The following is a 57,671-nucleotide window of genomic DNA, read 5'->3' on the forward strand; positions in this document are numbered from 1 at the left end:
CGCCATGCCGAGCCCGACGCCGCTGGTTTCCGGCTGGCCGGCGGTGCGGAAGCGCCGGTAGCGCTCGAACAGCCGCGTCTGGTCCGCGCTGCTGATCCCGCACCCGCTGTCGCGGATCGTGCAGCGCACGGTCTTGCCGTCGGCGCCCGGCTCGATCTTGCATTCCACGCTCGTCAGCGGCGCGCTGTACTTGATGGCGTTGTCCAGCAGGTTGATCAGCGCGCGCGACAGCAGCGCCGGGTCGCCCAGCACGATCGTGTCGTCGCGCCGCGGCACGTCGTCGATCGACATCGATTTCCGGTGCGCGAGCGGCCACACAGCGTCGCGTGCCTCGTTCATCAGGTCGCCGAGGTTGACCGGCACGCGTTCGTATTCGCTGGCCTCCGCACGCGAGAGCTGCGCGAAACCGTCGGCCATCGCCAGCGTGTGCCGCGCAAGCTTGCCGATTCTCGCGAACTGCTGCTTCATCTGCGCATCGCTCGCCCGCCGCGCCTGCGTGTCGATCAGGATGATCAGCGATGTCAGCGGGGCGCGCATGTCGTGCGAGAACAGCGTCAGCATGTCGTTGCGCTGGCGCTCGAGCATGTCGCGGCGGACGGTCGCGTTGCGCAACGTTTCCAGCGCATCATGAATCCGCCCGATCTCGGGCCCGATGCCGCGCGGCATCGCGACGTGCGACGTATCGCCGTCGCTGAGCGCGACGATCCGGCGGCCGAGCGCATCGAGCGGCTTCGACAGCAGCCGCTGCGTGCCGCGTGCGAGCGAGACCAGGATCGCGATGCACAGTGTCGTGGCGAACGCCGACACCCCGACCTTGATCCGGGCAGCGTTCCGGCCGCCGATCGCGCGGCGCCGGGCAAGGTCGATCACGCGGTCGCGCAGCCGTTCGCTCGACCGGAAATGCGGCACGATCGCGCGGGAAAAGTCGGCCGCGCTCATCGCATAGACGCCGTTCTTGCCGCTGGCGACGGTTGCGTCGACGAGCGGCAGGATGTGCGCGTCGAAGGCCGCGTTGAGCTGCGCATATTCGCGTGCCACGTCGGGATCGTCGAGCTGCGCGCCGATCGTGCCGTCGATCAGCGCGCGCAACTGCTCGATGCGGCCGCGCATCCGCATGATGTCCTCGAGCTGCGTGCGGTCGAGCACCTGCCGCGCGAACATCGGCGCGATGAGCAGCGAGCCCGTGCGGCCCGCGTATTCGCGGAGATCGCCGAGGAGTCGCGCGAGCAGGATCGCACCCGACGTGCGCGGGTCGCGCATCGCGGTGTCGGTCATCGCACCGTCGATCAGTCGCGACAGCGTGTCGACGATCCGGAACAGGCGCGCCTGCGCGTGCTGGATATCGTGAACGGTGCGTGACGTGAGCGGCTGCGCGTCGAGCGCATCCACTTCCGCACGCGCATCGGCGAGCGTGATCCGGACCGAGTCGAGTGCGTGCAGCAGGGTGCTGCGTTCGCGATCGTCGAGCACGGTCGCCTGCGCAATGCCGGCGCGAAAGCGTTCGAGCGCGTGGTCGGAACGCGCACGCGCGGCGAGCAGGTTGCGGGCCTCGGCGGCGCCGTCGTCCTGCAGGCGGGCCAGCAGGTCGTTCGTCGGGCCGCGTTCGGCCGAGATCACGTTGGCGGCGCTCATTGCGCCGCGGACGAATTCGAAGCTCTGCAGGTCGGCGTTCTCCTGCCGGTATTGCCGGAAACTCCCCCAGATGATCGTGCCGCACAGCAAGGCCAGCAGCGTCGCGACGAGTGCAAAGCCGATATGCGTCTTCTGCTGGATCGTCAGCGATCGAATGCTGTATGCGTGTTCCCGGCTAAACGAGAATGAACGATTCATGACACACCATGTTTGCAAGCTATCCCGGGTGGGCCCGTATTCTCGGCCTGTTGGCGCCGCGACGCCGTAAGGTTTTGTGGGGGCGGGGGCTGCCTTCAAGGGGGCGGCAACGATCCCGTCACGGCGGCCGGATCGTGCCTGGCACAGGATCACCTTGCGTCAGTGTCCTGTCGGCACCGGACGAATCGCGCTTGATCCGGAGAAACCCTGATCGCGTATCGAGCCCGTGGCGCGTTACGGCAGATGGTTTGGATTGCGAAGGTTTTTTGATCGTCGTGATTGCCGTGGTACGCGGCATCCAGTCCGCATTGGACGACGAGCAGCAACGAGGAGAGCGTTGGAGGGGAACGGCAGGCAGGCGCGCCGCCCATGCGTGGGCGACGCTTCAGGGCGACACGGCAGCAGGCGTGCCGCGGCGAGAATCGGTGCCGCGGCCGCGAGAGCGGTCAGGCGACGGCGGGCTGAACGATGATCTTCACGTTCCGGTCCTTGTGGTTGACCAGTTCCTCGAAGCCGTGCGAGACGATGTCGCCGAGCGCGATACGCCCGGTGATGAGCGGCTGCACGTCGATGCGGCCGTCGGCGATAAAGCGGATCACGTCCGCGAATTCGCCGTTGTACGCGAGCGAGCCGATCACTTCCTTCTCGGTCGACACGATGTCGAAGAAGTTGAACGGCGCCGGTTCCTCGAAGATGCCGACCATTACCGACTTGCCGGCCTTGCGGATCACGTCGATCGCGAGTTTCGCGGTGGCCGTGTGCCCGATGCACTCGAACGACACGTCGGCACCGTAGCCGCCGGTCAGCGCCTTGACTTCCGCGATCGCGTCGGACGTCTTCGGATCGATGACGACGCTCGCACCGACTTCGAGCGCCTTCTGCTTGCGCGCGGCCGACATTTCCAGCGCGATCACGCGCCCGGCGCCCGCGGCCTTCGCGCACATGATCGTGCACAGGCCGATCGTGCCGGCACCGACCACGACGACGGTCTGCCCGACGATGTTGCCGGCCTTCTTTACCGCATGCAGGCCGACCGCGAGCGGCTCGATCAGCGCGCCGGCCTCGGTCGGGAAGCCGTCGGGCAGCTTGTACAGCAACTCGGCCGGCACGTTCACGTACTCGGCGAACGCGCCGTTGTTCATCAGCCCGGTGAACGCCAGGTTTTCGCAGATGTTGTACAGCCCGTGCCTGCAATACCAGCAGGTGCCGCAATGCTGGCATGCGTCGGCCGTCACGCGGTCGCCGACCGCGAAGCCCGTCACGCCCGCGCCGAGTTCGGCGATTTCGCCGCTGAACTCGTGGCCGAGGATGCACTGGCCCTTCAGGCCCGTCAGCGGATGCGGCGCGTCGACCGGGATGAAGACGGGGCCCGCGACGTATTCGTGCAGGTCGGAGCCGCAGATCCCGCACCAGTGCACGCGGATCGTGACCCAGCCTGCCGGCGGGCGCTCCGGAACGGGAACCTGCTCGACGCGGATGTCGTGGCGGCCGTGCCAGACGGCAGCTTTCATGCTGGGGGTGGGGGGCGATGCCGGTGTAATCACGTTGCTGTCTCCATCGGGTTGTCGTCGGGCGCGAGGCGTGGCTGCCGGTGCGCCCGTCGCGCGATTGCGCGATCGACCGATATGCAGGAACGGGGCCAGCTCGAATGGCGCGAAGGACGATGATTCGACTCGGTGGAAATGACGCATCGCACAATCGTCATAGGCATTGACAGGGGGCGATGTTGCGGCGGCGCGGTGTGAAGTTTGCTGCGATAGCGGAGCCGCACGCCGGATGAGACGCTGGGACGTTCGTCTCAGCGCAATGAGACGAATCGCGAGACGCACGCTGCCACGCGGGCTCATTGCCGCGATCGATGGAACGGATCGTTGCGCACATTACCCCTTTACTTGAAGTGAACTTCAATTTGTATCATGTGCGCCAGTCCGATCGCGGACGCGTGACGCATCCCGTTGCACGCGGCCGCTTCAACGGAGGTGGAGATGACCGAATCGCCTGTCGCGGCCGACGCCGCCACGCTGCCGTCGCGCAGCTACCGGGCCGCCGTCGCGAACGTCGTGCTGGCGAGCATCGTGTCGGCGTTGCACGTCGGCAAGGCGACGATCGCGTTGCCGTCGCTCCAGCACGAGTTCGGCGGCTCGCTCGCTTCGCTGAGCGGGATCATGTCGGTGTTTCCGTTCGTCGGCGTGGTCGGCGGCATCGCGGCCGGCCTGCTGGTGCGGCGCTGGGGCGACCGGCTGCTGCTGATCGCGGGCCTCGTCATCCTCGGCCTGTCGAGTGTCGCCGGCGCATGGGCCGGCAGCTTCGCGCTGCTGCTGGCCACGCGCTTCGCCGAGGGGCTCGGCTTCGTGATCGTCGTGGTCGCCGCGCCGGCCGTACTGAATCGCGTGACGCCGCCCGAGCGGCGCAATGTCGCGTTCGGGCTGTGGAGCACGTTCATGCCGGCCGGCATGGCACTGTCGATGCTGGTCGGGCCGCTGCTCGGCGGCTGGCGCAACGGCTGGCTAGCGGCCGCGGCGCTGACGCTCGTCGCGGCGGCTGCGGTGCCTGTCACGACGTCCGCCGCTGCGCCATCGCGACAGGCCGTCGCGACGCGCATCGGGCCCGCGCTGCGCGACGTGTTCGCGTCACGGTCGACCACGCTGCTCGCGCTGGGTTTCGCGACCTACAACGTGCAGTTCTTCGCGGCGATGACGTTCCTGCCGGTGTTCCTGATGCAGCGCCTCGGCGTCGCGGTCGGTGCAGCGGGGGTGATCAGCGCGGCGATCGTCGCCGCGTGCGTGATCGGCAACCTGACGGCTGGCTGGCTGCTGTCGCGCGGCGCGCGGCCGGGGATCGTGATGGCTGCGACGTCGGTCGCGATCGGCGTGGCCGGCGCGGGGCTCTTCAGCGCAGCCACGCCTGCGCCGCTCGCGGTTGCGCTGGGTTTTGCGTTCTCGGCGATCGCGGGGATGCTGCCGGCGACGATCCTCGCATGCGCGCCGGGCTCCGCGCCGACGCCGTCGCTGGCGCCGCTCAGCATCGGCTGGGTCGTGCAGGGCAACTATCTCGGACAGGTGATCGGACCGCTGGCGATCGGCGCGATCGTCGGTGCATTCGGCTGGTCGGGCGGCATCGGGCTGATGCTCGCGACTGCCGTCACCGGCGCGGCGATCGGCCTGTCGCTGCTGCGCGAACCGATGGGCCGGCGCTGAGCGCGGCGCCGTTCAACCTGCACGGAAATCCGTCAAGCATGCTCGACACCATGGAAAGCCTGATTTGCGAAGAAGACGTGCCGTGCGATACGCCGGCATGGGTCGAACACGATGCGATGCCGCCACGTGGCGGCGTCGCGCATCCGCTCGTGACGCTCGGCCGAGCGGCGGTTCCCGGGCACGCCGCAGCGTCCGTCTCGCCGTTGCGTTCGCAACTGTTCGTCACGGTGCTGGAGGCCGACGACAATGCGTTGCTGATTCGCTGGGTCGAGAGCGGCCGTTGCCATTACGGCGAACAGCGCTGGCGCTTGCGGGTCGCGTTGCAGCCGGGCCGTTGTGCGATCTCGGGGCAGCCGATCGAACCGGGCGAGCCGGTGTTCCGGCCGGTGCGGCGGCCCGTGCCGGCCAATGGCGACGAGATGATCCGCCCGGCGTCGGTGCCGGGTGCAACCGGCGTGGCGTGTGGCGTCACGCCGGGGGATGACGACGCACGCGCGCCGGCTGCCGTGCCCGGGTGAACGCCGGCCGGCCGCGGCACCGCGTTACTTCTTCACGTCGTGCCGGTACTGGATGAACCCGGCATTGTTCGCGAGCTTGTCGTACAGCGCGCGCGCGGTCGTGTTGGTTTCGTGCGTGAGCCAGTACACGCGGCTCGCGCCCGCTTCGCGGGCATGTTCGTACACGGCCTCGATGAGCGCACCGCCTGCGCCTTGCCCGCGGGCGTCGGGCGCGGTGTACAGGTCCTGCAGGTAGCAGTACGGCCCTTCGGTCCAGCACGAGCGGTGGTAGATCGAATGCACGATCCCGACCAGCGTGCCCGATGCGTCGAATGCGCCGAGCACGAACATCGGCTCGGCGGGATCCATCAGGCGCGCCCACGTCGTCGCGAACACCGCGTCGCTCAGCGCGGTGTCGTAGAACCTCTGATAACCCTGCCACAGTGGGCGCCACGCGGCTTCGTCGGCGGCGACGAGCGGGCGCACCGTCACGCGCGTCGTGTCGTGCGCGCGGCTGGCCGCATCGCGCTCGCGCGCCTGCGCGTGGCGGATCGCGGTGAGCGACTGGCGCTGCTCGCCCTGCGCGTCGAAGTTCTCCGGGGCGAGCCACGCGTCGAACGCGGCGCGGACATCCGGCCATTCGCCGTCGATGATCGAGAACCACGCGGTGTCGCGATTGCGGCCACGGTAGATGATCGCCTGCCGGAACGTGCCTTCGTAGCGGAAGCCGAGCCGTGCGGCGGCCTTGCGCGACGGCATGTTCAGGTCGTCGCACTTCCATTCGTAGCGCCGGTAGCCGAGCGTGTCGAACGCGTACTTCATCAGCAGGAACTGCGCTTCGGTCGAGACGGGCGTGCGCTTGAGCAGCGGCGAGAACGTGACGGAGCCGACCTCGATCACGCCGTTGGCCGGATCGATGCGCATCAGCGCGAGCGTGCCGACCGCACGGCCCGTGGCGCGGTCGATCACCGTGTAGTGCAGCGGATCCGGGCTCGCCTGCGCGGTACGCGCGTAGTCGCGGTAGCTCGCTTCGTCGGCGTACGGGCCGTGCGCGAGATAGGTCCAGTCGCTGCCGTCCGGTGCCTGGGCGTAGGCGGCGTACAGGTCGGCCGCGTGGCGCTCTGCGTCGAGCGGTTCGAGCCGGCAGTAGCGGCCTTCTAGCACGATACGCGCCGGGCGCGGGCGCGCGGACCAGTCGGGAACGGGGTGGCCGATGGGTTGCTGGAAAGCGTTGGTGAGCGTGGACAAGGTCGATCTCGCTTCGGTTGGCGGCCGGCGACATGCCGGCATGCAGACGATCGTAGTCTTGGCGAGGTACCATGAGAAGCGCCAGAGATCGGCAAATTTGTGGTGCCACGGGTTACGGGGCGCGAACCACGAACCGCGAACCAGTGGCCGTCCACCCCGTTCCGACACTTTCACGTTGCGATGTTCCGATGACGACTGTCCTTCCTTCCGGCGACGCGCCGTTGCTGCCGCTCGACGCGCCGCTGGCGCGCACGCCGGGCGCGCCTTCGCTGCAGCGCCAGTTGCTGCGCCGCGTGCGCGATGCGATTCTCGGCGGCGCGATGCCGGCCGGCACGCGGCTGCCCGGCACGCGCGCGCTGGCCGAGATGCTCGGCGTGTCGCGCAACACGACGGCCGCCGTCTACGAGCAGCTCGTCGCTGAAGGCTTCCTGCTGTCCGACCGCCGCGGCACGCGGGTCGTCGGGTTGTCGCGGCCGGCGCCGCCGCACCGGCGTGCTGCGCCGCCGGCCGTCGCGCAGCGGCTCGGCCGGATTCGCCCGAGCCGTATCGGCAGCGGTGAATCGGAGGGCTTCCGGCCGGGCGTGCCCGCGCTGACGCATTTTCCGGTGGACGCGTGGCGCCACGCGATCGACCGCGCGCTGCGCCGCGCCGGCCGCGACCTGCTCGGCTATGGCGATCCGCTCGGCGAGCCCGCGCTGCGCGAATCGATTGCACGCCATCTGGCCGTGACGCGCGGCGTGCGCTGCGACCCCGAGCAGATCGTGATCACGGAAGGCGCACAGGGTGCGATCGCGCTGTGCGCGCAGTTGCTGACGAACCCGGGCGATACGGTGTGGGTCGAGGAGCCCGGCTATCGCGGCGCGCGCACCGCGATGCAGGCGGCCGACCTCGACGTCGTGCCGATGCCGGTCGACGCGGAAGGGCTGCGCGCGGAAGAAGACGACTGGCGCGAGCGGACGCCGCGCCTCGTCTATACGACGCCGTCGAACCAGTTCCCGACCGGGGCCGTGCTGTCGATCTCGCGCCGGCTCGCGCTGATCGATGCCGCGCGCCGGCATCGTGCGTGGATCATCGAGGACGACTACGACAGCGAATTCCGTCACACCGGCGAGCCGATCGGCGCGATGCACGGGCTCGCGCCCGATTCGCCCGTCGTCTATCTCGGTTCGTTCAGCAAGACGATGTTTCCGGCGCTGCGGATCGGTTTTCTCGTGCTGCCCGACGCGCTGCTGGCCGCGGTGCGGCCGGTGCTGCCGGAAATGCTGCGCGGCGGGGCACGCCACGTGCAGCTCGCACTGGCGGATTTCATCGAGACGGGCGAGTACGGCCGCCATCTCGGCCGCATGCGCCGGCTGTACCGCGACCGGCGGCGATTGCTGCTCGCCGCGCTCGACGGCAGCCTGAGCGTGCCGCATCAGATCGAGGGCGGGCCGTGCGGGCTGCATCTCGCACTGCGGCTGCCTGCGCGCTACCGCGATCGCGAAATCGTCGACGCGGCGCGTGCGCACGGCATCGGGCCGTTCCCGCTGTCGGGTTTTTCGATCGATGCGGCATCAGGCGGCAACGGGCTCGTGCTCGGTTTCGGCAATACGCCGGCCGACGCATTCGAGCCAATGTTGCGGATGCTGTCTGCAATCGCGGAGCGGGTGGGCGGGGATTGAGGTGAGACGCGCCATTCAATCGCGACAATATATTGCGTTAACCTTTTAAATATTAAATTTTTAAAAACAAGGTTGATATTCGCCGATTTTTGGTCTCGCTCCCCCGAGCTGAACGTGCTGCGGTCTTGATCGTCAAAAATGGTCAACGGTGCTTGCAAGTACTAATGGGATGAGCGACGATGAATTCATCGTAACAAACGGTTACTTCGCGCAGAATAATGATCGGCCGTTCGCGCCGCCCCGGTTTTGTATTCCGTGATCGATGGTTTCCATAATGGATCGACTCCAGAAGGCGATGGTCTGGAGAGCCTTGGCGAGCCGCGTTGGCAGTGTGCCCGGGGAAATAATAATACTGATCGCCGTGAGATCCGCGGCAGACAACCGAGACTGTGGTCATCACGGATGCCGTTCGAAAAACTATATCAATCTCGATGAGATCCGATTCGCACCGCTATTGCTTCCCGAATTTGCTGGAGGCGTTTTTTATCGTCGTCGTGCTGATCATGATCGAGTACCTGATGAATTCGATCATCTGGTCGATCAGCCGAAGCGCCGGGCTTCAACCGATGGCGATTGCCAGTATCGGCCGGGTGCTCGCGAACGGGCTCGTATTTACGGTGCTGCTTCACCACGGCAAATTGACCTACCGAAGCCTGCTGCATGACAGCGTCGATTCCTGGCGATCGACGCTCGGACGATTTTTCGTCCCCATCTTGCTGATGACGCCGGGATTGATCGTGGCGGTCAGCGTGATCGAAGTCGGCGTCGGGCAGTTTTTCCCTTGGGGCGGAAGCGGATATGACGCCCGCGAGGTTTACACGAACGGCGGGCTTGGCCTGATCGTGTTGACCTGCCTGATTGCGCCGCTACTTGAAGAAATGCTGTTTCGCGGCGTGATGCTGCGCAGCTTTTTGCAACAGTATCCGACGGGAACGGCCATCGCGCATTCGGCTGCCGTGTTCGGTCTTGCACATCTGAACGTGTATCAGTTCGTCCTGGCATTCGGACTCGGATTGTTGATCGGGAAACTATACGCGGCCACCCGGTCGCTGCTGCCGGGCATCCTGATCCACGCCTGCTACAACACCGCCGTGGTGATCGTCGCACTGAAAACGCCATTCGAATTTTCCAGGGAGAGCCTTTTGGCCATCTGGCCCGCATCGTGGTGGTTTGGCGCGCTCGCGGCAGGCGTGATTGGCGCGTGTCTTCTGGCCAAGTCGCTCGATGCGCTGAGATTGGCTCAAGCAAGCGCGCCAGGCAGCAGCGGCTTGCGTTGAGAATGTTGTGTCGGCAAGCGTTCCGGTGAATTCACTGGATGCTGGTGTTGCACGGTAGTTATCCAAAACGAGAAATCGAGGTAAGTCATGTGGGGAAAGCAGGTCTGGTTGGCAGGTGTGACAAGTACCGCGTTGCTGCTGACGGCATGCGGCGGTGGCGATGACGGCGCCGTCGATACGGGAAGCAACGCATCGAACAACAATACGGGAGGGACGCCGACTGCCACGTCGCCTGCGGTTCCGCCGGCGAATTCTTCCCCGCCACCGTCAGCCCAGGCGGCATGCCGGCCGAACGGCAACTTCAGCTATTCGGGTGCTGCGTCTCCGGTCACGGCGAATAACGGCCAGTTGGCGGTGCTCGTGGTGCCGAATCTGCCGGGCGAATACGCGAAAAACCGCAACATGACGGCGGCCAGTGTGCCTGCCGCGAGCCTGGTGCAACAGGGAAGCGGCGCGTTCACGACGCTGGCATCGTCGTCTGCGGCGACCGATTGCCTTGGGCTCGACCATGGCGCCGTCACCGATATCCAGGGCGTCGGCACCGATGTTGCGATCGGCCGCTGGAATCGAGCGATGGATACCGACGGCAATACCTATACCGATACGCAAGGCGTTCACTATGCGGTCGGTACGCCGCTGTCGTTGCCTGCCACGGGTGGCCCGCTTGCATGTACCCAGGTGATTGCCGACACGGTGGCGAGCAACGACGGCAGCACGGCCGGTACCCTTGTTGCGAGTTCGGCCACGCTGGATCCGGGCACGCGCCTGCTCACCACGCTGAACCTGACGATCAAGCTGGCGGCTGATCAATACGGGCTGACGTACACGCAGGTGCCATTGAACGGTGTACTGAAGACCACCGGGCCCGCGTCGATTCAGTCGATCGTCGTCGGACACGACGCAACGCAGCCGCTGGTGGCTGTGGGTTACTCGGCTGCGTTGCCGAGCACGCAAGGAGTTGGTGGGGTGGTGATCCTCTCGTGCCACTGAGCCGGGCCGGCGCAGGCGTGCGTGCCGCCTGTCAGTGATGCGTGACAGGCGGACGGTCCGTAGCAGGCCGCAACGATGACGCTCGCGACTGCCGGCAATGATCCGGCGCTTGCGCTCGTGTCGATGTGTGGTGGATGTGCGGATTGACGAACCGCGCACTTTGTTCGAAACGAATGCCGTCGCGGCTCCGCGCTTGCCGCGCCGTCCGGCATTCGGGTTTCGATTCGTAGGTTCGAACAGGCCGAGTGGACTATAAATGGATGCGTGTACCGGTGCTTGTCGGGTGCCTGCGCGTCTCGCGCATGTCGGCGCCGCGACTCCCGGGGGAGGTGCACCGTGGTTCGCCAGACGCTTGCTCGCGCCGTGCTTCGCACCGCGTTGATCGGGGGCGTGTTTGCCGGCTGTTTGTTGCCCCGGCCGGCCGTCCTTGCCGGAACCTTCTCGCCGCCCGTCACGCCACACACCTTGAAGCAACGGCCGGCTGCTGCGCCTTACGCGATGCCGGTCGATTTTCCGGCGATCGTCGACCGCTACGGCCCGGCGGTCGTGACCGTCATGACCGTCGCACCCGACCAGCAGGCCGGAGGCCCTTCCTTCACGATCCTCGATCCCGACGATCCGCTCGCCGCGTTCTTCCGGCGCGACGCACCGCCGCCCGCGCAGGGCCCGCAGGCGCAAGCTCAGGCACCGGCACCGGCACCGGCACCGGCACCCGACACGGCGCCGCGTGCGGTATCGGGCAGCGGCTCGGGTTTCATCGTCAGCGCCGACGGCCTGATTCTGACCTCGGCGCACGTGGTCGACGATGCGACCGACGTGACGGTGCGGCTCACCGATCGCCGCGAATTCAAGGCGACCGTGCTGGCCGTCGATCCGCAAAGCGACGTTGCCGTGCTGCGCGTCAACGCGACGAAACTGCCGTTCGTGCGCGTCGGCGATTCGTCGAAGGTACGCGCGGGCGAGCCGGTGATGACGATCGGCGCGCCGGACGGATCGGGCAACACGGTCACGGCCGGCATCGTCAGCGCGACGTCGCATCGGCTGCCGGACGGCAGCGCGTTCCCGTTCTTCGAAACCGACATCGCGCCGAACCCCGACAACTCGGGCGGCCCCGTATTCAATCGCGCGGGCGACGTGATCGGCATCGCGGTGCAGGTCTATACGGGCGCCGATCGCTACGCAAGCATGACGTTCGCAATCCCGATCGCGTTTGCCGCAAAGGTGCGTGCGCAACTGCAGAAGCAGATGCAGGCGCAGGCGCAGCAGTCCCAGGCGCCGGGCGAGTCGTCGTCCGGCAATGCGATCGGCGTCGACGTGCAGGATGTCGGGATCGGGCTGGCCGCGGCGTTCGGGCTGCCGCGTCCGGCGGGTGCGCTCGTCAACGGCGTCGCGCCCGGCTCGCCGGCCGCTGCAGCCGGCGTGAAGCCCGGCGACGTGATCGTGAAGCTGGGCGACAAGACGATCGGCCGCTCGGCCGAGCTGAACGACCTCGCCGCCGCATTGGCGCCCGGCCAGAAGGCGCCGCTGCGGCTGATCCGCAACCGCGCGCCGGTGATGCTGACGATCATGGGCGCCGACGAGGCCGCCGGCAACGCGGGCCCGGCCGTCGGCGTGGCCGCACCGAAGGCGGCTGCGCGAGCGGGGCCGGGGCCGGGGCCGGGGGCCGGCGCGGCCGACGGCGGCGACCGTCTCGGGCTGACGATGCATGCGCTGAGCGACGACGAGCGCCGTTCGACGGGGCTCGCCGTCGGGATGATGGTGGACGCGGTGCACGGCCCGGCAGCCAAGGCGGGCATCCAGCCGGGCGATGTCGTGCTGGAGCTCAACGACACGCTGCTCGAGACGCCCGACGACGTCCAGTCGCTCGAAGCGAACGGCGGCAGCGTGATCGCGGTGCTGATCCAGCGCAACAACGCGCGCAAGTTCGTGTCGGTGCGTGCGCGTTAGGACGTTGACGCGGCCGGTATCGTCCGCCTACCATCGTGCGGTATCGGGCGCAGTAGCCAGCCAGGCATTCAGGAGCCATCCGGCATGAAAGCAGCCATCTTCATCGTAGTCGTCCACAGGCGCAGGGTCCGGTAGCGGCACCGCGCCGGCACCCATGCGCCCCCGACTCGTTCGGGGGCTTTTTTTTGCATTGCGCACGGCCGCGCGGCACGTGTGCGGAGGGCATCCGCTTGCAATCGAACCCGCCGATCGCTTCCGAACGGGCGTCGCCGAGATACGCGACGCTGATCCTGCTGTGCGCGTGCTCGGTGCTGCCGCTGAGCCTGTTCCTGCCGTCGCTGCCGGCCATCGCGCGCGACCTGCGCGCCGACTATGCGCTCGTCGCGCTGTCGCTCGGCGGTTACGCGGCGGTGGCCGCGTCGCTCGAATTCGTGATGGGGCCGCTGTCGGACCGGTTCGGGCGGCGCCCGGTGGTGCTGGCGAGCGTCGGCGTGTTCGCGCTCGGCTCGCTCGGCTGCGCGATGGCGACCGACATTCGGGCGTTTCTGGCATGCAGGCTGATGCAGGCGGCGATCACGTCGGTCTATCCCGTGTCGATGGCGACGATCCGGGACACCGGCGGCGGTGCGCGCGCGGCGAGCCGGATCGGCTATGCGGCGATGGCGGCCGCGTTCGCGCCGATGCTCGGCCCGACGCTCGGCGGTGTGCTCGACCAGACGGCGGGCTGGCGCGCGAGCTTCTGGCTGCTCGGCGCGGCCGGCGTCGCGCTGTTCGTCTGGTGTGCGTTCGATCTCGTCGAAACCCATGTGAACCGGTCGTCGAGCCTCGGGCAGCAGCTTCGCGCTTATCCGGCGCTGCTCCGTGCGCGCCGTTTCTGGGCCTATGCGCTCTGCATGGCGTTTTCGACCGGCTCGTTCTACGCGTTCCTGGCCGGCGCGCCGCTCGCCGCGCAAACGGTGTTCGGCATCGCGCCCGCGGAGATCGGCTTCTACATGGGCACCATCACGGCCGGTTTCGTGTGCGGCAGCTTCCTGGCCGCGCGTTACGCGCGCCGCTACGCGCTGGCCACGACGATCCTGTGCGGGCGCGTCGTCGCGTGCGCGGGGCCGTTGACCGGCCTCGCGCTGATGGTTGGTGGCGCGACGCACGCGATCGCGTGGTTCGGGCCGTGCGTGCTGGTCGGCATCGGCAACGGGCTGACCAATCCCGGTGCGCATGCCGGCGCGGTGTCGGTACGCCCGGAACTGGCGGGCAGCGCGTCGGGGCTGGCCGGCGCGATGACGATCGCCGGCGGCGCGGCGCTTTCGTCGCTGACGGGCGCGGTGCTGACACCCGGTAACGCGGGCTATGCGCCGCTTGCGATGATGCTGCTGTCGGCCGCGATCGCGCTGGCGGCGGCTGTCGGCGTGCGGGTGTTCGATGCGCGGGACGTCGGGCGGTGAACGCAGGCGCACGGCGTCGCCGTGCGGAGCCGGGGGCGGGTACAGGCACGCTACCGTGCTGCGGGCGATTGGCGGACAATCGGTCGAATACCGGGGGGACGACGAACGCTCCGCGCGCCGCGTACTTTCCGACGCGCGCCGGGCGACTGGACGAGGATGGGATGAGCGACTTTTCTGATTTCCAGCGGGACATTGCCGACGCCGCGCGAGCGACATTCAGGGCACTGCGGGCGCTGCACCCGGACGAGCATTTCTACGCGTTTGCGCTGTATACCGACAGCGGCGCGATGACGGTGGTGCCGGCGGCCAATTCGGTCGAGGGGCTGCGCCGGATCCGCGAGCAACAGGCCGTCCCGGACGACGACCCGTGGTATGTGTGGGGCTTTTCCGAATGGGCATACGCGGCGGCCGAAGCGTCGCCGTTCAATGCGATCTGCGGCAAGCTCGCCGATGACTTGCTGAGCCCGCAGTTTGTCCGGTCGAGATTCTCGGAATTTTCGCGGCAACTGCACACCGAGATGATCGGGGCGTTGCGCCTGCTCGACCGTGAAGGCCTGTTCGGCACGGGCGACGAAAGGGCGGCGATCACGCTGTTCGTGTCGATCAGCGACGACGACGCTGCCGAGGCGCTGGAAAACGAATCGGCGAAAGTGCTGAATCCGCCGGCCGTCGCCGACGCGTTCCTGCGCCGCTACGACTGACCGGCATCGGGATATCGCACGGCGGCCCCGGGCGGGCGGCCGCCATGCGCGCTGCGTGCTTCGTGATGGCTTACGGCTTCGCGCCCACGACGAACTCGAACGTCGCGACGCCGTCGACGCCACCGGTGACGCGGTCGCCAGGCTGCAGCGCGCCGACACCGGCCGGCGTGCCGGTGAAGATCAGGTCGCCGGCCTTCAGTTCGACCGAGCGCGATACATATGCGATGACATCGGGCACGGCCCAGATCATGTCGGCCAGGTCGCCTTGCTGGCGCGTTTCGCCGTTGACCGCGAGCCAGATGCGGCCCGTTGCCGGGTGGCCGGTGGCCGACGCCGCGCGCAGTGCGGTCACGGGGCCCGATGCGTCGAAGCCCTTCGCCCAGTCCCACGGACGGCTCAGCTTCTTCGCTTCGGCCTGCAGGTCGCGGCGCGTCAGGTCGACGCCGACGCCGTAGCCCCACACGTGCGACAGCGCGTCGGCCGGGTCGATCGACCGGCCGTCCTTGCCGATCGCGACGACCAGTTCGATTTCGTGATGGAGGTCGTTCGTCAGCGGCGGATAGGGGACGGTACCGCTGGCCGGGACGATCGCGTCGGCCGGCTTCGTGAAGAAGAACGGCGGTTCGCGGTCGGGATCGGCGCCCATTTCGCGCGCGTGGTCGGCATAGTTGCGGCCGACGCAGAAGACGCGGCGCACCGGAAAGCGCGCGGACGACTGTTCGACTTCGACGGAAGGACGCTCGGCAGCGTCGATGACATAAGCAGACATCGGATGGCCTCGTTCGGTGGGAAGACGGATGCCGCGCCCATGCGGTGCATGGGCCGGCATGCGTGCAACGATACCCGACGCCCGCGCGGCCGGATGCGACGCAACTGCGTTTTACCGGGACAAAACTACGCGTCGGCCGCCGCCGGTGCGTCGTCGCCGTCCGGCAGCGCGGCATTCGCGTCGCGGTACGCCTTCGGCGACACGCCGACCCGCGCGCGGAAGCGCCGCGCGAAATACCCTTCGTCGCGGAAGCCGACCGAGCGCGCGATGTCCGCGATGCGCCGGCTCGTGTGGGCCAGCAGCGACTGCGCGAGCGCGATCCGGCGCTCGGTCACGAGATCGGTGAAGGTGCTGCCGGTTTCCTTTCGGATCAGGTGCGCGAGATAGTTCGGCGACAGGAACGCGGCCTCGGCGGTTGCGGCGAGCGTCAGGTCCTCGCGGGTCAGGTTGGCGCGCACATGCCGCATCACGCGCGCGAGTGCGTCGCGCCGGCCCGCGCGCTGGGCGCCGCGCTGCGCGAGCTTGTCGAGCGCACCGGCGTACTGCGTGCAGACGAGCCCGATCAGTTGCAGCAGGTAGCCGCGCAGCAGCGTGGTCGAGCCGAACGTGCGCACGCGATCGGTGTCGAGCATGCACAGCGCGAGGCGGCGCGCTTCGTCGTAGGTGTCGCCGGTCAGGATGAAGTCGAGGTGTTCCTGGAAGCGGAACGGCGTCAGCTCGGGAAAGCGGTGCGCGGGCACGTCCTCGAGATCGAGCGGGTCGACGTCGAGATCGGCGCGCAGGAACGCCTGGCTGAAGTTGATCACGATGAAGTGCGCGCCTTCCGGATGCGGGATCAGGTGCTCGCGGTGCGGCAGCACGAACGCGAGCGCGCCGCGCGGAAACGGCCGCGTGACGCCGCCGATCCGCTGCTCGGTGTCGCCGCCGAGATTGAACTGGATCTGGAAATACGCGTGCCGGTGCGGCTCGGTGATCGCCTGGCGCGACGCCTGGTCGCGGATGTAGAAGTCGAGCCGGTCGCTGCGTTCGGGCATCCCGTACAGGCGCGGCGGGGCGGTGGAGGGCATGAAGGATTCTGCTGTTCGTGACGCGGTTGAGCCGCGATGGTACAGCGAACCGGGCGCGACCGCGATCGATGCGGCCGTGCTGCTTTGCCCGGTGTCGCTCGCGGCGTGCCGCGCGGCGATCATTCGTCCGGGTGGAAGCCGAGATAACGGGCGTGCGAGCTGCCGCCGCCTGCGCGCTGGCTTGCCGCGCCGACCGAAGCGAGTGTCTCCACCGTCGACGTGCGGTTCGACACCAGCGTCCAGGCGGTGGCGTCGTCGGCGCCGGCCGGCGCCGACGCGCGCAGCTCCGTCAGCGCGGCGAGCAGCGCAGCGGCCGGCGGCGCATGGATCGCGAACCCCTCGTTGGCCACGGCCGCCGTATCGATCCCCAGCACCGTGCACAGCCGCGCCCGCAGCGGCGTCTCGGCTTCGCTCGCCGCACGCGAGCGCGCGATGTTCTCGCGGGTAGCCGCATCGACGATCGTGCCGCCGCGGACGAACGGTGCCTGCTGCCACGCATCGGGCGTGCATTGCTTGCCGCCCGGCACCAGCGGCACGAACGGATTCACTTCGGCCGGATAGATCCGGCACACGAGCGGGCGCTCGTCGTAGATCGCGCACCGCAGGTCGTCGCGCAGGTTCGGGCACGGCCCGGCATGGGTTGCGGTGAGCATGACCGTGATGCGGACGGGTAGCGTGCCGCTGAGCGCGGCGGTCGAGCGCGCGCGCTTGTACGCGGCGAACGCGTTGTCGGGCTCGGGCTCGACGAGCCACGGCATCGCGTCGCACAGCAGCTCCACATGGCCGCCGCGCTGCAGCCACGCCGTGGCCTCGTCGATCGTCAGCGGAATGCGCAGGTCGCGGCAGCATCCGCCGCAGCCGTTGCAGGCAAAGTCAAGGTCGGTGGGGGTGTCGTTCATGGTTGATTCGATACGGATAACGGGGGTGTTGCGACGCGTCGCGAGAGGGCAGCGGTTTCGTTTACCGGGCGACCAGCGGCGCGACCCGGCGCCGCAACTCGGGCACGACGTCGGCGTCGAACCAGGGGTGGTGCTTGAACCACGCCTGGTTGCGCGGCGACGGATGCGGCAGCGGCAACACGTCGCGGCCATAGTCGCGCCATGCGCGCACGGTGTCGGTCAACGTGGCCTTGCGCGTATCACGCAGGAAATGCCGCTGTGCGTACTGGCCGATCAGCAGCGTGAGCCGGACCGACGGCAGCTCGGCGAGCAACCGGTCGATCCACAGTGGCGCGCATTCGGGGCGCGGCGGGTTGTCGCCGCTTGCGCCGCGGCCGGGGTAGCAGAAGCCCATCGGCACGATCGCGAAGCGCGTCTCGTCGTAGAACGTGTCGGGGTCGACGTCGAGCCAGCCGCGCAGCCGCTCGCCGCTCGCGTCGTCCCACGGGATGCCGCTCGCATGGACGCGCGCGCCCGGCGCCTGCCCGACGATCAGGATGCGTGCGTCGCGATGGGCACGCACGACGGGGCGCGGGCCGAGCGGCAGGTCGGCTTCGCAGGCACGGCACGCGCGGATTTCAGTGAGCAGCACGTCGAGCGGCGCGCGCGTGGGTTTCGGCATCGAATCTGATCGGGGACGGGGTAGTCATGCGGCGTCACCCGAGGGATGCGTGCCGGGCGCCGGCAGGCGGCCCGGACAGGCGTGGCGCGGGAGCGCGCCGCCTGCATCACGCGGCGCGCATCACGCCCGCGACGGGCCCGGCGCGCCGCCTTCGGCGACGGCAGCATCATACAACGCGGTTTGCGCGATCGCGCTGGCAATCCCCGCGTCGTCGTGCGAACCGTCGAGCATGCCCCAGCGCCGGTATTGGGACAGGAACCACTCGCCTTCGCGCGGATCGGGGCGGTTCACGGTGCCGCCGTCGTGGAAGCGGAGCGGCAGCGGCGGCACGGCGAACGGCCCCGATCCGTAGTCGCCGAGCAGGCGCGGCGCGATCAGCCGGGCCGGCACGCCGAGCGCGTCGGGCGACGCGAGCCAGTCGGCCGCCTCGCGACGGTGCGTGGGGCTGTCGAGCCATGCGCAGGCATCGACGAGCGTGCGGATCAGCGCGCGGGCGGTGGCCGGATACAGCGCGACGAAATCGCGCCGGGCCGCGAGCACCTTCTCCGGATGATCGGGCCAGATCTCGCTCGTCACGGCCACGGTCCGCCCCGCGCCGCAGGCTTCGGCCACCGCATGCCACGGCTCGCCGGCGCAAAAGCCGTCGAGCTCGCCGCTGGCGAGCGCGGCCACCATCTCGGGCGGCGGGATCACGACGCTGCGCACGTCGTGCAGCGGATCGACGTCATGCGACGCGAGCCAGTAGTTCAGCCACATCGCGTGCGTGCCGGTCGGGAACGTCTGCGCGAGGAGCGGCTTGCGGCCGAGCGTCGCGAACGCGTCGCGTACGCTGCCGCTGTCGCGATACGCGTCGGCGAGGCCGCGCGACAACGAGATCGCCTGGCCGTTGCGGTTCAGCACCATCAGGGCGGCCATGTCGGCCTGCGGGCCGCCGATCCCGAGCTGCAGCCCGCAGACGAGCCCGTACAGCGCATGCGCCGCGTCGAGCTCGCCGCTCAGCAGCTTGTCACGCACGGCGGCCCACGACGGCTGGCGGCTGAGCTCGAGCGTGAGGCCGTGCCGTGCGCCGAGGTTCAGGCGTTGCGCGACGATCAGCGGGGCCGCGTCGCTCAGCGCGACGAACCCGAGGCGAAGATGTGCGCGTTCCGGCGCGGCGGGAGATGAGGTATCCATGGCGTTCATGACTGGGGTGACGCGTCGAGCAGTTGCCGCGCGACGTCGACGATGCGCAGGCCCTGATCCATCGCGCGCTTGCGCAGCGCTGCGTACGCGTCGTGTTCGGACAGCTTGCGCTGGTCCATCAGCAGGCGCTTCGCGCGGTCGATCAGCTTGCGTTCAGCGAGTTCGCGCTCGACGTCGGCAAGCCGGCGGCGCAGCGCATCGTCGTGCGAGAAGCGGGCGAGCGCGACTTCGAGAATCGGCGCGAGGCGCTCGGCCGACAGCCCTTCGACGAGATATGCGCTGACGCCGGCGCCGACGGCCGCGCGGATCAGCGACTGGTTCGAGTCGTGGCTGAACATCAGCACGGGGCGTGGCGCGGTGGCGTGCATGACCGCGAGCTGCTCGAGCGTGTCGCGCGACGGCGAATCGGTATCGATGATCACGACGTCGGGATGCTGCTCCTCGACGGCTGCCGGCAGGCGCGCGGGCGTTGCGACGTCGTTCAGCATCTCGTAGCCGAGGTGCGCGAGCGCGTCGCCGAGTTCGCCGATCGGTTTGTCGGTGTCGGTGACGAGCAGCACGCGCAGGCGGGTGGAAGAAGCAGACGTACTCATGACGCGAACGGAGGCGGCGAAATCGTGGCGCGATGCGAGCATCGGGGGCTGCGACGCCGTGCGGACATCGTGTCGGTGCCGCGCGCGGCGGCCCGGCGGCCGGCGAGAACGGTGCCGCTGTCTTCATGATAGGTGGGCGGCCGGTGCCGCGTGGTGTCGCGCATGCTACGCGGCCCGGGACAACGCCGTTGCCACCGCGGCGCCCGCATCCGGAACGGCTTGCACGGCCGCTTCGCCGATCGCGCCGCCGACGAGGATCACGGCCGGGCTGCCGAGCCGCGCTTCGGCGATGCCGCGCGCGAGCGCGCCGAGCGTGCCGGTCCAGCGGCGTTCGTCCGGCGTGCCGGCCCATTGCACGGCTGCTGCCGGCGTCGAAGGCGGCAGCGCGGCGAGCAGGCCGGCGGCAATGCTGTCGACGCGGCTCATCCCCATGTAGATCGCGAGGGTGGTGCCGGTTGCCGCGAGCCGCGCCCAGTCGGGTTCGCCGTGGTCCTGGCGGTGCGCGGTGACGAACGTGACGCCCTGGCAATGCTCGCGGTGCGTGAGCGAGATGCCGAGGCTCGCGGCGGCCGCGAAGCCCGACGAGATGCCGTTGACGATCTCGACCGGAATCGCGGCGGCGCGCAGCGACGCGAGTTCTTCGCCGGCACGCCCGAACAGCAGCGCATCGCCGCCTTTCACGCGCACCACGTGCGCGCCGCGCAGCGCGTAGCGGCGCATCAGCTTCTCGATGAATACCTGCGGCGTGGAGCGGCAGCCGCCGCGCTTGCCGACGCGGATCACGCGTGCCTGCGGCGCGAGTTCGACGATGCCGGGCGCGACGAGATCGTCGAGCAGCAGCACGTCGGCAGCGGCCAGCGCCTTCACGGCCTTCAGCGTGAGGAGATCGGGATCGCCGGGGCCGGCGCCCAGCAGCGTGACTTTGCCTGTCGTCATGTCGTGTTCCAGTGCCGCCTGCATGCGGCGGTCGATAGCGCGTTGTCTTGCGCGGCGGCGCCGGGCGGTCGAAACGCAACGGCATCCGGCCGTGCCGCGCACGGGAGGGACACCGTTGTCCTGATCGGCCCGCCGGTACGACGGACATGGTTTGCGGGGACAGCCCACCGGCGCCGTTGCCGGTGTCATGCATCGGGTTCAGCAATATCCGGGCCAACCGCCCTGGCACGTCGCACTGGCGCGGCGGAATCGGCGCGCACCGCGCCGCGCGATGGCCTCGCGTGCGCATGCGGCCGCCGTGCACGGGCAGCCGCAATGCGGTATCGGCGTGCGTCGTGCCCCGTCAGCGCGCACCGCGATGTCGCACGGCGACAGTGCTGCAGCGCACCACATCTGTGCCTCGCTGCATCACGGCGCATCGTGTGCCGCGTGTCGCCGCGCGTCGCACGACGCCCGTCGCGCCTTGCACGGCGGGGCTGCGGGCCCGATTCGCGTCGATATGGCACGGCGTTTGCGTAGGCTGGCTCGGGCGGATCAATGGCGATTCGTCCGGCAGTACCGATTACAGACGCGCCCGGCAACGGGCTTCATGGGCAACGGCGTCCTACGCATCGGGTCTCGACGAGACCGGGTGCGCAGGACGCCGTTTTTCGTTTGGCGGATGACATGACCGACAAAGCTACCCGTATCGATCTCTTCAGCTTCCGCACCGCGCCGATGCGCGCGTTCCACCTGACGTGGATGGCGTTCTTCGTGTGCTTCTTCGCATGGTTTGCGTGCGCACCGCTGATGCCGCTGATCGCGCGCGAATTCCACCTGACAGCGGCACAGGTCGCCAACATCAATATCGCGGCCGTGGCCGCGACGATCGCCGTGCGGCTGCTGGTCGGCCCGCTGTGCGACCGCTTCGGCCCGCGCCGCGTGTACGTCGGCCTGCTGCTGCTCGGCGCGATCCCCGTGTTCGCCGTGTCGTTCACGCACGACTACCTGTCGTTCCTGATCTGCCGGCTCGGCATCGGCGCGATCGGCGCGGGCTTCGTGATCACGCAGTACCACACGTCGGTGATGTTCGCGCCGAACGTGGTCGGCACCGCAAACGCGACGACGGCCGGCTGGGGCAACGCCGGCGCGGGCGCGACGCAGGCGCTGATGCCGCTGCTCGTCGCCGCCGGCCTGATGCTCGGCTTCGGCGAGGATTCGTCGTGGCGTATCGCGCTGGTCGTGCCGGGCGCCGCGATGCTCGTGATGGCCTGGGCGTACTGGCGCTTCACGCAGGATTGCCCGCAAGGCGACTTCGTCGCGCTGCGCAAGGAAGGCGTGACGGTCGACAGCGGCAAGAAGGGCGGCTGGGCGAGCTTCTTCGCGGCCTGCGGCAACTATCGCGTGTGGATGCTGTTCGTCACGTACGGCGCGTGCTTCGGCGTCGAGGTGTTCATCCACAACATCGCCGCGCTGTACTACGTCGATCACTTCAGCCTGTCGCTGAAGGACGCAGGTTTCGCGGTCGGCCTGTTCGGGCTGCTCGCGTTGTTTGCCCGCGCGCTCGGCGGCTGGCTGTCCGACAAGATCGCCGCGCGCCGCAGCCTCGATGTGCGCGCGATGCTGCTGTGCGCGCTGATCGTCGGCGAAGGGCTCGGGCTGGTCTGGTTCTCGTATGCGCAAAGCGTCGGCATCGCACTTGTCGCGATGCTCACCTTCGGCCTCTTCACGCACATGGCCTGCGGTGCGACCTACGCGCTGGTGCCGTTCATCGATCGCAAGGCACTCGGCGGCGTTGCGGGGATCGTCGGCGCGGGCGGCAACGTCGGTGCGGTGGCCGCGAGCTTCCTGCTGAAAGGCGTCGGCGACGTGCAGCACACGCTGAGCCTGCTCGGGCTGGCTGTCACCGCGACCGCGCTGTGCGCGATGGCCGTGCGCTTCAGCGAAGAACACAAGGCACGCGAAGCCGAGCTGCGCGACCGCGCACTGGCTGCCAGCGGCGTCGCGAACTGATCGACCGAAGGAAACGTCACCATGAAAGTCATCGTCATCGGCCACGGCATGGTCGGCCACAAGCTCCTCGAATGCGTCGCGGCGGAAGCAGGCAGCGCGGGCGCGCTGCAGGTCACCGTGCTCGGCGAGGAACCGCGTCCGGCGTACGACCGCGTGCACCTGTCCGAATTCTTCGCGGGCAAGTCGGCGGACGACCTGTCGCTCGTCGAACCCGGCTTCTTCGAGCGTCATCCGCAGTTCGACCTGCGCCTGAACGCGCAAGTGGCATCGATCGACCGCGCTGCGCATACGGTCACGCTCGCGTCGGGAGAAACACTCGCGTACGACAAGCTGGTGCTCGCGACGGGCTCGCGCCCGTTCGTGCCGCCGATGCCGGGGCACGATCGTGACGGCTGCTTCGTGTACCGGACGATCGAGGATCTCGAAGCGATGCAGGCGTGCGGCACGCATGCGAAGCGCGGCGTCGTGATCGGAGGCGGGCTGCTCGGCCTCGAATGCGCGAAGGCGCTGCGCGACATGGGGCTCGATACGCACGTCGTCGAATTCGCGCCGCGGCTGATGGCCGTGCAGGTCGACGACGGCGGCGGCCGGATGCTGCGCGCAAAGATCGAGGCGCTCGGCGTGACCGTGCATACGGGCAAGAACACGCTGGAGATCGTCGATGGCGAGGCAGGCACGCACCGGATGGCGTTCGCCGACGGCTCGCACCTCGACACCGACATGATCGTGTTCTCGGCCGGCATTCGTGCACGCGACGAACTGGCCCGCGCATGCGGGCTCGACATCGGCCCGCGCGGCGGCGTCGCGATCGACGACGCCTGCCGCACGAGCGACGCGGACATCTATGCGATCGGCGAATGCGCGGCCTGGAACGGCATGGTGTACGGCCTCGTCGCACCCGGCTACGACATGGCGCGCGTGGTCGCGAAGCAGCTCGGCGGCGGTGCGAAGGGCGAGGCCGAAGCCGCATTCGCGGGCGCCGACATGAGCACGAAGCTGAAGCTGATGGGCGTGGACGTCGCGAGCATCGGCGACGCGCACGGCACGACGGCCGGCAGTCGCACCTACCAGTACGCGGACGAGCGCCGCCAGGTCTACAAGAAGCTCGTGGTGTCCGACTGCGGCAAGTTCCTGCACGGCGCGGTGATGGTCGGCGACGCAGCCGAGTACGGCACGTTGCTGCAGATGATGCTGAACCGCATCGAGCTGCCCGAGTCGCCGGAATTCCTGATCCTGCCGTCGTCTGGCGGCGTCGCGAAGCCGGCGATCGGCGTCGACGCGCTGCCGGATGGCGCCCAGATCTGCTCGTGCAACAACGTGTCGAAGTCGCAGATCTGCACGGCGGTCGCAGACGGCGCGACGAGCCTCGGCGCGCTGAAGACGTGCACGGGCGCCGGCACGTCGTGCGGCGGCTGCGTGCCGCTCGTCACGCAGATCATGAAGGCCGAGATGAAGAAGCAGGGCCTCGCGGTCAACAACCATCTGTGCGAGCACTTCCCGCATTCGCGCCAGGCGCTGTTCCACCTGATTCGCGTCGAGCGCATCACGACCTTCGACGAACTGCTCGCGAAGCATGGCCACGGCCTCGGCTGCGACGTGTGCAAGCCGGCCGTCGCGGGCATCCTCGCATCGTGCTTCAACGAGTTCGTGCTGAAGAAGGAGCACGCGAGCCTGCAGGATTCGAACGACTACTACCTCGCGAACATCCAGCGCGACGGCACGTACTCGGTCGTGCCGCGCATGCCGGGCGGCGAGGTCACGCCGGAAGGGCTAATCGCCGTGGGGCAGGTCGCAAAGAAGTACGGCCTTTACACGAAGATCACCGGCGGCCAGCGCGTCGACCTGTTCGGTGCGCGCGTCGAGCAGCTGCCGTCGATCTGGGAGGAGCTGATCGCGGCCGGTTTCGAATCGGGCCACGCATACGGCAAGGCCCTGCGCACCGTGAAGTCGTGCGTCGGGTCGACGTGGTGCCGCTATGGCGTCGACGATTCGGTTGGCCTCGCGATCGACCTGGAGAACCGCTACAAGGGGCTGCGCGCGCCGCACAAGATCAAGTTCGGCGTGTCCGGCTGCACGCGCGAGTGTGCGGAAGCGCAGGGCAAGGACGTCGGCATCATCGCGACCGAGAAGGGCTGGAACCTGTACGTGTGCGGCAACGGCGGGATGAAGCCGCGCCACGCGGAACTGCTCGCGTCCGACCTCGACCGCGCCACGCTGGTCCGCTATATCGACCGCTTCCTGATGTTCTACGTGCGCACCGCCGACCGGCTGCAGCGCACCAGCGTGTGGCGCGACAACCTCGAAGGCGGCCTCGACTACCTGATCGACGTCGTCGTGCACGACCGGCTCGGGATCGGCGCCGAACTCGAAGCCGACATGCAGCACGTGGTCGACACCTACGAGTGCGAATGGAAGAAGGCCGTCACCGATCCCGACACGCGCAAGCGCTTCCGCCACTTCGTGAACAGCGACGCGCCGGATACGACCATCGAATTCGTCGAGACGCGCGGCCAGATCCGGCCCGCGACGCCCGGCGAACGTACGGGCGGCAAGCCCGTGTCGATTCCGGTCGTCGCCGTTGGCGCGACGCAAGCCGTAACCGAACCCGCAACCGCTTGACCCTGACCGACACCAGCGTCTTTTCCAAGGAGCCCGTCATGAACGATCGTCTTCCGCTGTCCTGGACCCGCGTGTGCCCGCTCGACGACATCGTGCCGAACACCGGCGTGTGTGCACTCGTCAACGGCGAGCAGGTCGCGGTTTTTCACGTCGCGCATGCCGAAGCAGGCGGCGTGTTCGCGATCGACAACGTCGATCCCGTGTCGCAGGCGGCCGTGATGTCGCGCGGGCTGATCGGCAGCCTCGGCGAGCGTGTCGTCGTCGCGTCGCCGCTGTACAAGCAGCATTTCGACCTGCGCACCGGCGAATGCCTCGAGGCGCCCGAGCAGTCGGTGAGCGCGTATCCGTCGCGGGTCGAGGACGGCTTCGTGTGGATCGCAGCCTGATCGCCCCGGAGCGCGCATGACCGCCACCCCCGTCAAGAGCGTGTGCCCGTACTGCGGCGTCGGCTGCGGAATGGTGCTGCACGTCGAGGATGGCGAAGTCGTCAAGGTATCCGGCGACGCCGACCATCCAACCAACTTCGGGCGGCTGTGCACGAAGGGCTCGTCGGCACACGTCGCGTTGCGCCGCTCCGGGCGGCTCGATCGCGCGTTCGTGCGGCGCGCGCGGGAGGACGATCTCGTGCCGCTGCCGGCCCGCGACGCGATCGCCGAGACTGCGCGCCGCATGCGCGCGGTGCTCGACGCGCACGGCCCGGATGCCGTGTCGTTCTACGTATCGGGGCAGATGTCGATCGAGGCGCAATACCTCGTCAACAAGCTCGCGAAGGGCTTTGTCGGCACCAACAACATCGAGTCGAACTCGCGCCTCTGCATGGCGAGCGCGAGCACCGGCTACAAGCAGTCGCTCGGCGCGGACGGCCCGCCCGGGTCGTACCAGGATTTCGATCGCGCGAACCTGTTCTTCGTGATCGGCGCGAACATGGCCGACTGCCATCCGATCCTGTTCCTGAGGATGATGGATCGCGTGAAGGCCGGCGCGAAGCTGATCGTCGTCGATCCGCGCCGCACGGGCACGGCCGACAAGGCCGACCTGTTCCTGCAGATCCGGCCGGGCACCGATCTCGCGCTGACCAACGGGCTGCTGCACCTGCTGCATGCGAACGGCCGCACCGACGGCGCGTTCATCGATGCGTACACCGAAGGCTGGGACGCGATGCCCGCGTTCCTCGCCGACTACACGCCCGAGCGCGTCGCGGCGATCACGGGGCTCGCGGAGGCCGATCTCCGCACCGCCGCGCAATGGATCGGCGACGCGCAGGAATGGATGAGCTGCTGGACGATGGGGCTCAACCAGAGCACGCACGGCGTGTGGAACACCAACGCGATCTGCAACCTGCATCTCGCCACGGGCAAGATCTGCCGCACCGGCAGCGGCCCGTTCTCGCTGACCGGCCAGCCGAACGCGATGGGTGGCCGCGAGATGGGCTACATGGGCCCCGGGCTGCCGGGCCAGCGCTCGGTGGCGTCCGACGAAGATCGCCGGTTCGTCGAGAACCTGTGGCGCGTGCCGGCCGGCACGCTGCGCAAGGAGACGGGGCAAGGCACGGTCGACCTGTTCTCGCGGATGGCGGCCGGCGATATCAAGGCATGCTGGATCGTCTGCACGAACCCGGTTGCAACCGTGCCGAACCGGCAGAACGTGATCGCTGGGTTGCAGGCCGCCGAGCTCGTGATCGCGCAGGATGCATTCCTCGACACCGAGACCAACCGCTACGTGGACATCCTGCTGCCCGGCGCGCTGTGGGCCGAGGGCGACGGCGTGATGATCAACTCCGAGCGCAACATGACGCTGATGCGCGCGGCGGTCGCGCCGCCGGGCGACGCGCTGCCCGACTGGCGCATCGTCGCGGAAGTCGCGCGCGCGATGGGCTTCGGCGATGCGTTCGACTATGCGTCGGCGGCCGACGTGTTCGACGAAATCGTCCGCTTCTCGAATCCGGCGACCGGCTACGACCTGCGCGGCGCGAGCCACGCGGCGCTGCGCGACGGGCCCGTGCAGTGGCCGGTCGCACCGGGCACCGCGCGCGAGCGGCACCCGATCCGCTACCTGAACGACGGCGTGAGCCAGCCGCTGCGCGCGGCCGCCGGCGGCAACGACGCGCCGCGCATTGCGTTCCCGACGCCGTCGGGCAAGGCGCGCTTCTTCGCGCGGCCGCATGTCGATCCGGCCGAGCTGCCCGACGACACGTTCCCGATCGTGCTGAACACGGGGCGGCTGCAGCATCAATGGCACACGATGACGAAGACGGGCAAGGTCGCGATGCTGAACAAGCTCAACCCGCGCCCGTTCGTCGAGCTGCACCCGGACGATGCGAGCGCGCTCGGCATCGCCGCGAAGGACAGCGTCGAGATCCGCTCGGCGCGCGGCCGCGCGGTGCTGCCGGCCGTCGTGACCGAGCGCGTGCAGCGCGGCAACTGCTTCGCGCCGATGCACTGGAACGACGTGTACGGCGACGACCTGTGCATCAACGCGGTGACGAACGACGCGATCGATCCCGAATCGCAGCAACCCGAACTGAAATACTGCGCGGTCGCGCTCCGGCGCGTCGAGACCGATGCGTTCGCGTCCGCCGACGAAGAAACGGCGCAACCGGATGCCCGCGCCGACGACGTGCGGCCCGCACCGGCGCGGGTGCAGGCGACTGCTTCACAGGAATCCGACATGGCAGACATCGACACTTTCGCGGCCGCGCTCGGCGTGGCCGACCTCGCGCCGCCACCGTTGACGGACACCGAACGGCTGTACGTGGCCGGCCTCGTGAGCGGGCTGAAGGCGAGCGCCGGCCGGCGCGAAGGCAGCGTGCCCGTGCTGCCCGCCAGCGCGCCGTTGACGCCGCCGGTGCGGTTCTGGCTCGACGGGATGCTCGCGGGCCTGTTCAGCCGCTCGCTGCCCGTCAGTGGGCAGATCGCCGCGGCGCCCGCGCTGCCGGCCGACGCTGCCGCATCCGGCGGCGTGCGGATCGTGCGCACGCGGCCGAAGGTCGTGCTGCTGTGGGCATCGCAGACGGGCAACATCGAATCATTGACCGAGGATTACGCGACGCAGCTGATGAACGCGGGCTTCGAGATCCGCACGGCGTGCATGTCCGACTATCCGGTGGCGTCGCTGGCCGGCGCGCAATACGTGCTGCTGATGACGAGCACGTTCGGCGACGGCGACGCGCCCGACAACGGCAGCGAATTCTGGGAAGCGCTGCAGGCCGGCAGCGCCGCGCGCCTCGACGGCGTGCACTTCGCGGTGCTCGCGTTCGGCGATCGCAACTACGACCAGTTCTGCGGCCATGGCCGCCGGCTCGACGCGCGGCTCGCGGAACTCGGCGCGGCGCGTCTCTGCGCGCGCGTCGATTGCGACGTCGAATTCCAGCGCGATGCCGACCAGTGGCTCGAACGCGTCGTCGCGCGGATCAAGGAGGCCGATGCCGCGCTGCACGCGGTGCCGTCCGGCGGGATGAGCCCGTCGGGGCTGCTGCCGTCGAAGGCGCATCCGGCGCCGTCGAAGCTCGTCGCGAACCTGCGGCTCAACCGTCCGGGCGCGGCGAAGGACACGCGCTACGTGTCGCTGTCGACCGAAGGCGCGAACCTCGAATACGAAACCGGCGATGCGCTCGGCGTATGGCCGACCAACTGCCCGGAGCTGGTCGACGAACTGCTGTCCGTCACCGCGCTGAAGGCCGATGCCCCCGTGCCGGTGGCGGGCGTCGGCGACGTGCGCCTCGGCGATGCGCTCGCGCGTCATTTCGACATCACGCGCCCGCATCCGGACACGCTCGCGTTCATCGCGTCGCGCAGCACCAACGGCGCGCTGAAGTCGCTGCTCGGCGACGACCGCAAGGGCGACCTGAAGCAATGGCTGTGGGGGCAGCAGCTCGCGGACGTGCTGCACGAGTTTCCGGTCGAACTGTCGGGCGCGGAGCTGGTCGGCATGCTGAAGCGCATGCAGCCGCGCCTGTACTCGATCGCATCGAGCCCGAGCGCGCACCAGGGCGAGATCCACCTGACCGTGTCGGCCGTGCGCTATCACAACGGCCGGCGCGCGCGCAAAGGTGTCGCATCGACGTTCCTCGCCGATCGCGCGGACGACGGCCGCGTGCCGGTGTTCGTGCAGAAGTCCGCGCATTTCCGGCCGCCGGTGAACGGCGACGTGCCGATCGTGATGGTCGGCCCCGGCACCGGCGTTGCGCCGTTCCGCGGCTTCCTGCACGAGCGGCGCGCGCGCGGCGCGCGCGGGCGCAACTGGCTGTTCTTCGGCGAGCAGCACGCGCAGACCGACTTCTACTACGGCGACGAGCTGGGCGCGATGCGCGACAGCGGTTTCCTGACGCGGCTTGACCTCGCGTTCTCGCGCGACCAGGCCGACAAGATCTATGTACAGGACCGGATGCGCGAGCAGGGCGCCGAGCTGTTCGCGTGGCTCGAGGAAGGTGCGCACTTCTACGTGTGCGGCGATGCGGCGCGGATGGCGAAGGACGTCGATGCGGCGCTGAAGGCGGTGGTCGCCGAGCATGGCGGCATGTCGGACGAAGCCGCGAACGATTATGTCGCGCGGCTTTCGAAGGCGCGGCGCTACATGCGGGACGTGTATTGATCCGAACGTGCGGGGAACGAGGGGCGTCGAACGGTACCGCGTTGAGCGGGTGAAAGCGTGATGCGCGAATCTAGCTCATGGCAGTCGTCTGTTGTTACTCGGTACTTTCCGTGGCTTCCCACTGCGCCAGAAGCTCGGCTGGAATTGCCGTGACGACCTCAGCGTAAGGCTTGCCGACGAACCGCTCCGCACGTTTGAGCAACACGGGAATCGGGCTGCTGGGTTCGTGGGTCTCGAACCACGTTCGCGCCGAACGAATCAGCGTGAGCGCGGCCTGGCGGTCCGCCGGTGCGGATCTCGCTTGGGCCGTTATGTGGTCAGTGGCGGCAACCGTTCGGTCATTCACCGGTTCGAGCTGCACTGACGCATCGCTCTTTGACGATTCGTCGTGGGCTAGCGCAGGATCGTGGGCTTCTTCCACCTGTTCGAGTGTGTTCGCCGACGGGGCGACACTCAGCTTGCCGAGGAGTCGCGTGAGTGACGCCAGATCCGGTAGATACCCTTCGAGATGACGGGCGCACCACGCATCGACTGCAGCGAGATGCGTAATCGCATCATCGAAAGCCGCCATCACCTCGGGCTGCAGGGCGCGCACATCCAGCAACTGCTGTGTAACGGACTCGGGCGCGAGGGCATCGGCGGGGCGAGGATGCGCAAAGGCACGCTCGACATCGCGCACCTGCAGTCGCGCGCGTGTCGACTTCGAAAGCACGATCTCGCGCACGTCTGCAAGCAGTCCCTCCGGATCGGCGAGCGCCTGTATCGCATTCATCCGCATTTCACGTGCGGCGTCGCGCCCCCCGTCGGCATCGGGCTGTGGATGTACCTGTTCGGCAAACGCATCGAGCCAGGCGGCCAACAATCTCGTGCCATCTGCGAGACCTGTGGCACCGGCGAGCCGTGTGCGACACCGCGTATACAGCACGGCGACCCGAATATCTTTCGTCCGCAGCATGAGCCGCCGGCAGTCGCGCTCGAGCTCGCTCCAGTTGACGGGATCGGGTGCGCCGACGAACGCGCCGTACTGCACGTCCTGTCTGGGTGCCGCACTCGCGAACAGCACGACGAAATCGTGGTCGTATTCGAGGTCCGGGCCGCAGGGCATGGAATCGCTCACGGGCGCGAGCCAGTCGTGATGCGGCGTGTCGTTCGCGGTACCTTGACCGGATACGGACTGTCGGGTTGATTGCTTTTTGCTCATGGTCGATTGTCGGATTCAGTCGTGCGTTGTTCGAAATGCCGCACGTAACGCTCGGGTTCGAACCGCATGCCGGTAATCGGCCGGTCGGATCTCGGGCGCCCCAGCCATCCGGACCATCCCATGCGTTGCCGGCCGCCCATCACGGCCGGCGGCGCGCTTTCGGGCTTGATGCGCAGTTCAAGTTCCCATTCAAGTTCGTAGCCGACGAATGCACGCACCCATTCGACGAGGCGCGGCAGATCCTCGCCTTGCGGCGTGAAGCGCAAATACGCGTCGAGATCGATGGGGCCGATCACGATGCGGAACCGGTGCTGACGGTCCGGCGCCACGCGACCGAGCATCGCGGCTTGCCCCATCGTCGCGGCGGGGCCCGGCCGGCCCATGCGTCCCTGATCGGCCGGGGCGATCTCGATCCAGTGGAACACGTTCTCGTCGATCGCGACCGGCACGCCAAAGTAGTGCTCGAGTGTGGCGCGCAGTCCGTCCACGTTGCGCGACTCGCGTACGAGGTGCGCGGAGGCCGCCAGTCGAGCGTGCGAGGGCAAAGGCCGCCGCCCGATTTCGGTGGTGTCGTGGCCCGTCAGGCTCGCGATGTAGAACGAAAACCGCTCGTCGTTTTTCCGGTCGAGACCGGCTGTCGACTGTGCCGATGCCCACGCGCGATAGAACAGCGTCAGGAATCGGTGATGGAAGATGTCGAAGAAGTCGACCGTCGTCGTGTCGCGACGGCTCTCTTCGCGTTCACGCGCCCATTCGGTCACATGGATCGGCATCGGCCCGTTCGGCCCGAGCATACCGAGACCGAAGAGCCGCAACTTGAGCCGTCCCGCCGCTTCCTGGACGCTGGCGATTTCGCGCGGCGCGAAAGCGAGACTCGGCTGTTGTCCGAGCCGGAACGGCTCGGCCTGTGGTCGGCGAGCGGTGCCGACCGGGTCGACCGCGGGATTCGCGCCGATGCGTCGCAGCAGTGACAGGAACCCGAAGCGCCACGGCTCCGTTTGAATACGCTTCAGCAGGTCGGGCGAAAGCATGCTGTCGCGCACGAGCGCCGGCAGAGTGGCACGTTCCATCACAGCACCCCGCGTGTCCCGGTGCGTACGGGCCAGCGTGCGATACGGCCACGCTGCATCGAATGCAATTCGGTCTGCGTGAAGCTGTTGATCGACACGTGCCGTGCCAGCCAGTGCTCGAGAATCGTACCGAACAGATAGGGGCTCACACCGGAGAAACCGGTCTCGTCGACCGTTACCGCACACTCGATGCCACGCCCGAACGTCATTGGGCCCGTGCCCGGCAGCTTGCGAGTTACCGCACGAGTATTGACGCCGACGAGGCTTTCGATCTGCCGCAGTTGTTCATTGTTGTCGTTCGACACGGTCAGGCGCAGCAGATCGCGTAATCCCTGCCCCCCGTCGCGGTGATCGAGGCCTTCGAGCGGCAGGTAGTTGAAGTTGAGCTGGCGGATCAGGCGCCACGCCATCTCTCGCTCCGCATACGGCGCTTTGGGCGGACTCGGCGGGCGAATGAGACCAATACTTTCGACTGGCGTGGACGCGTCGGTTGCCAGGTCGCGCACGCCATTGCGCGGCACGAGCGTGGCGAGATCGCGGTTCGTCAGCAGCGCAACGACCGACAGAAAACGGATGTCCTTGCCATACGGCGCCTCGTTTTGATCAACCAGCGAGAGGAACACTTCGGTGCCGACATAGGGCGTTCGTGTGCCGTAACGACGCGCAGAATCGGACACGATACGCCGTTCGCGCCGTGTCGAGAAGTACCGGCCGTGATTACCTTCGTCGTTGTTCAGTGTCTGATAGAGCGGGCGGAATTCCAGTTCGTTCGAGGTTGCAGCGACCTGTCCATGCACAGTCTCGACCGAGAACACTTCGTAATCGAGCGGTGCGAGCCGGGCGGGCACCAGATGAGACTCGGTCTCGCGGGGAGAAATCTCGATGCGGTCGGTGTGCCGTTTGAAGAGATTGATGACGGGCGTGCAGAACAGTGCGAAACGCGACGCATTGACGAGGTTCGCGAGCTGGCCCGGCGCTCTGTCGAGCAGCACGACGATTTCGACTTCACGGCGGTTCACGCGAGACAGCCCTTCCGCCAGACCGTTGAGTGCGAAGAACCAGAACCGCGCCGGGCACGCGAAGTATTCGTGTAGCAGGTTATGGCCGTGAAACTTCGTCCAGGTCAGTGGCAGCAAGTTCTGATCGGTGCGCAAGCCCTCGTGTTCGATCGCGCCGTGCGTCACGGCGGCGGGAGCGCGCGCCGGTACGCCGAATTCACCCGGCGCGGCAATCACGGACGCGACGCCGGCGACGTGCAGCAGCTCGAACAGGTGAGAGGCGACCTGTTCGTCGCCGGCCAGATACACGGGCAGCCGATCGAGCCCCTTCAGATCGGCGATGCGCATGTCACCTGTCGTCGCCAGCCGCAGCCGCAATGCGCCGCGCACCTGTCGGTCGGGCGGAACATAGCGATCGAGCGCCGGGATGTCGGGCGGAATGCCCGTCAGGCGTGCATCGGTGATCGTGAGCGGCCAGAGCGTGACGTCCTGGCCGCTCGTAAACTGGCAGGCGGTTTTTTCGCCATCGGGAACCCGTGCCTTGAACGACGTGCCGCGCGCGATACGGTAGCCTGCGGCCAGATTGCCTTCGGCCTGGCCGGGATACAGTCGCGCGACCGCGATCGACGGCGTGGGCGCGACGTAATTCGGGTAGATCACTTCGAGTAGCCGCCCCGTGAAGCGCGGAAACTCCGCATCGAGCTTGAGCTGCATGCGTGCGGCCATGAAGCAGAACGACTCGATCAGACGCTCGACGTAGGGGTCTGCCACTTCGCCGGCCTGCATGCCGAGCCTGCGCGCGATTTTCGGGTGTGCCTGTGCGAACTCGGTGGCGAGCTCGCGCATGTAGATGAGTTCCTGGTTGTAATAGTCGAGTAGTCGCGGGTCCATCGGAAAGGTCTCGTTTTGTCGTTATGCCGTGTCTACCCGGAGCGCATGCCGGTGATCTGGATCTCGCTCGTTTCGAGATCGAGCGAGCTCTGCACCATGAATTCGAGCGGATACGGGTCCATGTGAACCAGGCCGCGCACTTCGAACGCGAGCACATTGTGATGACCGCTGGCGTCGTCACCCTGATGGGGCGACACCACCAGCGAGTCGGCGATCAGCCGCGGCTCGAAATCGATGATGGCCCGCCGGATCATCTGCTCGATGTCGTTCCACTGGCGCGACGCGAGAAAGGTGCCGGCGAGCGGTGGCACGCCGAAATTGACGGTGGACGCGGCCACCTGCGGGTGGCGCTCGCGCTCGATTCGGTCTTCGATGCTGGTCGTGTTCAGCAGATAGGCGAGATCGCGCTGGACGATATCGCGCATCTGCTTGCGCGTGACGGCATATTCTTCGGGGGCTTCGACGAGTCGATGCGGCGCGTCGTCCCGCAGCCGGTCAAGCAGCGTCGGCATCAGATGCGCGTTTGCTCGTCGTGGCGGGCGCGCGACGAGCGAGTCGCCCCGCGCGGGATGCCGCTTGCGTTCAGTCATCGACCGGTTCTCCGGTGGTGGTGGCCGCCACACACGAGCCAAATGATGCGCGGGCCAGTTCGAAGAGACCGAAATCGCCGCGATCCGTTGTCCAGCGCGTGACCGGACGGCTCTCCGGCTGCAAATGGCCTCTTCATGCTTCGTCCTTGCGTACCGGCGCGGACAGCGGGCTGTCGACCGACAGCGCGTGATGCTCACGCCGGGTGAGCGCGGGCGGCAGAGGTGGGGCGCGGCGGGCTTGGGCCGCATGGAATTCGGCCGGCGCAAAGAGGCGCAACACTTCCGGAACGGATTCGACTTCCAGACCACGCATCAAACTCTGCTCCAGCTGTCCGAACGCGTCCTCGAGATTGTGCTTGCCTGATAGCAGCACTTCGATGGACCCAGCGCTGGCTGGGTTTGTCGGCGTCGGCTGCACGTCGTGCAAATCGGGCATCACTGAGGCAACAGGTGTCGCAGGGGAGTCCAGCTGTTCGCCCCATGAGCCGGACAGGGCGGTGTGCGGGTCCGTCAGCGCGCGCCAGTATTGCGCATGAAGCGTTTCGAAGAGGGCGTCGGTGTGCTCGGGAAACGGCATCGCCTGCGATCCGGTGCCGCGCTTTCCCCGGACGTCATGCCCGCTCATACCGTGGCAGCCGATCAGATCGAGGATCGACTTATTGCGGCCCGCGAGATCCGATGGTTGGAACAGCAGAGAGCAGGCGCCGTCTTCTTGCTTCTCGGGATCGCACGAATCGTTACGCAGCGCGGGCTCGGCAAGCGAGGTGTCGGGTTCGCGGTGCCATGGCAAGCGGAATGAGCGCATGGAAGAGTCAGTGATGACGGAATGCGCATTTTACTCATGGGGGTGTGTGATCCGTCCATTTTTAAATTGGTTATCTCTATTTTAAAAAATTATCGAGATTTAATCTCGAAATAATAGATTAATAGGGTGACGGAATTTATCTTGTTGAATATCAAGATAGAGTGGCACTCGATGAGGGATCGTAAAAAATAGAGCTCACATTGGTTGTAAAGATTGTCATTTAAATCAATGGATTGGAGGTCTTGCCGCCCGGCGTAATTTCGTTATTGAGCGGTGCGGGTGACCGGGGGAATATCTTTTTTGGAATAGGTCGGCAGGGAATGTTTCGGTGGGGGCTCGCCCATTTCTATGGGTTGACGGCGGCAAGAAATAATTGAAATAATGCGCGGCCTGAGAGGCTTTCATATTCTTTATGTTTGAAACGCGGCAGTAGACCAATGCCGCCTGAGTAGGATTCCTGATCGCTCCGGCCAGAGCGAGGAACATACCGAATCAACAACAAGAAGGTTCGCATGACGATTTCACGCCAGGTGCTGTTCGGCAAGCTCGGGGTTCAGCTTTACCGCAGCATCGAATCGGCGACACAGTTCTGCAAGCTGCGCGGTAATCCGTACGTGGAACTCGTCCACTGGTTGCATCAGCTCATGCAGCAACCCGATAGTGATCTGCATCGCATCGTGCGGCACGCCGGCATCGATCGCGACGCACTGGATCGGGATTTCGCAACAGCGTTGGCCGCGCTGCCGGCCGGCGCCAGTTCGATCAGCGATTTCTCGTGGCACATCGAGACGGCGATCGAACGCGCGTGGGTGCTCGCGACGCTGAGTCATGGCGATCGCCGCGTGCGCGGCGCATGGCTCGCCGCTGCGCTTGTCTCGACGCCCGAGTTGCGGCGCGTTCTACTGTCAATCTCTCCCTCGTTCGGCAAAATTCCTGTCGACAGGCTGCGCGATGAATTGCCTGCATGGATCGACGGCTCGCCCGAAGCCGCCGATGCACCGTACGACCACAGCGACTTTTCGATGGCAACGCCGGGCGAGGCGTCCGGAGCGATTCCAGTCGTATCGAAGGGCGGTTCGCTCGACCAGTACTGCGCAGACCTGACAGCGCGCGCTCGCGCGGGCGAGATCGATCCGGTCATCGGCCGTGAACTCGAGATTCGCACGATGATCGACGTCCTGTTGCGCCGTCGGCAGAACAATCCGCTGATAACAGGGGAGGCCGGCGTCGGCAAGACGGCCGTCGTGGAAGGACTTGCCCGCGCGATTGCATCCGGCGATGTGCCGCCGAAGCTGGCCGACGTGCGACTGCTGTCGCTCGACGTTGGTGCATTGCTCGCTGGCGCGAGCATGAAAGGGGAGTTCGAAGCGCGCCTCAAAGGGCTGCTCGAAGCCGCTGCAAAATCCCCGGCGCCGGTGATCCTCTTCATCGACGAGATTCACACGCTGATCGGTGCGGGCGGTCAAGCGGGTACGGGCGATGCCGCCAATCTGCTGAAGCCCGCGCTTGCACGTGGCACGATCCGGACGATCGGCGCGACGACCTGGGCCGAGTACAAACGCCACATCGAGAAAGATCCGGCGCTTACGCGACGCTTCCAGGTGCTGCAGGTTGCGGAGCCGTCCGAGGCTGCCGCGGTCGATATGGTGCGCGGGCTCGTGCAAACGTTTTCGCGGCATCATGGCGTCGTGGTGCTCGACGAAGCGATCCGCGCGGCGGTGACGCTCTCGCACCGTTACATTCCGTCGCGTCAGCTGCCGGACAAGGCCATCAGCCTGCTTGACACCGCCTGTGCGCGCGTGGCGCTGTCGCAGCATGCCGCGCCGCGCGAACTGGACGATGTGCGCCAGCGTTTCGCGGCCGCCCGTGCCGAGGAAGCGTTGCTCGTGCAGGAAGCCCGCATCGGCCTGGATACCGACAGGGCGCTGACGGCCGTGCGCGCGCGCATCGATACGTTGGCGAGCGAAGAGGCGGCGATCGAGCATCGCTGGCGCGCTCAGGCGGCTGCCGCACAGACGCTGCTGGCCGCGCGCGAAGCCATTGAACCCCACGACGGCGAAACCCCGCCGGACGACGCGGCAGCGCTTCCGAAGCTGCGCGAACTCGAACGCGCGCTCGCGGCGCTGCAAGGCGATGCGCCGCTCGTCTTCCCCGAGGTCGACGAGGCGATCGTCGCGGCAATCGTATCCGACTGGACCGGAATCCCTGTCGGCCGCATGGTGACCGACGAGGTCGCCGCGGTGCGCACGCTCCCCGACACGCTCGCGGCACGCGTGATTGGCCAGACTGACGCGCTGCGTCAAATTGGCGAACGTGTGCAGACCGCACGCGCAGGTCTCACGAACCCGAAGAAACCGCTCGGAGTATTCCTGCTCGCCGGGCCCTCTGGCGTCGGCAAGACGGAAACCGCGCTGGCGCTCGCCGAAGCGCTGTACGGTGGTGAACAGAACCTGATCGCGATCAACATGAGCGAGTATCAGGAGGCACACACCGTCTCGGGCCTGAAGGGTGCGCCTCCGGGTTATGTCGGCTACGGCGAGGGCGGGGTGCTGACCGAAGCGGTGCGCCGCCGCCCGTATTCGGTCGTATTGCTCGACGAGATCGAAAAGGCCCACCGCGACGTGCACGAGATGTTCTTCCAGGTATTCGACAAGGGCTACATGGAGGACGGCGACGGCCGCTATATCGATTTCCGCAATACGACGATCCTGCTCACGAGCAACGTCGGTTCCGAACTGAGCACGGGCCTCTGTGCCGATCCGTCGCTTGCGCCGGATCAGGATGGTTTGCGGGAAGCGCTGACGCCCGAACTCCTCAAGGCTTTCCCTGCGGCATTCCTCGGGCGCGTGACCGTCGTGCCCTATCGGCCACTTGCCGACGGTACGCTCGCCAGCATCGTTCGCCTGCATCTGGGGCGCGTCGTCCAGCGTATGGTCGCCAGCCACGACATTGCGCTGACGTACGGCGAGGATGTCGTCGATTACATCGTCGGCCGTTGTCTCGTGCAGGAGACCGGCGCACGCGTGTTGATCGGATTCATCGAGCAGCATGTGCTCCCCCGCTTGTCCGCGCTGTGGCTCGATGCCTTCGCGTCGAAGCAGACCCTGTCGCGCATTGCGATAGGCGTGGTCGACCCGTCCGGCGCGCCGACTCAGGCTCTCACGTTCGAGCCAACCGCCCTTCATTCAGACGAGCCGGTTCGCTGAGCTCGCCGTCCAACCACCACCGTTCAGGAGCTTCATTCATGGCCGCTTCCAGCAGTTCGCAGAAATTCATTGCGCGCAACCGTGCGCCGCGTGTGCAGATCGAGTACGACGTCGAGGTCTACGGCTCGGAGAAGAAGGTCGAGCTGCCGTTCGTGATGGGTGTGCTCGCCGATCTGTCGGGCAAGCATCCGGTCGAACCGCTGCCGACGGTATCGGATCGGCATTTTCTCGAAATCGACATCGACAATTTCGATGAGCGCATGAAGGCGATCCGGCCGCGCGTCGCGTTCGCGGTGCCGAACACGCTGACGGGCGACGGCCAGATGATGGTCGACATGACCTTCGAGAGCATGGAGGATTTTTCGCCTGCCGCGATCGCACGCAAGGTCGAGCCGCTGCGCCAACTGCTTCAAGCGCGTACGCAACTCGCCAATCTGCAAACCTACATGGACGGCAAGTCGGGGGCGGAGGCGCTTGTTACGCAGTTGCTGCAAGACCCGGCGCTGCTTAAATCGCTGGCCGCCGCGCCGAAGCCCGAGCGGCAAGCGGACGAAACTGTCGAGCAAGACGGCAACAACTGACAACGAACCGACAAAGGATGACCATCATGGCGAAACAGGAAGCACGGTCCGCAGTTGCGCAGACAGCCACCGAGTCCGATTTCACTCAGTTGCTGGAGCGCGAGTTCCGCCCGAAGACCGACGACGCGCGCGAGGCCGTCGAACTGGCCGTTCAGACGCTCGCCGAGCAGGCGCTGGTTCAGACGGCGACGATCAGCGACGATGCGTACAAGAGCATTGCGGCGATCATCGCGCAGATCGATCACAAGCTCTCCGAGCAGATCAACCTGATCCTGCATCACGCGGATTACCAGGCGCTCGAATCCGCCTGGCGCGGCCTGAATCACCTCGTGGCGAACACCGAAACCGACGAGCACCTGAAGATCCGCTTCATGGATGTCTCGAAGGCCGAGCTGCATCGCACGATGCGCCGCTACAAGGGCCTGGCCTGGGATCAGAGCCCGCTCTTCAAGCAGATATACGAACAGGAGTACGGCCAGCTCGGCGGCGAGCCGTACGGGTGTCTCGTTGCTGACTACTACTTCGACCATACGCCGCCGGACGTCGATCTGCTCGGCTCGATCGCGAAGGTCTCGGCTGCCGCGCACACGCCGTTCATCACCGGCGCCGCACCGTCGGTTCTGCAGATGGAGTCGTGGCAGGAACTGGCGAATCCGCGCGACCTGACGAAAATTTTCACGCAGAACCTCGAATACACCGCGTGGAACTCGATGCGCAACACCGAAGATGCGCGCTATGTGGGGCTTGCGATGCCGCGATTCCTCGCGCGCTTGCCGTATGGCGCGAAGACCAACCCGGTCGACGAATTCGATTTCGAGGAAGACACGAATGGTTCGGATCACGGTCGCTACGGCTGGGCAAACGCCGCATACGCGATGGGCGTGAACATCAACCGCTCGTTCAAGCAGTACGGCTGGTGCTCGCTGATTCGCGGCGTCGAATCGGGCGGCACGGTCGAGAACCTGCCGACCCACACGTTCCCGACCGACGACGGCGGCGTCGACATGAAGTGCCCGACCGAAATCGCGATCTCGGACCGACGCGAGGCCGAGCTGTCGAAGAATGGCTTCATTCCACTCGTGCACCGCAAGAACACCGATCACGCGACCTTCATCGGCGCCCAATCGCTGCAGAAGCCGGCCGAGTATCACGATGCGGACGCGACGGCCAACGCGAACCTTTCCGCACGCCTGCCGTACCTGTTCGCGTGCTCGCGTTTCGCGCACTACCTGAAGTGCATCGTGCGCGACAAGATCGGCGCGTTCAAGGAGCGCGAGGACATGCAGCGCTGGCTGAACGAATGGATCATGCATTACGTCGACGCCGATCCGACCAACTCGTCGCAGGAGACGAAGGCGCGCCGGCCGCTCGCGGCCGCTGAAGTGGTGGTCGAGGAGGTCGAGGGCAACCCCGGCTACTACAACTCGAAATTCTTCCTGCGCCCGCACTTCCAGCTCGAAGGGCTGACCGTCTCGCTGCGGCTCGTAACGAAGCTGCCGTCGATCAAGGAAGCGGCTTAACCATCCGGAAGGCGCAGCAGGGCCGGACATCGAATGGCTTCGGTAGACGATGATCGGCCGGTTTACAACCACTTAATAAAAGGAGTACTACGCATGGCACAAGACATTTTCCTGAAGATCGACGGCATCAACGGTGAATCGCTCGACGACAAGCACAAGGACGAAATCGAAGTTCTGACCTGGGAGTGGGATATCCAGCAGGAATCGACGATGCACGCCGGTAGCGGCGGCGGTGCCGGCAAGGCAACGGTCAAGGATCTGACGTTCGAACATAACATCGACCGCGCCAGCCCGAACCTGATGAAGTACGCGCTCACGGGCAAGCACATCGACCAGGCAACGCTGGTGATGCGCAAGGCCGGCGGCAACCCGCTTGAGTATCTGAAGCTCACGATGAGCGACGTGATCGTCACGCGCGTGAAACCGTCGGGCAGCAAGAACGACGCGGAAAAGAGCCGTGAGTCGGTGTCGCTGTCGTTCGCGAAGGTCAAGCAGGAGTACGTCGTGCAGAACGCGCAGGGCGGCAGCGGTGGTGCCGTGACCGCGAGCTTCGACATCAAGGGCAACAAGGAAGCGTAATCGCGTGGATGCCTCACAACCGGCGCGGGCACATCGCCTTCGCCGGTTGCCGGGCGCCCGTACTGTCAACGAGGGGTCATCGCTGCATGCGTTTGATACTGACCGTCGCCACATTCACCTGCGCGCTCGCGCTTTGCGCTTGTGCAAGCAGTGGCGAGCCGAAGCCGAAGGAGCCGATCCGGCTCAACATGCGAGTGAACGCGCTGCCCGACGTCAATCCCGACGACCGGGGAAGGGCTGCGCCGATCGTCGTGCGCATTTACGAACTGAAGAACGACGGCGCCTTCGAGACGGCCGACTTTTTCACGCTGCAGACCCAGGACAAAACGGTGCTGGCCGACGACGTTGCGAAGCGCGACGAGTTGCAGTTGCGCCCTGGCGAGCACCGGACGTTCACACGCCGGCCCGATCCGGCCACGAAGGCCATCGGGGTGATCGCGGCTTATCGTGACTTGCCGAATGCGGTGTGGCGCGCGGTCTATGCGATGCCCGCTGCGCCGGACAAGGCGTGGTATCGCCTGTTCACGCCGAAGCTGAAACTGACCATCGATCTTGAAGCCACGGCGGTCAAGATCACGGAAGCGAAGAAATGAAACACGTCGCGCAACAAAACGGACGGCACGCATGAGCTGGTATGCCAAGGTCGCCTGGCAGGAAGGGCTGTTCTTCCGCCCGCAGCTGTTCCAGCAGCAGGACCGCTATTTCGAGAAATACGCGCATCAGCGTACGGCGCCGCTGTCGCCGTTCTTTTTCGGCTTCACGCACTACGCGCTCGACCATGAAGCGCTGGCGCTCGGCAAGGTGGTCGTCAAGTCGGCGGCTGGGGTGTTCGCCGACGGCACGCCATTCGATGCGCCGGGCAACACGCCGTTGCCGCCGCCGCTGACGATTCGGCAAGAGCATCTCGATCAGGTCATCTATCTCGCCGTGCCGGTCCGGTTGCCGAATTGCGAGGAGACCACCTTCGACAATACACCCGATTCGCTCGCACGCTATCAGGTGTTCGACGCGGAGCTGCGTGACACGAACTCGATCGGTCTTGCGCCCGAATCGGTGCAACTGTCGAATCTGCGAGTACGCCTGCTGCCGGAAAAGGAGCTTGGCGATGCCTGGATCGGTCTCGCACTCACGTGCGTGAAGACGATCCGCGCGGACGGCAGCATCGCGCTCGACGACACGCTTGTGCCGCCGGTATCCGGTTACGGCGCGAGCGACCTGCTCACGAGTTGGGTCACAAAGATTCACGATCTCGCGCGCTTGCGCGCGAATGCGCTGGCGCAGCGCCTTGCCGGAACCGATGACACCACCGCGAGCGCGGCGACTGTTACCGATTACCTGCTGTTGCAGATCCTCAACCGCTACGAGCCGCTGCTTCAGCATCTGCTGCGCGTGCCGGCAACGTCGCCAGCGGACGTGTACGCGCTGTTGATCGGCATGGCTGGCGAGTTGTCGACGCATCTGCGCACCGATACGCGCCGTCCGATCGAGACGCATCCGCCTTATCAGCATACGACGCCGCACGTGTGCCTGAAGCCGGTTGTCGACGACGCGCACCGGTTACTGAACGCCGTGCTGGTCCGCAGCGCACAGAGCATCGCGCTCGAGGATCGCGGTCACGGCATGCGTAACGCGGTGGTCGATCCGGTCGATATGCAAGGGTTCACCGCGCTGGTGCTGGCCGTGAATGCAGCAATGCCTGCCGATGCGCTGAAGCAGCAGTTTCTCGCGCAGGCGAAGGCTGGGCCGTCGGACAAGCTGCCGAGCCTCGTGCGCAGTCACTTGCCGGGCATCGTGCTGCAAGCGCTGCCCGTGCCGCCGCGGCAGATTCCATTCAACGCGGGCTACATCTATTACGAATTGACCCAGGGCGGGCCGCTTTGGGAGGAAGTCGTGCGGCATGGCGGCCTCGCATTGCACGTTGCAGGTGAGTTCCCGTCGATCAGGCTGGAATTGTGGGGCGTGAGAGGGTAATCGATAGAGACAGTAACCGTGTCCGTGGAGACGACGGAGATCCAGACCGAACGCGAGGCATCTGCAATCGGGTGCAGGAGTCGGGAACAGGTAGTGGCGCGCAATGGATTTTCATGGCGCTGTTATGGCATCAATCAGTATCGCTTGAGAAGGGGAGTCCATGTACGTACCAACGCAGTCCCGTGTCTTGACGATCTCGGGCGCCGCGCTTCCTGGCCTGGCAGGTCATCAGTCCATCCTTCTGCCGATAAGGCTGCATGGTGAAGAAGCACTTGGCAAGCTATATGAATTTACGCTCGAGCTGAAAACATTGAGCTTGCCGACGCTGCCGGTCTATGAGGCGCGTGACCGTATCAAGCCGGACGAGCTGGTTGGAACCGAAGTGATCATCGCGATTGAATTTGATGGAAAGGGGACTTTCATCCCCGGCGTGCCAGGCGGTGCAGGGTTGGGGAACGAGGGCGCTGGCAAGCGCGAGATTGTCGGCTTGATTACCGAATTGACGTTTACCGGGGAGGACGATCGGTGCGCGTATTACGAGATGAGTGTGCGGCCGTGGTTGTGGCTCACGACGCTCAACCGTGAGAACCGCATCTTTCACGACAAGAACGTGGTCGAGATCACGGAAGCGGTTCTCGGCTCGAGCCACTATCCGTTCAAATATGAATTGCGGCTTGGTGCGATTGGCTTGAAAGGCATCTACCCTGCACGCGACTACGTGCGGCAGGTGTGGGAGTCGGATTTCGACTTCCTGACCCGGTTGTGGTGTGAATGGGGCATCTATTACTTCATGGATGGTTCGACGTTGGTGTTGTGCGACTCGCCTGGATCGCATAAGCCGCACGGGAACATGTATGACGCGATTCTCTATCATGCACGCGCTGGTACACGAGTCGACGAGGAGCACGTCCATCGTTTGAGCGTGTCGCGCGTGCTCACGGCCGGAGCGGTTAGTCTGGTCGATTACGATCCGACGCAGTCTCGGACAATACTATCGACGGCAGTCGATCGGCACAGTGATGTTTCATTCAGTAATGCAGAACACTATGGCTGGGGCGACTACTCGCAGCCGCTAGCAGGAACGATGGGCCTGTCCGGGACACCGAACGATAACGGTCTGGAGGCGCAGTATCTGGCAGGTGTGCGTGTGGATGCCGAGCGTTGCGGGAGCTTGCGTGCGAAGGGGCGCGGCAATCTGCGCGGAATCGCGACGGGGCACACGCTTCGCCTCGAAGGACATCCACATACGCGTACCAATGCCGAATATCTGGTGGTCGCGGCGGCAATCGATATTCGTAACAACGACGAGACCACGGGCGGAGAACCCTACCACTGTGCAACGGGGTTCGTGCTTCAGCCAGCCCACGCATTCTTCCGGAGCGGCCTGAAGCGAAAGCCACCTTGCGGGCCGGAAACTGCTGTGGTGGTTGGCCCCGAGAACCAGCCGATATGGGTCGATGGCTACGCGCGCGTGAAAATCCAGTTCGTGTGGGATCGGCTGGGCTCGCACGACGAAAAATCGAGTTGCTGGGTACGAGTGTCGTCGCCATGGCAGGGCAGTGGCTTCGGATTCGTGGCGCTTCCTCGCATCGGTCAGGAAGTGACGGTGAACTATCACGAAGGCGATGTCGACAAGCCGTATGTATCGGATCGTCAGGTCAATCAGTTCAACCAGCCCCCTTGGGTGTTGCCGAAGAATCAGGCGTTGATGGGCTGGCGCAGCATGAGCTTGACCGGCAGCCAGGCTAACCACGTGGTGGCTGACGACACACCGGGAAAACTCCAGGTTCAGGTGGCGAGCGATCACGCGCAGTCGAGATTGGTGCTCGGGTACAACACCCGCATCGACGGGCAGACAGGGCGACAGCAAGAGCGTGGCGTCGGATTCGAAGTGGCGACGGAAGCACACGGCGTGGTGCGGGCGAACCGGGGGATGCTCGTGACGACCGAGGCGCGGGAAGGGGCAAGCGCGCCGGCGAAAGATATGGGCGAGACGGTGGCTCGCTTGAGCCAGGCGAGCGAACTGCATGAGCAATTGGCGCACCTGGCGCGGCGGCATAACGCTCAGGACGCAGGGGTCAGCCAGCATGATGCGACGCAGGCCATCAAGATGCAGACCGAAGCGATAAAAGGCGGTGTTGTCGACCCGAGTGAGGCACCGTTTCCGGAAATGAGTCGCCCCGACATCGTGCTGGCGAGTGCGTCAGGTATTGGCGTGAGCGCCGCCCAAGGTGTGCATATTGCAAGCCAGGCAGACCATGCGGTGACGGCAGGCCGGGACGTGAGCGTGTCGTCTGGAAGGTCTTTGATTGGCTCGATCAAGGGAGCGATTTCGTTGTTCGCTGCGAAGCTTGGTATCCGACTGGTTGCGGCGCAGGGAAAGGTCGAGATTCAGGCGCAAGACGACGTGATGGCGCTCGCCGCGCTCAAGGACCTGACGGTCACCAGCCTGGACGGGAAGATCGTGCTCAACGCGTCCAAGGAGATTTGGCTGGGAGTGGGTGGCTCGTTCATTCGCATTACCGCAGACGGTATCGTCAACGGAACCACCGGACAGATTCAGGAGAAGTGTGCGAAGTGGAGCAAAGCGGGCGCAGATTCGATGCGTATTCCGTTTTCAGATAGCTTCGGGAAGATTTACGAAGGATTTTTCAAGCTGCATTGGGAGGGTTCCGATGAGATTGCACGCTATCAGCCGTATCGCATCACGCGTGCCGATGGCAGTCGGTTCGAGGGCGTGACCAATGCCGAAGGCGAAACTGCGCTGCATCTGGCGGAATACAGCGAAACCTTGAAAATCGAAATTCTGTGACTCAGCCATGGCGAATCATCGAACTAACAAAAAGCCGTCTACACCTCAACCGAACCTGACGCTGAAGTCAGGCGGTGCGGTGTGCAAAGTCGTACTGCCGAAAGGCCCGCTGCGCATTTACTTCCAAGCCTATCCCGGCATAACGGGTGACGTGGCAGACCGTGCGTTAGCGGGTATACCGTACAAGCTGCGTATTCCCGGTCAGCCCGACATCGAAGGCCAGACGGAGCCGAACGGGCAGATTCTGCTGCCGGGCCTGCAGCCTGGCCTGACCGGGGAACTCCAGATCCTTGGAACCATGATCCAACTGCGCCCGCGCGACTATAGCGCTGACGAAGCCACCGACGGCGCAACAGCGATGGGCATACAAGGTGCCAAGCGGCGCCTGATGATCATGGGCTACTACGACAAGCCGTATCGATTCAATGGTCTGAATCAAGTGCCCGACGACAAGCTGGATCATGTCGAGATCGAGAATGCGATTCTGCAATTCCAGGTGGACAGCGGGATGGTGCCCAACGGGGAAATCGAACGCCATGAGATTGTCGGTGACAGTATCGATACGAGCCAGCAATATGGTTTTCACCGTGATTTGTCCAGTTCGACGATCAAGCGGTTTCATCCCGACTTCGTCGTGAATCTGGCGACAGGCGGCGGCGAGGCCCCGCCGGGTACGATGATTCCATGCGCCGTACCGCCATCAACGCCAGCCGGAGGGAAATCGCTAGCCAAAGCCGGTCCGGCAGCAGCACCTCAGCCGCTCATGCGCGAGATCTACCACGGGCACCGATTCGTTCCGGTTCGCTTTGTTCGCCAGGATCCCGGGCAATTCAATCCACTGCAACCGGAACTGGACGAGCGAGGTTTTGTGGATGGTCGTGCCGGGCCTGTGGTGAGCCTGATGGCAGGGGAAACCATTCAGGTGCGGATGGTACGCGTACATGTCGCGGTTGGTGCGCCGCTGTTTCTCAAGAGTAGCGATGAAGCAGTGGTGAAGGTTCGCCAGCTTGTGGACGATGTTGTTGAATTGTTAGGCGTAGGAGGGGGCGGCAAGGTCGCGGCGCCCAATACAGCGGCCATTGAGGTTCGCTATGGCAGCCCTGACGGTTTGGTCTTGCACCGGTTGCATGTGGAAGTCTACGACCCTATCGAGGTGGCGGTGGCAGTTCATCTGGTCGCCATCGGGCAGAAGGGGCATCCTGAAATTCCGCGTGTCCCCCCGTCGCTGCAGCGCTCGAAGATCGAGCCGATCTTCGACAGCATCAACGACATTTGGCGCGCAGCCGGTGTTCGCTTTCAGGTCACACAATGGCTTGACGACACCATTGATTTGAATCAAGCGGGGGTGATGACCGTCCAAGGGGCTATCAACGAGTTCACCGATGTGACCGGTTTGAATCGTAAGGCCGGCCATCTGAATATGTACGTCGTGAACGCCATGATTGGCGGCGGTATCGGTTGGGGGGCGAAGAATACGGCATTGGTGGCTGCTGAGCAGATGCATGGCGGCCATTCGTCTACACACGATGAATTGGTGCAGACCTTCGCTCATGAAATCGGCCATTTCCTGGGGTTGTGGCACCCCGGCACGGCACATTCGCAAGGCGATAACCTGCCATTTCCGCCTCAACATCCGGAAGACCATGCCATGCAGGACTACTGGTCCCGTCGTAGTTTGATGTATGTCTACACCAGTCTAGGAAATATCGATCCGCTAGCACCGAACGTTAGGCAGCGCGGCCGTCAGATCAACATTGGAAACGGGTGGCTTGTAGGCGGAAAAATGCTCTGCTGCAAGGTGGTGCCGAAGATCATTTCCTCGGCTAACTTTTCCGAGATCGTAACTGCACGCGGCGTCGCGATGCTCAATCAGGTCATTCAAACAAGGACGACAGCATGGAACTCACGAAGCAATACCGAAACTGGAAATGGTTTGTTTGCTTGATTCTGTCGCTGGGAGCGGTGGGTGTTGCAATTGCTCAAGGTGTTCCGGCGTCAACTACATCTGTCTTGGAGAGTAAGACCATGGCGACATTAGAAAACCTGATCAAGCAAGAGAAATGGGATGACGCACTGCAGTACTGCCACAACCATAAGGATGCGGCCATTCCCGAAATCAATGCCGTGCTGGCCACGCCTCGATTAAATGGCACACTTGAGAATTTCATGTATCACTGTCTGCGCCAGATTCGCACGGCTGGAGCGGCTGTCCGATTGGCAGAGGGATTCAATCGAGGTGGCCGAGAAAATGCGTATGGCCTTATCGAGAACCCGCGCCCGGAGGCCTACCCCATCCTCAAGGCACGCTTGAAGTCGCCGAAGGATGAGAGGGATAAAGATCTTCTGCTGACTATGGCGCAGATGGATGTGCCCGTTGAGCAGCGCGTTGCGGACGTCAAGCCGTATCTGCATGCAAAAGACCTAGATGCCCGTCAGGGAGCAATTCTCGGATTGGCTCTGCTGGGCGATCCAGGGAGCACGGAGCGCATGGCCTATGAGCTCGGCACGAAATACCCGCAAGCCAAGTCAAACTTCTTGCGTGTTTTCTACGATTTCCGAGCCTGGCGCATCCCAAAATTCGTACCGGCACTGATCCCCGTGCTTAATGACCCGATGCCACTCAATGACATCGGTATTCGCATGTACCTGCCTGGAGGCGGCGAGCAATCCACGACGCCTGACGAAGAGCGCTATTGCCGTGCTCGTGACTATGCGCTGAACATTATTGTGAAGACGCTCAATCTCGACCTGCCTTTCAAGATCAAGGATCAGACCACGTACACGAAGGAACAACGTGACTTGGTCAAGCAGAAGCTGCGGGACCGTGGCTACACCGTGACGGACGAGCCATATCCGGCCACATCTGATTGAGAAAATTTTCCGATCAGATCATTCCAACAAGTCCAATGACATGAAATTCACGAATCGACGCCAGAACTGGAAATGGCTTGTTTGCCTAAGTCTGTCGCTGGGAGCGGTGGGTGTTGCAATTGCTCAAGGCGTTCCAACGTCAACTACATCTGTCACGGAGAGAGAGGCCGTGACGACATTGGCAAGCCTGATCAAGCAAGGGAAATGGGATGACGCACTGCGATATTGTCAAAACCATAAGGACGCAGCCATTCCAGAAATCAATATGGTTCTTGATACAAAAAACCTGGATTCCGCGACGGCGAATTTCATGTATCACTGCTTGCGTCAGATTCGCACGTCGGCGTCCGCGATGCTGATGGCAAAGGATTTTCACGGTGGCTGGCGAGAAACCGTATACGGACTTATAGAGAATCCGCGCCCGGAAGCCTATCCCATCCTCAGGGCACGCTTGAAGCCGCTGCAGGATGAGAGGGATAAAGATCTTCTGCTGACTATGGCGCAGATGGATGTGCCCGTTGAGCAGCGCGTTGCGGACATCAAGCCGTATCTGCAGGCAAAGGGCCTAAACGCCCGTCAGGGGGCAATTCTCGGATTGGCTCTGCTGGGCGATCCAGGGAGCACGGAGCGCATGGCCTATGAGCTCGGCACGAAATACCCGCAAGCCAAGTCAAACTTCTTGCGTGTCTTCTACGACTTCCAGGCTTGGCGTATCCCGAAGTTTGTACCGGTACTGATCCCCGTGCTTAATGATCCGATGCCGCTCGACGACATCGGAATTCGCATGTATTTGCCTAGGGGCGGTGAGCAGTCCATGACACCGGACGAAGAGCGCTATTGCCGTGCTCGTGATTACGCGCTCAACATCATTGCCAAGACGCTCAATCTCGACCTGCCTTTCAAGATCAAGGATCAGACCACGTACACGAAGGAACAACGTGACCTGGTCAAGGAGAAACTGCGTGACCGCGGCTACACCGTGACGGACGAGCCGTATCCAGTCACATCTGATTGAGCGAATTTTCCGGTCAGGCCATTCCAACAACGCGAACAGCATGAGATTTACAAATTGACACCTAAACTGCCGATGGCTCGTTTGTCTGGTCCTGATGCTTTGCGAGAGCCGTCGCTGCAAAAAAATCGAGAGAACATTTCATGATCAATTTCATTCGCCTTGGCGACGCGACTGATCATGGCGGCAGGGTAATAACCGCGTCCTATACGGCTGACTACGACAGCATTCCGCTTGCCAGAAAGGGAGATTTAATCGAATGTCCGCAGCATCCTGACGTGCAGCCGAACGTGATCGAGGAAGGTGACGAATACATGCTCGACGAAGGTCGCCCTCTTGCTCGCGCTGGGCATCGCGGCACATGTGGTTGCCATCTTATTTCGAGTTTATAGCGAGGTTACGCGACAACACCGGAATCTGCGCGTCTGCAGTGGCTGTTCGTTCGCTGCATGCCGATACGGTAGTGCGCGAACGTGGCGATGAAATTTTCGAACACGATGAGCGCGTCCATTAGTGGAAGACGAAATGACGCCCTGTGTGGCATTGAAGCCAGACAGCGGCATTTGGGAGGGAAAAACATGAAGGAACAGGCGTGGTGACGAACGGAGCGGACACACTGGAGAATCCAGGAGAACTGGAGAGGCCGATCCATTCCGGAGAAAGCTCGGAACACAGGCTGTGTCTCATCCTGTCGGCGACGAACCCGCTGCTCGAGGCGTCGCGCGTGCTGCTGCGGGCACTTGCGGACATGCCCGATTCACTGTCTTCCATTGCGGTGGAGCGGCTGCAGGAATTGCTGGAGCACGAAGTCACAGAGTTCGAAAAACTCTGCGTGCAGGCAAATGTTCGGCGCGATCATATGATCGGGGCCAGCTATTGCCTCTGCACGGCACTTGATGAGGCGGCGATGCAGACAGCTTGGGCGCAGGATCAATCGCGTGTGGCGATATGGGTGCAGTCGAGCCTCGCATCGACATATCATCGGGACGTCGACGGCGGCGACAAGGTCTATCTATTGATCGGCCGGTTGCTGGAGGATCCCGATGAGCATCGAGACTTGCTGCAAGTGATCTACCGCATTCTCAGTCTCGGTTTCCAAGGCCGCTACCGGGACATGACCGACGGCAAGCGCAAGCACGATGCGATTCGCCAGCGGCTCTATAACGTGATCACGTCGCAGCGCGATCCCGTGCCGCTGACGCTATCGCCTCGCTGGCAATCGGCCGCGACTGGCAAGCGTCTGTCATTCACCGATTTTCCGGTATGGATCACCGTCACGGTCCTGTCGGTCATCCTGCTCGGGCTGTTCGGATGGTTCAAGTACGAACTGTTCAGCCGCAGCGCGGACGTCCAGAAGCAGATTGCCGACATCGTCCGCATGACGCCGCCGCCTGCACCGCCTCCACAACTGCACCTCAAACAGTTGCTCAAGGACGAAATCGCGGCCGGCACGGTAAGTGTCGACGAGGATGCCCGCCACAGCGCCGTCACGTTCCGCGGCGACGCGATGTTCAAGCCCGGCGGCGCCTCGGTTCGGGTATCGATGAATCCGCTCATTTCAAAGATCGCCGCAGAGATCGCCAAGGTACCGGGCAAGGTAACGATCATCGGCTACACGGACAACGTGCCGATTCGCAGCCGACATTTCGCATCGAATCAGATGCTGTCGGAAGAACGCGCCACCCAGGTCATGCAGATGCTGCAAACCGCCGGGGTGCCAGCGAACCGGCTCGAAGCCGTCGGCAAGGGCGATGCCGATCCGGTCGGCGACAACCGCACCGCGCAGGGGCGCGCACAAAACCGGCGCGTCGAGATCGACGTCGCACGCTAAGCCAGATCCGTTTCCGGAATAACACATGAAGAAGTTCCAGTTCCTGTCGTTTCTGGCTTCGCGCCAGTTCCTCGCGCTCCTCGCACTGATCGTCGTTTCACTCGTGATCTGGTTCGTCGGCCCGTTTTTCGCATTCGGCGGGCTCAAGCCGCTCGCCGGCGCCGGCATCCGCGTGCTGCTGATCGCGCTGTTGCTCGCCGGTGTGCTGCTCTGGCTCGCGGGCGTGTCGACGAGCGTCGTGTTTATCGCGTTGCTGTGCCTGCTGATCTGGTATGCGGCGCCGCTGCTGTCGCTCGGCCATACGGTGCCGTTCGAGCCCGTGTCGGCCCGGCTCACCGCGATCGCACTGATCGTGGCCGCTTTTATCCTCTTCTGGATCGTCCGCGTGTGGCAAAAAATGCGCGAAGACGATGCGTTCATGAAGAAGATGCTACGCATGAATCGCCGTAAGGATGAATCGCCTGCCGCACCCCGCTTGCGAAAAATCGAAGGGATCGTGACGAGCGCGCTCGCGCGCCTCAAATCGATGCGTACCGGCGCACGCGGACTTGGCAAACTGTTCCAGGGGAAGCGCTATTTGTACGAGCTGCCTTGGTACCTCACGCTCGGTTCGCAAGGGTCCGGCAAGACCAGCGTACTGATGAACGGCGGGTTGGCGTTTCCCGTTGCCGAGCAGATGCAGCGTGCGGTCGGGACGCCTGCCGGTGACGCCGCCTCGGTGTACTGGTGGCTGACCAATGACGCGGTGTTGATCGACACGGCTGGTTACTACACGCGTCATGGCATGTCGACGGCCGAAGACATTGATCCCCCCGTTCCGGAAGCGGGAAAGCCGGCTGCCGGTGTTCCGGTCAAGGACGGCGCCAATGCCCAGCCTGATGTGGGAGGCACTGCAAACGATGCGAAGCAAGACGACGCGCCTCAATCGAAATCCGCGACCCCGCCGGTAGCCAGCAGCCATGTCGTTCCACCTGGAGAAGGCAAACGCGAACGTCGACAGAAGGTCGATCATGCGGAATGGCTGGGATTTCTGGGCATGCTGCGCCGGTATCGGCCTCGCGCGCCGATCAACGGCGCGTTGCTGACGATCGATCTTGCCACATTGGCAAGCGCCGACGAACAGGCGCGTGTGGCGGAGGCTGCCGCATTGCGCGCGCGGCTGGCGGAACTGAGGCAGGAGCTGGGTATTCGTTTTCCTGTTTATGTGATGGTCACGAAGATGGATCGTCTGACAGGTTTCGCCGAGTATTTCGGAGCGCTGACAGCCGAGGGGAGGGCGCAGGCATGGGGCTTCACGCTTCCGTATGGCAAGGAAACGGTTGCGAAGGAGGGGTTGCGCGCCCGCTGCCACGCGGAACTTGCTGAACTCGCTCAACGGCTCAGCGGTTCGATCGAAACGCATTTGCAGGATGAGTACGATTCGCGCAAGCGCCGATCGCTTGCAGCGCTGCCCGAGGAGTTTTCTGCGCTGCTCGGACCGCTGCTTGATCTGATCGACCGCGTGTTTCTCGATTCACGATACGACGATACCCAGCTCCATTCGACGTTGCGCGGCGTGTATTTCACGAGTGCGCGGCAGCGGGATGGCGAGGTCGTTGTCGAGCGCGGTACGGTCGTTCAACGTCTTCTGTCGACCCACGGCCGTGCTCCCGATTCGCCGGCGCGTGCCGAGGGCAATCAAGGCTTCTTCCTGCACGACCTCCTGACTCGCGTTGTGTTCCCGGAAGCGCACTTGGTGAGCCCCAACCTGCGCTGGGAATATCGTTTTCGCCTCTCGCGCCTGATCGGCCACACATTGGCGCTGTTGTTGTTCGTGTGGCTGGCAATCGGACTCCGCGCGAGCTTCGGCCACAACAACGGCTATCTCGATGCGGTTGGCCACAAGGTGCAGGCGCTTACGGCTCGCGTCACCCAGCTCTACAAGGAACCCAAACCGGAGGCCGTGCCGGACACGCTGACCGACGCGCGCGATCTGCCGGCCTTCCCCGGCCTGGACCTGTCGAGCCCGGATATTACGTGGCGCTATGGCCTCTATACGCCAGGGGACATTGCCACCGAGAGCCGCCATGCGTATGACGTGCTCGAGGACAACCTGCTGCTGCCGCAGATCGTGCACCGCCTGGAAGACGTCATGTCCGGAGCGATCGCCGGTAAGGACCCGAAGGCCGCCTACGATGCGCTGCGCGTCTACCTGATGCTGTACGACAAGCCGAAGTTCAACGCAGATGACGTCAAGGCCTGGGTACTCGACGACTGGGCGAAGACCGACAGTGCGGCGGTTTTCGGTGGAAGGGCGTCGATGATCGACCATGTGCAGCAGCTTTTCTCCGGAGCGCGCGTGGTGCAGTCGCCGCTGATCCGCAACGATGCGCTGGTGCAGCAGGCGCGCGCGTTTCTCGACGGCAGCAACGCAACCGATCGCCTTTATCAGCGCGCGAAGGCGGCCATGCTCAAGGAGGCACCCGACGAATTTACGCTCCTGCGCGCGGTCGGCCCGCAGGCCGGCACGGTGTTCACGCGGGCGAGTGACGCGCCGTTGTCGCGCGGCGTGTCGGGGCTCTTCACGTTCGAAGGCTATCGGAACCTGTTCGACAAGCGATTGCCGGAATTCGTGCAAATCGCGCGAGACGACGATGCGTGGGTGATGGGGCGCTCGTATCTGGCGGGTTCGTCGGATTCGGCTCAAAAAAAAACGGCTGAGATTGGGAGCGGCGCGACCGGTGCGGACGACGCGTTGACCGACGCGGTCCGCCGCGAATACCTGATGGAATATGCGCAGCAGTGGGACGCGTTTCTCGACGACATCCGGACCGTGAGCGGTACGAGCCTTGCATTCAATCTGAAGGTGCTGCGCGGCTTCGCGGCGCCCGATTCGCCGCTGGTGCGGCTTGCCCGCGCAGCCGTTCACGAGACGACGCTCACACAGCCGATTGCCGCGTCGGACGGTTCGCTGCTGCAGCGCGCCGCCGATCAACTCAATCAGAAGGCGGACAAGGCGCTGGGCATTCGGGCGTCGGAGCGGATTGAACGGGAACTCGTCGACAATCGCTTCGCCGCGCTGCGTGAGGTCGTGACAGGGAGCGTGGATGCGCAGTCCGATACGCAACCTGTCGCCACGCAGGCGGGCAAGACGGGGTTGGACGGCGTCACCAACCTGCTGAACGACTATTACACGGCGCTCACCGTTGCCGACAATGCATTGTCGAACAACAGCATGCCACCGGCGAGCGACGTCGCCGCGAAACTGAAAATGACGGCCGACACGATGCCCGCGCCGTTCCGTGCGGTATTGCTGCAGCTGGCCGCCGACGGTTCCCGCGAAGTCAATCAGGGGATCGGCCAACTGCTGTCGCGCCAGATGCAGGCTGTGGTCGGCGATACATGCCGGCTGATCGTCGAGGGCAACTATCCGTTTTCACCGGACAGCACGCGGGACGTCGGCATTGATGATTTCACGCGGGTATTTGCGCACGGGGGCTTGATTGACGACTTCTTCACGAAAACGCTCGCTCCGTTCGTCGACACGGCCGCGAAGCCTTGGCGCTATCGGACGTTGCCTGGCGCGACCGAACCCATGCAAGGGCCGGACCTGGGGCCGTTCGAGCATGCGAAGGCCATCCGCGACGTCTTCTTCAACGATCCCGGCCACAAGCAACTGACCTGGAAGGCCGACATCCGGATCCCCGAGCTCGACCCGACGATCATGAGCCTGTCGCTCGACATCGATGGACAGACGGCACTCTATCAACACGGTCCGGTCGCGCCTTTCACGGTCACGTGGCCCGGGCCGCGCGGCGGCGTCCACACGGAAATCACGGCCAGTCCGCGGATTCGGCCCGATACGTCGACGATCGCGGCGGACGGACCGTGGGCGTTGATGCGCCTGTTCCAGAAAGGTCGCGTGGTGGAGACGGCGACGCCGGGCCGCACGCGCGTCGCGTTCAGTTTCGACGGTCGACAAGCGGCGCTGGACGTCGTGAGCGCCGGGAGCGTCGCCAATCCGCTCACGAGCGACGTGCTGAAGACGTTCCGGTGCCCCAGCACGATGGCCGCGTTCAACCTGCCGGACAGCGGCCCGCCGCCGGGGTTGCCGCGAGGCATGTTGCCCGCAAGCGCTGGCCGTGCTTCCCGCTGAACCGGGAGGGAGCGATCGATGACGCTTTCGACATCCGATCCGCAGGGCGACGCAAGGGTCGTGGCGTCGCCGCCTGTTGCCGCACGACTCAAGGCCGCGGAGCAGGCGATCAACCCGCTGCTCGAAGCGTCGCGCGTCCTGTTGCAGGCGTTGGCCAATACGCCTTGCATGCTCGATGCCGATGCTGTCGCGCAGTGGCGTCGATGGCTGGGGCACGAAGTTCGTCTCTTTACCCGGATCTGCAGTGAGCTCCAGGTCCGACCCGAGCACGTGCGGTACGCAAGCTATTGTCTGTGCTCCGCGCTCGACGAGGCGGCGATGCAGACGTCTTGGGGAAAGGGCGAAGCAACCGGCGTTGAATGGCAGGACAGCAGCCTGGCGAGTGCGTTCGGACATGATCGCCAGGGTGGCGACCGGATGTTTCGACTGATCGACGAGGCAATGCGCTATCCGCGTGAAAACCTCGATCTGATCGAGTTGTACCAGAACGTACTTGATCTCGGGTTTCGCGGGCGGTACCGATTTGAAGCAGGTGGTCAAAAGCGCTTGCAGGTCATTCGCGAACACGTACACGACGTGGTTATGACGGGTGGACAGAGCGTGAGTCGCGTCAGCGAGCCGCCGAAACGTCCGCGACAGACGGTCGATCCGTGGGCACGTCCTGTTTCGGTGAGGCGATCGCGAGCGAGGTTCGCAGGCGGTCTCGCGATTGCATTGTTGCTCGGGGCCGGGGGCTACGCCGCGGTGGACCGCTGGGTTCGCACGCAACAGAAGCTACCGGCGTCGCCGCTCGATGCGCTGGCTCGCAATCTGGAACGGCGGCTGCGCGATGAAGTCGCGGCAGGGAATGTCGAACTGATTCGCGACGCCGGGCGCAATGCCGTGACGCTCCGATTCAGCGGAATGTTCGGGCCTGGCGATGCAACGGTGGCGCCATGGTGCGCTTCGGTCGCGGCTTCGGCCGGCCGGGAAATTGCGACCGTGACCAAGGACGCGACCGTCCGCGTGGCAGGATATGCGGATAGCACACCGATCAATTCGACACGTCAGGCATCTAACCACGCGCTTTCCGAAGCACGGGCCCGGCACGTGGCCCAAATTCTCGTTGCGGCTGGCGTACCGGCACCGCGCATCGTCGTCGAGGGAAATGGCGATGCCGATTCGCTGGCGGACAACGTTACCGCGTCCGGAAGGGCGAGAAATCGTCGCGTCGAAGTGACCATCACGGATTGACGTTCGATTGCGAGCGTTAATTTCTGCGCTAACGAACGTTCAGCAAGATCACCGGCATAGCCGTGTTCGCCGGCCCGGTCACGAGTACCTTCGCGCCGGGGGCGGAAAAACCAGGGGCTCACGCAGTGGGAGCTGTTTGAGAATCCTGGCACATTCAAACATCCCGCAGCAATTCATCTGATTGGCGCTTCTTATTGCTGCCGCTCCCACGCATGCGCCTGCTCGGCGCGCACGAACGCTTCCGACGCTGCCGGCAGCAGGTTGCGG

General features: G+C 65.3%; 42 protein-coding genes (2 of these 42 running past the window's edge). 26 read left to right on the forward strand and 16 right to left on the reverse strand.

All coding sequences use genetic code 11. From position 1 onward, the window contains the following. Window positions 1-1,830, reverse strand: partial view of a sensor histidine kinase gene (locus B7G54_RS01275; protein ID WP_085037397.1) — the 5' portion only. Its footprint begins 108 nt before the window's first position; 1,830 of the gene's 1,938 nt are visible here — the first part of the coding sequence; the start codon lies at window positions 1,828-1,830; its stop codon lies off the left edge, out of view. 446 nt (window positions 1,831-2,276) lie between these two features. Continuing rightward, a complete protein-coding gene (locus B7G54_RS01280; RefSeq protein ID WP_085037398.1) occupies window positions 2,277-3,341 on the reverse strand; it encodes a 2,3-butanediol dehydrogenase in 1,065 nt (354 codons plus the stop codon). A gap of 474 nt (window positions 3,342-3,815) precedes the next feature. On the opposite strand from B7G54_RS01280, the gene B7G54_RS01290 reads away from it, so the two are divergent. Both B7G54_RS01290 and B7G54_RS01295 read left to right on the forward strand, forming a co-directional pair. Then, window positions 3,816-5,027 carry an MFS transporter gene (locus B7G54_RS01290; protein WP_085037400.1) on the forward strand — a complete coding sequence of 404 codons (1,212 nt, stop codon included), beginning with the start codon at window positions 3,816-3,818 and terminating at the stop codon, window positions 5,025-5,027. Between the two features lie 38 nt (window positions 5,028-5,065). After that, complete coding sequence (locus B7G54_RS01295) at window positions 5,066-5,545, forward strand: DUF3331 domain-containing protein (protein ID WP_085037401.1); 480 nt, start codon at window positions 5,066-5,068, stop codon at window positions 5,543-5,545. A 24-nt stretch (window positions 5,546-5,569) separates the two neighbouring features. On the opposite strand, the gene B7G54_RS01300 is transcribed toward B7G54_RS01295, so the two are convergent. Continuing rightward, window positions 5,570-6,772, reverse strand: coding sequence for a GNAT family N-acetyltransferase (locus B7G54_RS01300; protein ID WP_085037402.1), 1,203 nt, complete (start codon window positions 6,770-6,772; stop codon window positions 5,570-5,572). A gap of 188 nt (window positions 6,773-6,960) precedes the next feature. Between B7G54_RS01300 and pdxR the strand changes: the two genes are divergently transcribed. The 6 genes from pdxR (at window position 6,961) to B7G54_RS01330 (ending at window position 14,790) form a co-directional block, all read left to right on the forward strand. Further along, complete coding sequence (gene pdxR, locus B7G54_RS01305; protein ID WP_085037403.1) at window positions 6,961-8,433, forward strand: MocR-like pyridoxine biosynthesis transcription factor PdxR; 1,473 nt, start codon at window positions 6,961-6,963, stop codon at window positions 8,431-8,433. Between the two features lie 431 nt (window positions 8,434-8,864). Then, window positions 8,865-9,710, forward strand: coding sequence for a CPBP family intramembrane glutamic endopeptidase (locus B7G54_RS01310; protein WP_085037404.1), 846 nt, complete (start codon window positions 8,865-8,867; stop codon window positions 9,708-9,710). Window positions 9,711-9,797: 87 nt separating this feature from the next. Further along, window positions 9,798-10,700, forward strand: a complete 903-nt coding sequence (locus B7G54_RS01315; protein ID WP_085037405.1) for a hypothetical protein — start codon at window positions 9,798-9,800, stop codon at window positions 10,698-10,700. Window positions 10,701-11,036: 336 nt separating this feature from the next. Further along, the gene (locus B7G54_RS01320) at window positions 11,037-12,647 is read left to right on the forward strand and encodes a trypsin-like peptidase domain-containing protein (RefSeq protein ID WP_085037406.1); all 1,611 of its coding nucleotides are present in this window, start codon (window positions 11,037-11,039) and stop codon (window positions 12,645-12,647) included. A 230-nt stretch (window positions 12,648-12,877) separates the two neighbouring features. Continuing rightward, the gene (locus B7G54_RS01325) at window positions 12,878-14,089 is read left to right on the forward strand and encodes an MFS transporter (protein ID WP_085037407.1); all 1,212 of its coding nucleotides are present in this window, start codon (window positions 12,878-12,880) and stop codon (window positions 14,087-14,089) included. Beyond that, a complete protein-coding gene (locus tag B7G54_RS01330) occupies window positions 14,086-14,790 on the forward strand; it encodes a DUF4303 domain-containing protein (protein ID WP_244289236.1) in 705 nt (234 codons plus the stop codon). Before B7G54_RS01325 ends, B7G54_RS01330 begins: the two co-directional genes overlap by 4 nt. Window positions 14,791-14,860: 70 nt before the next feature. On the opposite strand, the gene B7G54_RS01335 is transcribed toward B7G54_RS01330, so the two are convergent. From B7G54_RS01335 to cobA, 7 genes are all read right to left on the reverse strand, one after another. Then, window positions 14,861-15,559: a fumarylacetoacetate hydrolase family protein gene (locus B7G54_RS01335; RefSeq protein WP_085037409.1), complete on the reverse strand. Its 699-nt coding sequence runs from the start codon at window positions 15,557-15,559 to the stop codon at window positions 14,861-14,863. A 125-nt stretch (window positions 15,560-15,684) separates the two neighbouring features. Then, complete coding sequence (locus tag B7G54_RS01340) at window positions 15,685-16,626, reverse strand: helix-turn-helix transcriptional regulator (protein WP_085037923.1); 942 nt, start codon at window positions 16,624-16,626, stop codon at window positions 15,685-15,687. Window positions 16,627-16,745: 119 nt separating this feature from the next. Continuing rightward, window positions 16,746-17,525: a YkgJ family cysteine cluster protein gene (locus B7G54_RS01345; RefSeq protein WP_085037410.1), complete on the reverse strand. Its 780-nt coding sequence runs from the start codon at window positions 17,523-17,525 to the stop codon at window positions 16,746-16,748. 61 nt (window positions 17,526-17,586) lie between these two features. After that, on the reverse strand, window positions 17,587-18,186 hold the full coding sequence (locus B7G54_RS01350) for a uracil-DNA glycosylase family protein (protein WP_085037411.1): 600 nt from the start codon (window positions 18,184-18,186) through the stop codon (window positions 17,587-17,589). 120 nt (window positions 18,187-18,306) lie between these two features. Further along, window positions 18,307-19,359: a CmpA/NrtA family ABC transporter substrate-binding protein gene (locus B7G54_RS01355; RefSeq protein WP_085037412.1), complete on the reverse strand. Its 1,053-nt coding sequence runs from the start codon at window positions 19,357-19,359 to the stop codon at window positions 18,307-18,309. A 5-nt stretch (window positions 19,360-19,364) separates the two neighbouring features. Further along, a complete protein-coding gene (locus B7G54_RS01360; protein WP_085037924.1) occupies window positions 19,365-19,961 on the reverse strand; it encodes an ANTAR domain-containing response regulator in 597 nt (198 codons plus the stop codon). A gap of 165 nt (window positions 19,962-20,126) precedes the next feature. Next, window positions 20,127-20,897 carry a uroporphyrinogen-III C-methyltransferase gene (cobA, locus tag B7G54_RS01365; protein ID WP_085037925.1) on the reverse strand — a complete coding sequence of 257 codons (771 nt, stop codon included), beginning with the start codon at window positions 20,895-20,897 and terminating at the stop codon, window positions 20,127-20,129. Between the two features lie 666 nt (window positions 20,898-21,563). Here cobA and B7G54_RS01375 point away from each other — a divergent pair. Genes B7G54_RS01375 through B7G54_RS01390 form a run of 4 tightly spaced genes read left to right on the forward strand, consistent with a single transcriptional unit; the run spans window position 21,564 to window position 30,098 of the window. Then, window positions 21,564-22,889 carry an MFS transporter gene (locus tag B7G54_RS01375; RefSeq protein WP_085037413.1) on the forward strand — a complete coding sequence of 442 codons (1,326 nt, stop codon included), beginning with the start codon at window positions 21,564-21,566 and terminating at the stop codon, window positions 22,887-22,889. A gap of 21 nt (window positions 22,890-22,910) precedes the next feature. After that, complete coding sequence (nirB, locus tag B7G54_RS01380; protein WP_085037414.1) at window positions 22,911-25,508, forward strand: nitrite reductase large subunit NirB; 2,598 nt, start codon at window positions 22,911-22,913, stop codon at window positions 25,506-25,508. Window positions 25,509-25,546: 38 nt separating this feature from the next. After that, entirely contained in the window at window positions 25,547-25,894 is a 348-nt protein-coding gene (nirD, locus tag B7G54_RS01385) for a nitrite reductase small subunit NirD (RefSeq protein ID WP_046547994.1), read from the forward strand. A gap of 16 nt (window positions 25,895-25,910) precedes the next feature. After that, a complete protein-coding gene (locus tag B7G54_RS01390) occupies window positions 25,911-30,098 on the forward strand; it encodes a bifunctional nitrate reductase/sulfite reductase flavoprotein subunit alpha (protein WP_085037415.1) in 4,188 nt (1,395 codons plus the stop codon). A 94-nt stretch (window positions 30,099-30,192) separates the two neighbouring features. Here the strand turns inward: B7G54_RS01390 and B7G54_RS01395 are convergent, their stop codons facing one another. The 5 genes from B7G54_RS01395 to B7G54_RS01415 form a co-directional block, all read right to left on the reverse strand. After that, window positions 30,193-31,299, reverse strand: a complete 1,107-nt coding sequence (locus B7G54_RS01395; protein WP_085037416.1) for a type VI secretion system protein TssA — start codon at window positions 31,297-31,299, stop codon at window positions 30,193-30,195. Continuing rightward, on the reverse strand, window positions 31,296-32,369 hold the full coding sequence (gene tssG / locus B7G54_RS01400) for a type VI secretion system baseplate subunit TssG (RefSeq protein ID WP_085037417.1): 1,074 nt from the start codon (window positions 32,367-32,369) through the stop codon (window positions 31,296-31,298). The genes B7G54_RS01395 and tssG overlap by 4 nt, the downstream gene beginning before the upstream one ends. Beyond that, a complete protein-coding gene (gene tssF / locus B7G54_RS01405) occupies window positions 32,369-34,258 on the reverse strand; it encodes a type VI secretion system baseplate subunit TssF (RefSeq protein WP_085037418.1) in 1,890 nt (629 codons plus the stop codon). Before tssF ends, tssG begins: the two co-directional genes overlap by 1 nt. Window positions 34,259-34,290: 32 nt before the next feature. Beyond that, entirely contained in the window at window positions 34,291-34,848 is a 558-nt protein-coding gene (tssE, locus tag B7G54_RS01410; RefSeq protein ID WP_085037419.1) for a type VI secretion system baseplate subunit TssE, read from the reverse strand. A 133-nt stretch (window positions 34,849-34,981) separates the two neighbouring features. Continuing rightward, window positions 34,982-35,653: a TagK domain-containing protein gene (locus tag B7G54_RS01415; RefSeq protein WP_085037420.1), complete on the reverse strand. Its 672-nt coding sequence runs from the start codon at window positions 35,651-35,653 to the stop codon at window positions 34,982-34,984. Window positions 35,654-36,165: 512 nt separating this feature from the next. On the opposite strand from B7G54_RS01415, the gene tssH reads away from it, so the two are divergent. From tssH to icmH, 14 genes are all read left to right on the forward strand, one after another. Next, a complete protein-coding gene (gene tssH / locus B7G54_RS01420) occupies window positions 36,166-38,859 on the forward strand; it encodes a type VI secretion system ATPase TssH (protein WP_085037421.1) in 2,694 nt (897 codons plus the stop codon). 38 nt (window positions 38,860-38,897) lie between these two features. Further along, window positions 38,898-39,440, forward strand: a complete 543-nt coding sequence (gene tssB / locus B7G54_RS01425) for a type VI secretion system contractile sheath small subunit (RefSeq protein WP_085037422.1) — start codon at window positions 38,898-38,900, stop codon at window positions 39,438-39,440. A 26-nt stretch (window positions 39,441-39,466) separates the two neighbouring features. Next, window positions 39,467-40,960: a type VI secretion system contractile sheath large subunit gene (gene tssC / locus B7G54_RS01430; RefSeq protein WP_085037926.1), complete on the forward strand. Its 1,494-nt coding sequence runs from the start codon at window positions 39,467-39,469 to the stop codon at window positions 40,958-40,960. Window positions 40,961-41,053: 93 nt separating this feature from the next. Then, the gene (locus B7G54_RS01435; protein ID WP_050012734.1) at window positions 41,054-41,539 is read left to right on the forward strand and encodes an Hcp family type VI secretion system effector; all 486 of its coding nucleotides are present in this window, start codon (window positions 41,054-41,056) and stop codon (window positions 41,537-41,539) included. An 86-nt stretch (window positions 41,540-41,625) separates the two neighbouring features. Then, complete coding sequence (gene tssJ / locus B7G54_RS01440) at window positions 41,626-42,132, forward strand: type VI secretion system lipoprotein TssJ (RefSeq protein ID WP_085037423.1); 507 nt, start codon at window positions 41,626-41,628, stop codon at window positions 42,130-42,132. Between the two features lie 31 nt (window positions 42,133-42,163). Then, window positions 42,164-43,510: a type VI secretion system baseplate subunit TssK gene (gene tssK, locus B7G54_RS01445; RefSeq protein WP_085037424.1), complete on the forward strand. Its 1,347-nt coding sequence runs from the start codon at window positions 42,164-42,166 to the stop codon at window positions 43,508-43,510. A 160-nt stretch (window positions 43,511-43,670) separates the two neighbouring features. Continuing rightward, entirely contained in the window at window positions 43,671-46,322 is a 2,652-nt protein-coding gene (locus B7G54_RS01450) for a type VI secretion system Vgr family protein (protein WP_085037425.1), read from the forward strand. 7 nt (window positions 46,323-46,329) lie between these two features. Then, window positions 46,330-48,267 (forward strand): M12 family metallo-peptidase, encoded by a 1,938-nt coding sequence (locus tag B7G54_RS38485; RefSeq protein WP_133059130.1) that lies wholly within the window; start codon window positions 46,330-46,332, stop codon window positions 48,265-48,267. After that, a complete protein-coding gene (locus B7G54_RS01465; protein WP_133059131.1) occupies window positions 48,219-49,193 on the forward strand; it encodes a hypothetical protein in 975 nt (324 codons plus the stop codon). The genes B7G54_RS38485 and B7G54_RS01465 overlap by 49 nt, the downstream gene beginning before the upstream one ends. A 40-nt stretch (window positions 49,194-49,233) precedes the next feature. Continuing rightward, entirely contained in the window at window positions 49,234-50,208 is a 975-nt protein-coding gene (locus B7G54_RS01470) for a hypothetical protein (protein WP_133059132.1), read from the forward strand. 140 nt (window positions 50,209-50,348) lie between these two features. Beyond that, window positions 50,349-50,597, forward strand: a complete 249-nt coding sequence (locus tag B7G54_RS01475; protein ID WP_085037430.1) for a PAAR domain-containing protein — start codon at window positions 50,349-50,351, stop codon at window positions 50,595-50,597. Window positions 50,598-50,821: 224 nt separating this feature from the next. After that, on the forward strand, window positions 50,822-52,036 hold the full coding sequence (gene tssL / locus B7G54_RS01480; protein WP_279628043.1) for a type VI secretion system protein TssL, long form: 1,215 nt from the start codon (window positions 50,822-50,824) through the stop codon (window positions 52,034-52,036). Between the two features lie 25 nt (window positions 52,037-52,061). After that, complete coding sequence (tssM, locus tag B7G54_RS01485) at window positions 52,062-56,171, forward strand: type VI secretion system membrane subunit TssM (protein ID WP_085037432.1); 4,110 nt, start codon at window positions 52,062-52,064, stop codon at window positions 56,169-56,171. A gap of 18 nt (window positions 56,172-56,189) precedes the next feature. Then, on the forward strand, window positions 56,190-57,404 hold the full coding sequence (gene icmH / locus B7G54_RS01490; RefSeq protein WP_085037433.1) for a type IVB secretion system protein IcmH/DotU: 1,215 nt from the start codon (window positions 56,190-56,192) through the stop codon (window positions 57,402-57,404). A 191-nt stretch (window positions 57,405-57,595) separates the two neighbouring features. Here icmH and B7G54_RS01495 read toward each other — a convergent pair whose 3' ends face one another. Beyond that, window positions 57,596-57,671, reverse strand: the 3' portion of a protein-coding gene (locus B7G54_RS01495) for an SDR family oxidoreductase (protein ID WP_085037434.1). 701 nt of this gene lie beyond the right edge of the window; 76 of the gene's 777 nt are visible here — the last part of the coding sequence; the start codon falls outside the window, past its right edge; it ends in the stop codon at window positions 57,596-57,598.

The organism is Burkholderia puraquae, from assembly GCF_002099195.1.
GTDB classification, from domain to species: Bacteria; Pseudomonadota; Gammaproteobacteria; order Burkholderiales; family Burkholderiaceae; genus Burkholderia; species Burkholderia puraquae.

Coding starts and splice junctions, on each gene's coding strand:
- tssK (WP_085037424.1), top strand. CDS start 42,164: ATGAGCTGGTATGCCAAGGTCGCCTGGCAGGAAGGGCTGTTCTTCCGC.
- B7G54_RS01470 (WP_133059132.1), top strand. CDS start 49,234: ATGAAATTCACGAATCGACGCCAGAACTGGAAATGGCTTGTTTGCCTA.
- B7G54_RS01390 (WP_085037415.1), top strand. CDS start 25,911: ATGACCGCCACCCCCGTCAAGAGCGTGTGCCCGTACTGCGGCGTCGGC.
- B7G54_RS01335 (WP_085037409.1), bottom strand. CDS start 15,559: ATGTCTGCTTATGTCATCGACGCTGCCGAGCGTCCTTCCGTCGAAGTC.
- B7G54_RS01415 (WP_085037420.1), bottom strand. CDS start 35,653: ATGCGCTCATTCCGCTTGCCATGGCACCGCGAACCCGACACCTCGCTT.
- tssG (WP_085037417.1), bottom strand. CDS start 32,369: ATGGAACGTGCCACTCTGCCGGCGCTCGTGCGCGACAGCATGCTTTCG.
- nirD (WP_046547994.1), top strand. CDS start 25,547: ATGAACGATCGTCTTCCGCTGTCCTGGACCCGCGTGTGCCCGCTCGAC.
- B7G54_RS01350 (WP_085037411.1), bottom strand. CDS start 18,186: ATGCCGAAACCCACGCGCGCGCCGCTCGACGTGCTGCTCACTGAAATC.
- B7G54_RS01355 (WP_085037412.1), bottom strand. CDS start 19,359: ATGGATACCTCATCTCCCGCCGCGCCGGAACGCGCACATCTTCGCCTC.
- B7G54_RS01395 (WP_085037416.1), bottom strand. CDS start 31,299: ATGAGCAAAAAGCAATCAACCCGACAGTCCGTATCCGGTCAAGGTACC.
- nirB (WP_085037414.1), top strand. CDS start 22,911: ATGAAAGTCATCGTCATCGGCCACGGCATGGTCGGCCACAAGCTCCTC.
- tssM (WP_085037432.1), top strand. CDS start 52,062: ATGAAGAAGTTCCAGTTCCTGTCGTTTCTGGCTTCGCGCCAGTTCCTC.
- tssF (WP_085037418.1), bottom strand. CDS start 34,258: ATGGACCCGCGACTACTCGACTATTACAACCAGGAACTCATCTACATG.
- tssC (WP_085037926.1), top strand. CDS start 39,467: ATGGCGAAACAGGAAGCACGGTCCGCAGTTGCGCAGACAGCCACCGAG.
- B7G54_RS01375 (WP_085037413.1), top strand. CDS start 21,564: ATGACCGACAAAGCTACCCGTATCGATCTCTTCAGCTTCCGCACCGCG.
- B7G54_RS01450 (WP_085037425.1), top strand. CDS start 43,671: ATGTACGTACCAACGCAGTCCCGTGTCTTGACGATCTCGGGCGCCGCG.
- B7G54_RS01310 (WP_085037404.1), top strand. CDS start 8,865: ATGAGATCCGATTCGCACCGCTATTGCTTCCCGAATTTGCTGGAGGCG.
- B7G54_RS01280 (WP_085037398.1), bottom strand. CDS start 3,341: ATGAAAGCTGCCGTCTGGCACGGCCGCCACGACATCCGCGTCGAGCAG.
- B7G54_RS38485 (WP_133059130.1), top strand. CDS start 46,330: ATGGCGAATCATCGAACTAACAAAAAGCCGTCTACACCTCAACCGAAC.
- B7G54_RS01315 (WP_085037405.1), top strand. CDS start 9,798: ATGTGGGGAAAGCAGGTCTGGTTGGCAGGTGTGACAAGTACCGCGTTG.
- B7G54_RS01345 (WP_085037410.1), bottom strand. CDS start 17,525: ATGAACGACACCCCCACCGACCTTGACTTTGCCTGCAACGGCTGCGGC.
- B7G54_RS01290 (WP_085037400.1), top strand. CDS start 3,816: ATGACCGAATCGCCTGTCGCGGCCGACGCCGCCACGCTGCCGTCGCGC.
- tssJ (WP_085037423.1), top strand. CDS start 41,626: ATGCGTTTGATACTGACCGTCGCCACATTCACCTGCGCGCTCGCGCTT.
- tssB (WP_085037422.1), top strand. CDS start 38,898: ATGGCCGCTTCCAGCAGTTCGCAGAAATTCATTGCGCGCAACCGTGCG.
- B7G54_RS01465 (WP_133059131.1), top strand. CDS start 48,219: ATGGAACTCACGAAGCAATACCGAAACTGGAAATGGTTTGTTTGCTTG.
- pdxR (WP_085037403.1), top strand. CDS start 6,961: ATGACGACTGTCCTTCCTTCCGGCGACGCGCCGTTGCTGCCGCTCGAC.
- B7G54_RS01435 (WP_050012734.1), top strand. CDS start 41,054: ATGGCACAAGACATTTTCCTGAAGATCGACGGCATCAACGGTGAATCG.
- B7G54_RS01295 (WP_085037401.1), top strand. CDS start 5,066: ATGCTCGACACCATGGAAAGCCTGATTTGCGAAGAAGACGTGCCGTGC.
- icmH (WP_085037433.1), top strand. CDS start 56,190: ATGACGCTTTCGACATCCGATCCGCAGGGCGACGCAAGGGTCGTGGCG.
- tssE (WP_085037419.1), bottom strand. CDS start 34,848: ATGACTGAACGCAAGCGGCATCCCGCGCGGGGCGACTCGCTCGTCGCG.
- tssH (WP_085037421.1), top strand. CDS start 36,166: ATGACGATTTCACGCCAGGTGCTGTTCGGCAAGCTCGGGGTTCAGCTT.
- B7G54_RS01340 (WP_085037923.1), bottom strand. CDS start 16,626: ATGCCCTCCACCGCCCCGCCGCGCCTGTACGGGATGCCCGAACGCAGC.
- B7G54_RS01475 (WP_085037430.1), top strand. CDS start 50,349: ATGATCAATTTCATTCGCCTTGGCGACGCGACTGATCATGGCGGCAGG.
- B7G54_RS01360 (WP_085037924.1), bottom strand. CDS start 19,961: ATGAGTACGTCTGCTTCTTCCACCCGCCTGCGCGTGCTGCTCGTCACC.
- cobA (WP_085037925.1), bottom strand. CDS start 20,897: ATGACGACAGGCAAAGTCACGCTGCTGGGCGCCGGCCCCGGCGATCCC.